Genomic DNA, 57,671 nt, shown 5'->3' on the forward strand with positions numbered 1-57,671 from the left:
GCCAGCTCCACAATCCCCCGGTGCACACCCGCACCCACCTCGAAGGACACCGTCCCGCCCCGATACGACATCACCGCGGGACGCGGCCGGTCGAACGGCAGCACCAACTCCTCCGGCGCCCCCTCCAGCACCCCACGCCAGTACTCCAGCTGCCCCGACACCACACTCCCCGGATCACCCTCCTCCCCCAGCAACTCCCGCTGCCACAACGAGTAATCCGCATACTGCACCGGCAACTCCCCCCACCCCGGCACACCACCCGAACACCGCGCCCCATACGCCGACGACACATCCCGCACCAAAGGCGCCGCGGACCAGCCGTCCCAGGCGATGTGGTGGACAACGATCTGCAGGAGGTGGTCCACGGGCGTGAGCCGGAAGAGCACCGCCCGGACGGGGACCTCCACCGCGAGGTCGAAGCCGCGGCCGGCCTCCGCGGCACACACCGCCGCCAGCTCACCCTCCTCCACCTCACGCACCACCAGACCCGGCCACGCCACCCCGGCATCCAGAACCCGCTGACACGGCTCCCCGTCCACCTCCGGGAACACCGTCCGCAACGCCTCATGACGCCCCACCACATCACCCAGCGCCAACCCCAGCGCCTCCACATCCAGCTCCCCCGACAACCGCACCCCCAGCGGCATGTTGTAGGCGGCCGACTCCGGCCCACCCAACCGGTTCAGAAACCACAACCGCCGCTGAGCGAAGGACAACGGCAACGGCTCAGGCCGGACAGCCCTCCCCAACACCGGCCGGGATGCGTGATCTCCGTCGGCCAGCCGGGCGGCCAGCCCGGCGACGGTAGGCGCCCGGAACACATCGCGGATCGACAGCGCGGCGCCCAGCACCGAGTGGGTCCGGCTCACCAGCCTGGTAGCCAGGAGGGAGTGTCCGCCGAGGTCGAAGAAGCTGTCGTCGATGCCGACGCGGGGCAGGCCGAGAATGCCGGCGAAGAGCCCGGCGAGGATCTCCTCGGTGGGGTCGCGCGGTTCCCGGGAGGTCACAGCGGTGCTGTAATCCGGGGCCGGCAGAGCCTTCCGGTCGGTCTTGCCACTGGGTGTCAGCGGGATGCCATCCAGCACCACCACCGAGGCAGGCACCATGTACTCCGGCAGCCGCGCCGCCACGAGATCGCGGAGACCGGTGGGCTCCGGTGCCGCTGTGCCGGAGGGCACCACATACGCGACCAGAGTGTCCCGGCCCTCATCGGAACGGGCCAGGGCGACGGCCCGCCCCACCCGCGGATCACTGAGCAGGACCGCTTCGATCTCGCCGAGTTCGATACGGAAACCACGGATNACAGCCCCCGCCGCGGAGATCTTCCGAGCCACAGCGGCAACGGTCCGTTCCTCGAAAAGAGTCCGGATCGGCAGTTCGGTGGCCAGGGCGGACCTGGCCCTGCTGACCACCCGGGTGGCGAGAAGAGAGTGGCCGCCCAGTTCGAAGAAGTCGTCGTCGATGCCTACCTGGGGCAGGCCGAGCACCTCGGCGAAGAGCCCGCAGAGAATCTCCTCGACCGGGTCGCGCGGAGCGCGGCCCGCACGTGCGGCGGGCTCTCCGGGTTCCGGAAGGGCGTCGCGGTCCAGCTTTCCCTGCGGAGTCAGAGGAAGTTCCTCAAGAACGGCGATCGCGGTGGGCACCATGTACTCCGGCAGCCGGGAACCGAGGAGGTCCCGCAGCTCCGCGGGATCCGGGGTCTCCCTCCCGGTCGGCACCACGTAGGCGACCAGACGGTCCTCACCATCGTCCGAGCGGACCGCGGCGACCGCCTGGCCCACCGTCGGGTGGGCCGTCAGCACTGTTTCGACTTCGCCCAGTTCGATGCGGAAGCCCCGCAACTGCACCTGGTCGTCCGCGCGGCCGAGGTAATCGAGTTGGCCGTCCGGGCGCCACACCGCGACGTCGCCCGTGCGGTACATGCGTTCGCCCGCGGGGCCGAACGGATCGGCGACGAACCGTGCCGCGGTGAGACCTGCCCGGTCCTGGTACCCGCGGGCCAGATTGCCTCCCACATACAGCTCACCGGCGGTTCCGGCCGGCACCGGCCGCAGCAGGGGGTCGAGGAGCCGGATACGGTGTGCCCCCGTGGGCCGTCCGATCGGCGGACCGCCGCCGGGCCGCAGCCGGTCACTCACCGTCGAGGCCAGTACGGCTTCGGTCGGCCCGTACCCGTTGAACATCCGCACCTGGCCGGCCCAGCGGTCCACCACATGCGGCGGGCACGCCTCACCGGCGACGATCATGGTGAGGTCGGCCGGCAGCCGGGAGCCCTCCGGGAGCGAGGCCGCCACCACGGGAGGCAGACCGGCAAGGTTCACCCGATGACGGTGCAGGAACTCGACCAGCGGCCGGCCGGGAACTCTGCTGTCCTCGTCAGCGACAACGAGCGTGCCGCCCCCCAGCAGGGAAAGGCTCAGTTCCCACACGGAGGCGTCAAAACTGAACGAGGCGAACTTCAGCACGCGGGTATCGCTGTCCACCCCGAACCGCTCGATCAGGCTGAAGACCATCGCGGCGAAGGCTGAGTGGTCCACGACCACCCCCTTGGGGCGCCCGGTGGACCCCGAGGTATAGATGACATACGCCGGGTGCTGTGGCCTGAGAGGGCTGAGCCGTTCGGTGTCGCCAGGGGCGTGCTCCGGCAGCGCGGCGAGCTCAGCGACGACGCCGGCATCGTCCAGCAGGAGTGTCTCGCAGCCGCTCGCCGGAAGCCGGGGCACGAGGCCACCAGTGGTGACGAGCAGGGTCGGCGTACTGTCGTCCAGCATGCCGGAGAGCCGGTCGGCGGGATAGGCATGATCGATCGGCAGGTAGGCGGCACCGGCTTGAAGAACGGCCAGGACGGCGGTGATCATGTCCACCGGGTCGGGCAGGGCAAGAGCGACGACCCGCTCCGGTCCGGCGCCCCGGCCGATGAGCAGTCTGGCCAGACGGTTGGCCCGGGCGGCCAGTTCCCGGTAGGACACCATGTTGTCCTGGTGGATCACGGCGGGTGCATCCGGGTTCCGGTCAAGTCTCCCCGCGAACACCTCCGGAATGAGCACCCGGGGGGCGGGGGCGGCCCGGCCGGCCCAGTCGTCCAGAACACGCCGGCGCTCGGCCTCGCTCAGGACATCGATCCGCCCCACGGGGTCGCCGGGCCGGGACAGCACGGCCTGCACCAGGAGCATGAACCGGCCGACAATCTCCTCGACCCTGCGGTGCGAGTACTGACCGGGCCGGTACTGGGCCTTCAGGGTCACGGGGCGCCCGGGGTGAACCAGCAGGGCCAGGCCGCGTTCGGCAGCCAGCCTGGTCTCGCCGTTGCTCAGGCGCAGTTCGGGAACGAGCGCGTTGAGAGCGGTGAGGTCGGCCCGGGGCTGGTTCTGGAAACTGAAAACTGTGTCGAAGAGTTCACGGAGACCGGTGAGCCGCTGCACTTCCGCCAGGTCGATGTGCTGGTGCTCCAGCAGGTCGGTCTGGCGCTCGTCCAGCAGCCGGAGGAAGCCGGCAGCCGGCAGCTTCGGATCGATGCGGGCGCGCACCGGGAGCATGTTGAGGAAGAGGCCGGCCATCGAGTCGATTCCGGGCACGTCGGTGGGCCGTGCGGAACTCACCGCCCCGAAGACGACGTCGGAGCGGCCCGTCAACTGGCCCAGCAGGAGGGCCCAGCAGCCCTGGAGAACGGTGTTCATCGTCAGGCCCTGCTCCCTGGACCAGCTGTCGAGCCGCGCGCTGAGTTCTTCGGTGAACGCACGCTCGACTGTGGCGGGCGGCAGCAGACTCCCGGTCCCCTCCCCGGAGGCCAGACTGGTCGGCTCGGTCACGCCATCGAGTTCGGCCAGCCATGCCGTGCGGGCCGTCACTGCGTCCTGCTGGGCGAGCCAGTCGGCATAGCCGCGGTAAGCAGGGGGAGCCGGCAGGACATCGGAGCCGGCGCCGTTGGCGTACAGAGTGAAGAGTTCGCGGGCCAGAATGCTCATCGACCAGCCGTCCACCACCAAGTGGTGGACCGTCCACAGGACACGTACATGGTTCTCCGTGAGCCGCGCCAGGGTGAAGCGGACCAGAGGCGGGTCGCCCAGGGCGAAACCCTGAGCCCAGTCCTCATCCGTGATCCGTTTCAGTACTTCCTCGCGCTCCCTCTCACCGGGCAGGCCGGTGAGGTCCCTCTCCACCCAGGGCACGGTGAGCCCGGTGCCGATCTCCTGGACCGGGTCGTCTCCCGAGGTGTCGGGAAAACCGGCCCGCAGTGCCGGGTGCCGGGCGAGAAGTACCTGCGCCGCCTCACGGAGGGTCCGCGTGTCGAAAGGGCCCTCGATGTCGAGGATGACCTGCATCAGGTAGGAATCGGTGCCGTGTCTGTCGAGGCCGGCCTGGAAGAGCAGCACTTTCTGCAGCGGCGACAGCGGCACTCGCCCGAGGGCACTCTCCTCTTCGGCGGCCCGGGCGGCCTCTGCGGGCCTGACCGTTTCCGCGTGGGCCACCAGGGCTTCCAGTTCCCGGAACCAGGCTCTGGCGATGGCCTCCGCATCGGTGTCGGCGAGAACGTCCGGGGCCCAGGTCCAGTCCGCCACCAGATGGGGCCCGTCGGCCCGGTCCTCAGTGACCGGGGTGGCTGCCAGGACATGCCGCAGGGGCATGTCCGGGTGCACGCCGGTGCCGATGACGGTGCGCTCGGCCTCCAGTGACCAGTCCTCCGGTGCAGTGCGTGCGGGAAAGCGGCCGAGGTAGTTGAACCCGACCTCCGGTACCGGGTGGCGTGCGAGTCCGGCGACGGTCTGGGGGTTCATATGGCGCAGCAGACCGAAGCCGAGGCCGCGGTCGGGAAGCGTGCGCAGCAGTTCCCCCACCCGTTCCAGGGCAGACGGCACAGCTCCGTCGGCGGGCAGCCGACCGGCGCGGTCCGGCTCCCCTGCGGGCAGGCGGACCGGGAAGACGCTGGTGAACCAGCCCACGGTGCGGGAGAGGTCCAGCCCGTCGGTGAGCTGCTCGCGCCCATGCCCCTCGAGCTCGACCAGGACCGTGCCGGCTTCCCGGCCCCGGCCACGCTGCCAGTCACCGAGAGCCGTTGCCAAGGCGGTCAGCAGCAGGTCGTTGATCTCGCTGCCATGGGCCTGGTAGGGACCCGCGAGGAGCTTGGCGGTGATGTCCGCGGGCAGCTCCAGCCGGAGGTGGTGGGCTCTGCTGTGCACATCGCGCCGGGGGTCCAGTGGCCGGTCGCCGATAACGGCGGTGTGCCCTTCCAGCTGGTCTGTCCACAGCGGGTACTCGGTGACGCGTTCGGCACTGCGTGCCTGTTCACTCAGGAGCCGGGTCCACTGACGGTACGAGGTGCCGACCGGCTCCAGGGCGGTGCCCGCGCAGGCCGCGGCGATGTCGGCGGCGAGCACGCGCCAGGAGACACCGTCGACGCACAGGTGATGCGTGAGCCATACCAGGCGTCCGCGGCTGTCGTCTCCGGTGTCCAGGAGCACCAGCTGGGTGACGATTCCGGACTCGGGCCGGAGCCTGCCCCGGGCTGCCTCGATCTGCTCGTCCACGGCCGCGGCCAGGCGTTCCGGATCACCGGCCAGCGAGGAGACGTCGACACGGCGGACGACATCGGCGGCGGCCACCGATCCCGCGGGGAGTGTCTCGAGGGACCACAGTCCCGGGGCGGGCACCGTGAGCCGGGAGCGCAGGACGGCGTGATGGTCCAGCACGGTCTGGACAGCCGCGTCGAGGCGGTCCGGACCGAGTCCCACCGGGGTGGTGAGGACAAGGTACTGGCTGTACTCGCGGGTGCGGGCGTCGAGTGTCTGCAGGTCCTCCCGTAGCTGATGGGCGATCGGGGCGAGTTCGATCTCCCCGGTGTCGTCCGGGGGGGCCGGCGGTAGGGTCGCCCGGGCCCCGGCAAGCCCCTGCTCGGTCACGGCCGCGGAGATCGCGGCGGGCGTACGGTGCTTCCGGATCTGCAGCGGAGTGACCGCCAGTCCTTGCTTGCGTGCACGGCTGGCGGCCTGAATGGCGCTGATGCTGTCCCCGCCCAGCCCGAAGAAGTTGTCGTCCCGGCCGACCTCGGGGACACCGAGGGTCTCGGCGAAGACGCCGGACAGGAGCTCCTCGGCTCGTGAACGGTAGGTGCTTGTTCCCCTGGGTGTCTGGGCGGCAGATGGCTCCGGGGCGGGCAGCGCCCTGCGGTCCACTTTGCCGTGCGGGGTGAGTGGGAAGGCATCGAGCACCCGGAGGGTTGCGGGCAGCATGTACTCGGGAAGCACGGCTGCGAGTTCCTCGCGAAGCCGTGAGGCCTCCAGCCGCGCTCCGTCGCGCGGGACGCAGTACCCCGCCAGCTGTGCGTGTCCCTCGTCACCGGTGATCAGCCGGACGACGGCGTCCCCGACGCCGGGCAGGGCTCGCAGGGCCGTCTCGATCTCGCTGAGTTCGATGCGATGGCCGCGGACCTTGACCTGGTGATCGCGACGGTCGAGAAAGACCAGCTGATTGCCGGCGCCCCACCGGACACGGTCCCCGGTGCGGTAGAGCCGGGTACCCGGCGGACCGAAGGGATCGGCGACGAAGGAGGCCGCGGTCCGCACCGGGTCGCCCAGATACCCTCGTCCCACGCCGGCGCCGCCCACATAGAGTTCACCGGCGACTCCGGTGGGCACAGGGGCCAGGTCGTCCCCCAGAACGTACAGGGAGGTGTTCCGGACAGGGCCCCCGATCGGCACGGGCGCGCCGGACCGGGTGGTTCCCGGCCGGATGTGGGCGTGGGTGACGTCGTCGGAGCACTCGGTGGGACCGTAGGCGTTGATCAGCGGAATCGACGGACAGCGGGTGTGCCAGCGGTGGCAGAGCTCCGCGGAAAGCGCTTCGCCGGTGACCATGAGGTACCGCAGGGACGGCAGGTCCACGCCGGCACCGGTGATGTCCCAGGCGTCCAGAGCGGCGCGCAGCAGGGACGGGACCACTTCGAGAACGGTGACCTCCTCCCGGGCGGCCAAGGCGAAGAGCAGGTCCGGATCCGCGGCTGTGTCGTGCCCGACGACCCGGACCTGGCCGCCCGCCGTGAGGGGGGCGAGCATCTGCCACACGGAGATGTCGAAGGTCACCGGGGCGTTCTGGACGACGATGTCACGCTCGCTCAGTTCCAGGTCGTCGGTCTTGGCCAGCAGATGGTTGATCATTCCGGCCCGGTGGACCATGGCCCCCTTCGGCTTGCCCGTGGACCCGGAGGTGAAGATGACATAGCCGAGGTCCTGAGGGGTCCCGGCCAGGGGGGCCAGGTCTTCCGGCGGGTCTTCCGAGGCGCCGGTCATCACGATTCTCGCTTGCGGACCTCCCGCTGCGGCAACGGTGGCGGCAGCGGTCTCCCGGTGCGCTGCGTCCGTGATCAGACAGCGGATGCCGTGGTCGGCGAGCAGTGCGGCGTTCCGGACGAGGGGGGCCCGCGGATCGAGGGGGATGTAGGCGGCACCCGCTGACAGGACACCGAGCACCGCGGCGATGAAGCCCGCTCCGGGGGTGGCGAGCACGCCGACCAGGGAGGCATCGCGCAGTTCGCGTCTGAGTGCGCTGGCTCGGCCCACCAGGGAGGCGTAGGTGGTGCGGGTCCCGTCCTCGGTGACGGCGGTGGCATGAGGCCGCTCGGTTGCGAGGTCCCGGATGCGGGAGACGACGCAGTCGAACGCGGAGGCTCGCGCCGGTCCCGCGGCGGCCCGCACCCAGGCGGCACGGTCTGCCGGTCCGGTACCAAGACCGCCGACACGCCGGGCGGCGCCGGCCGCGGCGAACCGTTCGGTGAAGGCGACAAGGCGGTCGAGGTGCGCGGTGAGCTCGTCCCCCGTGTAGCGGCCGGGGTTTCCGTTGAGGTGGATCTCGATGCCGTCGGCGGGCGTTTCGACGACCGTGATCATCAAGTCCTCGACGAGCCCGGTGGAGAGGTTGTTGATCCGGGCCGTGCACGGGCCCAGGGACAGCTCCTTCTGCTGGGGGAGCATGTTGAGGTAGGGGCCGAGCGGTCTGCGGTCGTCGCTGCGCAGCCCCATGTCACGGCGGATGGCACTGACCCGGCGGCGCTGGTGCCGGAGCACCTGGACGAGCTCGCGGGATGTGGTCCGCAGCAGTTCCCGTTTCGTCAGTGTGGGACGGACCGGAAGGCGCAGCGGCAGGTAGTTGGCGACCATGCCGGGGATCGATCGCTCGTGCGCGCTCACACGGGCGGTGGCCGGCAGCGTGAGCAGCGCGTCGTCGGCCCCCGTCATGCGCTGGGTGTACAGCGCCGCGGCCGCCATGCAGACCGTCGGCCAGGTGACGTCCGCTTCCCGGGCGCTGGCCCGGACGTTCTCCGACGCGGTGGCGGAGAGGGCGCGCGTTCTGCGGAGGAACCCGTCGGGCAGTACGGCGGAGGCTTCGCGGCGGGACAGGGTGACCGGCTGGAGCGGCTCCGGGAAGCGGCGCTGCCAGAACGCGGCGTCCTTGTGGGCACGGCCGGAACCGGCGTAGCCCTGCTCGGCGGTCACCAGGTCCGCCAGGGGAGGCAGGGTCGTCCCCCCGTCGGTGGAGGGGTCGGTGTACAGCTCGCCGAGGCGGCGCCAGATCACTGTCTGGCTGAACCCGTCGCACAGCAGGTGGTGGACACACAGGTAGAAGAACGTCCGATCGGTGCCGAGCCTGAGCAGCGCGGAGCGGAAGAGCGGGAAGCCCGTGAGGTCGTAGGGACGGGCCAGGTCGGAGTTCATCCAGGCGAGCGCACCGGCCTGCGGGTCCGTGGCGCCGCTCAGGTCGTGCTCGGCGAGAGGGAGCCGGGGCAGCGGCTCCAGACTCTGCCCGGGTTCGCCCTCCCGCTCGTGGAAGCGGACCCGCAGGCACTCGGCCTCCTCGGCCAGTCGGCCGAGGGCAGTCCTGAAGCGTCCGTGGTCGAGAGCGCCGCGGATGTCGAGGTAGCCGGCGGAGTTGTACGCGTTCGCGGCCGGGGACCTGCGTGCGTCGAGCCAGATCTCCAGCTGGCCCGCGAGGAGCGGCAGCACGTCACCCTGGGCTGAGGTCATCACAGGCTCCACGTGGAAGTCGTCCCGGCCGTGACCGGGTTGTCGGCGGTGGCCGGGAACGCGTTCCCGTTGAGTGCTTCGGGTCCGTAGACGTCCCTGACCCAGTCGTCGTGGTAGAGGGTGTTGAGGTAGCGTTCGCCCAGGTCAGGTGCGATGGCAACGGCCGTGAGGTCACCGGTGGGACAGTTCGCCCGGAGCCACCGGCTCGCCCCGCTGAGCACGGTCCCTGTCGAGCCGCCCAGCAGGAACCCCTCCCGCAACAGGGTGCGGCAGGCGCGGACGGTGTCGATCTCCGGCACCGTGACGGTGTCGTCGATGAAGGAACGGTCGAGAATCATCGGACGGATGCTGGTGCCCAGCCCGGGGATCATCCGGGTTCCGGCCTCACCGCCGAAGTTGACCGATCCGACCGCGTCGACGCCGACGATGGTGACCGAGGGATTGTTCTCCCGGAAATACCGTGCACAGCCCATGAGAGTTCCGGTCGTGCCGGCCCCGACGAACAGCACGTCGAGGTCGGGGAACGCCTTGGCGATCTGAGGCCCGGTCGTCTGGTAGTGGGCCGACCAGTTCCCGGAGTTGGCGTACTGGTTGAGCCAGTAGTAATCCTGGTGGTCGAGGCACAGCCGGGCTACCCGGTCCAGCCTGGCTCCCAGAAGCCCACGCTGGGGATGGGGGTCGGAGACGATCTGCACCTCGGCGCCCAGGCTCTGCATCATGGCGCGGGAACCGGCCGTGCACCGCGAGTCCGTGACGCACAGGAAGTGATAGCCACGGCTGGCGGCAACCAGGCTGAGTGCGACGCCGAGATTGCCCGACGAGCTCTCCACGATCGTCATCCCGGGCCGCAACTCGCCGGCGCGCTCCGCGGCCGCGACCATCTCGCTCGCGGCACGCAGCTTGATGGAACCGGCGAAGTTGAACCCCTCGCATTTCAGGTACAGCGGACGTCCGACGATCGACCGCAGGTCGATGAAGAGATCGTCCACATCGAATTCCTGCGGAGTCGTGATAACTGGCATGCGTCTACTCCGAGTCTGCGAGCGGATGCCTTCATGTTCCTGCGGTGCGCTGACGCCTGACTGACTCGTGACTGACGGGGTGTCACCGGGCTCAGGCGGAGAGATCGGCTCCGGCGCGGTCGATCTTGCCTCCCAGAAGCCCTTGGAACAGGTTGAGCCGCTGCATGTTGCCGGTCCCCTCGAGGAACTCCATGGCCCGGGCGTCGCGGGCCAGTTTGTCGAGGACGGGGTGCGCGAGCCGGGCACCGGGACCGAAGAACTCACAGGCCCCGAGGGTCACTTCCTCTGCCAGCCGGGCGGCGCGCAGCTTCGCCGCGGAGGCGGTGTGACCGTCGCTGCCACGGGCGTCCACCGCGGCGGCGGCCCGGCGCACCAGATGGCGTGCGGCGTCGATGCGCCTCCCCATCGAATCCAAGCGGTGCCGCTCGCCGGCCCGCAGTGTCCTGCGGTGGTCACCGACGTACTCCCAGGCCGCCCGGGCGATACCGACCGCGATCGCTGCCACACCTGGGCGCAGAGCGTTGAACGTCTGGACGAAGGCCCACACTCCGCGGCGGGTCGCAGGAAGGTGCCGGCCCAGGAAGTTCTCGTGGGGGATGTCCACATCGTCCATGACGATGGAGCTGATCCGGGCACCGCGCAGGCCGAGCATGCCCAAGGGCTCGGCATGGAAGCCCGGTGTGTCCGTGTCGAGGAGTACTGCGGTGATGCCCAGCGGGCCGGGTCTGCTGCGGGCGAAGACGACGGCGAGCCGGGCGCGGGCGGCGTTCCCCACGTAGCGCTTCTCACCGTTCAGCAGCGCGCCGCCGGGCCTGGGGGTCAGGGAACTGTCCAGTCCGCCTGCGTCCGAGCCACGGTCCGGTTCGGTCAGGGCGAAGCACGTCCACAGCGGCTCGGCGAGAAGACGGCCGTAGAACCACTCCTTCTGCCGGTCGTCGCCCAGCAGTCCGACCGCGACGCCGGCCAGGAGCGGCCCGGGTGAGGCCACCAGGGCGCCGACATCGGCACAGGCGAGTTCCTCCATGACGACGGTGCGTTCCAGTGCCGTGACGCCGCGAAAGCGATGCCCGTCGATCTGTTCCGGTACGTGGCCGAACTCCGCGGGGATGCCCATGGTCGCCAGAAAGCGGACGGCGGGCAGATCCAGGTGGTGCCGGATGGCTTCCGGGTCGCGGTCGATCTCCAGGGCCAGCGGGCGCAGGTCGGCGCCCCACTCGCGGACCCGCCCGCGCAGCGCGGCCAGCCGGGCGTCTTCCGGTGCGGGCACTCTCACTCCTCCCCCGGTACGGCGTGGACCTCGGCCAGCAGCTCCGAGAGGTAGGCGGTCTCGCCGGGACCGCCGGAGAGGAAGCCGCCGGCTCCCAGGAGCCGGACCTGCTGGCGTTCGGCCATGGTGAGCTGGGTGTGCAACTGGTACAGCAGCGCCGGGGACACGGACTCCGGCGAGGTGTCCTCCAGTACGGCGCCGATCTCCAGATGCTCGGCGAGGACGTCGGCGAGAGTGCCCTTGACCAGTTGCTGCTGGAGCAGCACGGTGTCGCCGCTGCGGCGGTTTCCGAGATACTCCAGGCACTGTGAGCGCAGCCGTTCGGCGAGGCCCAGGCGCACCCACAGCAGTGCCAAGGTGAACGTGGTCCGGTCGCACCCGGCCGCTCCGGTCTCCCCTTCCGCCGGGGAGACCGCCGCAGCGGTGTCCAGCAGGGTCACCGGGCCCCCGGGCAGGTCGCACACGCGTATGACGGTCTCGCGGGCCGGGTGGCGAGGAGCGATCCGCCCTCCCACCCAGAGCAGTGGTGCCGGGTCCACAGGATCTCCGGCGACCACGGCGTGCCCGCTGGGTCCGCACGGAAGCAGCCCCGGCAACAGGGTACGGGCGAGTTCTGCCAGCGCCGGCCGCAGCCCTCCGGCGCGGGCGGTCCGGCGGAGTCCGTGGAGGGCGGCCGGACCCGGCCCTGACGACTGCGAGGTGCCGGGCGCCGGTGCCTGGGGGGCGCCCCCACCCGCCAGTACGTTCACCGGTCGCTCCGCTCGATCAGGCAGAGTCCGAGGTCGCCGGTCACGGGCTCACGGTCGAGTACCGCCACCCGGCCGTCGCCGCCGCGCAGTTCCGCCGCAGCAGCGAGAGCGGCCAGCGTGCCGCCGGCGGGGTATCCGGGAACCGCGCGCATGATCCTGCCGGTGTACCCCGGCAGATGAGCTCCTGGGTCGATGCCGGGGCCGGTGATCAGCGGGAGCGGCCGGCCGCCGTCGGCTCCCTGTCCGCACCCTGCCTCGTCGAGCAGACAGCGGACGGCGGTGGGAACCCGGGGGCGGGCAACTGCCGGGAGGCGGTACAGACGGACTCGGTCGGCGGCGTTGTGGTCGGTGAACAGCAGTGCGGATCCTGCGTCTCCGGAGAGGGGTGAGCCGGTCTCGTAGGGCAGGGTGGCCTGGTCCAGGACGAACACCGCCACACTGCGGTAGTCGTACCGCCGGGTGTAATCAGCAGCGATACGGAGGGCCGTGAAGAGGGCGGCGGTGCCGCAGTCGGAGATCGCGAAGACCTGTGGTTGTCGGGGGATCAGCTCGGCCAGCGCCGTCACCGCGGCCAGCCTGCAGTCGAGGTCCGGCGTCGTGTGGGCGACAACAGCCAGTTGCGGCTGTGCGGTGGGGAGATCAGCGAGCAGATCACGCGCCATGCGGGCGAAGGTGTTTCCCGTCCGTGCCAGTTCGGGCCGGTGCGTGCTTCCGTGGAGGGCGGTCAGGTCGGCGAAGTGATTCAGGGAGAAGGCGTCGTCGATCCGGTGTGTGCCCTGCGGAAACCTGCGGTGGATGAGGACGGAGAGTCCGAGCGGGAAGACAGCACGGTCCGTCCCGTCTGCGCGGGCCCGTGCGGGGTCGGCGTACACGCTCAACCGCTCATCTCCTCGGTCACGAAGTCGGCCAGGGAGCCAAGGCTGGCGAAGTGGCTCATCTCAAGCGTGTCGGTGTCGAACTCGATGTCCAGGGCCTCCTCCAGCCTCATCAGCAGCTCGAAGACGCCGGTGGAGTCGAGACCGAGCTCGTCGAAGAGCCTGGCGTCCTCGGAGAGTTCACCGCGCGCGGAGTCGAGGACCTCGCCCAGGGCCGCGGAGATCACGCTGACGATCCGCGTGCGGTCGGTTCCAGTCATCGGAGCCATGGTGCAAGCAGTCCTTCCGTTTCGGGCCGGTCCCGTCAGGGCCGGGATCAGGGAGCAGGAGTCAGCGGGGACAGCGCCCCGGAGGGCACCAGGCGCTGGCGGCTCAGCAGGTCCTCCGGCCGGTCCGCCTCACGGACCAGGTGGGCACGGCCGTCGATGACCAGGACTTCGGCCGGATAACCGTGGCTGAGGAAGTGCACCGGGGATGCGGTGGGGCCGTATGCACCGGACCGGAGCACTCCGATCAGGTCACCCCGGCGCAGTGCCGGCAGCCGCACCTTCCTGGCGAGGGTGTCATTGGGGGTGCACAGGGGTCCGGTGACGTTCCACTCCTCGATGCCGGACGGGTCCGCGTCCCCGCTGAGCAGGCGGACCGGAAAGTTCCTCTTGACGAAGGACCCGATGCCGACCGCTGCCATGTGGTGATGCGTACCGCCGTCGGTGACGGCGAAGCGTTCCCCCAAGGACTCCTTGACATAACGCACCTGGACGACGTAAGTGCCGGCCGTCGCGACCAGGTAACGGCCGAGTTCCATGATCAGCCGGGCGTCCGGATGCCGTCCGGCGAACTCGTCCACAAGCGGGTTCAGGCGGATGGTCAGTGACCGGAGGTCCAGATCCTGCTCGCCGTCGAAGTAGGCCACTCCCAGTCCACCGCCGATGTCCACCATCTCCAGCCCGCATCCGGTCACGGCGGAGAGCCGTTCGGCGAGTTCGAAGATCCGTCGGGTGTTCTCCACGATGGTGTCCTCGCCGAGTATCCGGGTCCCCATGTACACCTGGAGGCCCATCAGCCGCACGTGGGCATACCTGCGGGCGAGGTCCGGCTCGGCCAGCAACTGCACCTCGTCGATGCCGAACTGGCGGGGCTTGCCTCCCATGGTGAGCCCGGAGCCCTTCACCGAGAACGCCGGATTGACCCTTATGGCGACCGGGGCCCGGGTGCCGCGTTCCGCGGCGAGTTCGTCGATGAGTGCGAGCTCGCCGAAGGATTCGCACACCAGGGCCGCGATGCCCTCGTCGAGACAGGCGGCCAGCTCCGCGCGGCTCTTGCCAGGGCCGAGGAAGATGATGTCGTCCGGTGCGATCCCGGCCCGCAGTGCGGTACGCAGTTCAGTCAAGGAGGAGACCTCCGCACGGGCACCGTGAGCGTGCAGCAGCGCGCACACGGAGATGTTGGGGTTGGCCTTCAGAGAGAAGAAGACCTCCAGACGGGAGTGCAGGAGTGTGCGGAGTTCACGCATGCGCGCCGCGAGGACGTCTCCGTCATAGATGTAGAGCGGGCTGCCGAACTCACGTGCGAGTGCGGTGGCGGGTATTCCCTGGATCCGTTCGTCGGTGATCACTGACTCTCATCCTTCCGCGCCCCCAGCCGGGCGGTGGTCTCGGTGTCGAGAGCGCTGAGTTCTCCGGCCGAACCGCCGATGAGGACCGCGTAGAGCCGCCCGTCGACGGGCCGGCCCTCGTTGGGGAACCCGGCGTTCACCGTGGCGAAATTGTTCACCAGCACCCCGGTGCCACCGGGGTGCTCCAGCAGCAGCCCCCGCAGCAGCTTCCTGGTCTCGGCAAAGGAGAGCGGAGTGCTCAGCCGCAGCGGGTAGTGACGTGCCATGGCATGCCGCCCGGGAGCGATGAGACGTTCCTGGAGCCGTAGCTGGTAGGTGGACATGTTGTTGCGCGCGTTGATCTCGGTAACCGGGTAGAGCCCTCCGTCGGGATCCACCATGGCGTCGACACCGACGACACCGAAGTACCCGTCCGCGGCCAGCCGCTCGCCGAGGAGTCCGGCGGCAGCGGTCAGCTCACCGGTCAGCCCCGGGGCGAGCGAGGGGCTCATTCTGTGGCCCCGGTGCACCCCGCGCTCGGTGAGCTGCTCCTTCACGCCGTCGAAGTGGACAGTGCCGTCCCTGGAGATGGTGAACTGGTAATTCAGCTCAGTCTTCTTGTCGACCCACTCCTCGACCACGAACGCGAGCCGGCCGCCCCCGCCGCGCCGGGCCTGCCGGCCGATCAGGTCGAGTATCCGTTTGCGGCGGCGTTCACTGCCCAGCTCGCTGATGCCCTTGCCCGAGACGCCGAAGGCCTCCTTGACGACGGCCCGGCCTCCGCGGTCCACCAGGTCGCCGGCCGCCTCGAACGCCGCGGCCAGCTCGTCCAGCGACTCGCACGACCAGCCCCGCGGCTGGCGCAGGCCGAGTTCACCGGCGACCTTGCGGCTGTACACCTTGCTGTTCACTGCCTTGCAGACCGTGTGGCCAGGCCCGGCAACCGGCAGGCCGGAAACCGCGGCGAGGTCCTCCTCGGGCCCGGAAACCCCGTGGACAGCCATCCTGTTCCCCTCCGACGCCAGGCCGCGGAGCACACTCAGCAGGGCAGGATCATCCAGCGCGTCCTGAGTGACGGTGTGCTGCGGATCCTGAACGGCCGGCACCAGGATCCGCGGAAGGTCCAGACCCAGCCCGGCGAGATACTCCAGGTACTCGCTGTCAGGTCGGCTCTTGAGAATCACATGGTCCTTGCCCACGGCGAGAAGCAGCGCGAACTCGTCCATGTGGTTGACCACCGCGCCGGCCGTCCTCGCCGTGAGCCGGGGCAGGGTGTGCTCGCCCCGCGCCCACTGCTCCTCTACCTCGAAGTTGCCCAGAAACACCAGTGGGGTGTCCGGCGCACCGGTCAGGGCCGTGGTCAGCCGCTCGTTGAAGCCCGGGGTGTTTCCGGGCCCACTGCTCGTCCGGGTGGGCATCGGCCGCCTCCTCAGTGCTCGAGAACCATGGCGGCGAAGGACTGGCCCAGCCCCGCCGACGTCATCAGATACCTGTCACCCGGCTTGAGCAGGCCGAGATCGCACGCCGAGCGGTAGTTGATGAACGGATCGGCGCAGAAGCAGTGGCCGGTCCGCTCGATGTTGTCCAGGAAGACACGCTCACGCGGGATTCCCAGGTTCTTGGCGGCCACCGTCCAGGACACCCGGTTCACATTGTGGGGAAGAACCAGCCGCAGGCCGTCAACCGTTGTTCCAGCGGCGTCCAGCGCCTTCGCGATCACCTCTGCGATGGCGTCCTGATAGATCCGCTTCGCCTCGCGCGCGCCGTCCGCGTCCAGGTCGATGACCCCGTCCTCACGCCCGATGATGAGGGCCTCGTAGCCGAGGACCCGGTCCCTCGCGCCGGAACCGACGAGGACTGCCACCACCCCCTCGCCCATGATCGAGACATCCTCCACCCACTGGGAGAAGCGAGTGAAGGTCTTGTCGCCGGCCACGACCAGAGCCAGCGCTTCCGGGTCGCCGTCGGCGGCGAGCAGGGTCCCGGCCACGTCGATGGCGAGCAGCCCGGTCGCGCAGCCGTGGTCGGCCACCGCCAAGGGCTGCGCATGACGCAGCCCGAGCTTCTCGCGCACCTGCAGGAGCGGACTGACCGGGTAGGGAGCGGTGGTGCGCAGCCCTTTGGCACGGATCAGGTATCGCACCCGGTGCTCCTGTCCCGCAAGGATCGCGAGCTTCCCGGCTGCGGCGAGCAGGAGGTCCGTCTCGGACTCCCCCGGCGCCTGGCAGATTCCGTTCAGGCCGTAAAGCCTGGTGAAGCGCCGTACTTGCTGGTCGCTGAGCCCGAGGGACTCCCGCAAGTCGGTAACGGGAACCGTCGGAGGAAGGTAGGTCGACACCGCTTCCAGCGAGGTCATGGCGGCGGGCCTCCTTGCGTGCGGTCGAAGTCGTTCCAGACTCGCCGAGCAGGCTGACAGAGGACTGACATCCGGCTGATCGCGGGGCGGGTGTCCCCGGCCCGGGGGCACAACGACACCCCGCGCGAATGCCCGGGCCGGCGCACGTCCCAGGTGGCTCGGTCGAGGAGGCGAGCAGCAGGGGCACGGGCTGCCGGGCGGGGCGGAGGCCGCGCCTCTTCGCCGTCAGGCCAGGTACACCGTGATGTCCCCGTTCGAGGTGGACAGGTCGAGCCGGTGCTCGCCGGCCGGGTCGTCGGTGACCGCGATGTCCTCGGAACCGTTGCGAGTGCCGGCCTCCACCCGGTAGCTGCCCTCAGGTACGGACAGCGTGATGGAACCGTTGGACGTCTTGGCCAGAACGTCCTGCGGCGCGGCGGCGACGAGCTCGATGTCGCCGTTGGAACTCTCCGCCTCGACACTGGTGCCGGACAGACCCCTGCCCTCGATCCGGCCACTGGAGGTCTTCACCTTGACGGTACCGGCCACGGAGTCGAGTTCGATACGTCCCGACCTCGTGGAGACGTCCACGTCACCGACGAGGGACAGTGTCACCGTGCCGCTGGAGACCTGACCGCTGACCGGAATGCCCGCGGGCAGGTCCACTGTGTAGTTCACCCAGCAGTTGCGGGGGCAGCCGCCGAGGACCAGGACTCCCTCCTGGACCTCGAAGGTGGAACCGGGCTCGTCACCCCGGTACTCGACCTTGCGGTGAACGGACACATCGGTGGCCCCTTCACTGCCACGCACCGTCACCGCGCCCGCACCGTTGTCCACCCGCACGGAAGTGATCTCCTCCGTCAGCACGGCGCTGTCCTCGACAGTCTCCGAGGGCACGATCCCGCAGGCGCTGAGCCCTCCGACCGTCCCGGCCACCGCGATCGCCCCAAGCTTGCGCAGCTGCTTGCGCATGTGTTCCTCCACCTGTGAGAGAGACTTCTGGCACGGCTGTTCATCACCGTGTCGTGCTGTGCCGACCTCCGGCCCACCTGTGGCAGACCCGTCACACGCGGTGACATCCCGAAGCTATCCCAGGTCCCCCGGAGCGAACATGGGGGAAGCCCCCCTATCCGGGATATCTCCGCGGGCCGTTTCCGGTGCGTGCGGTTCACTCGCAGTACATCTCGGCCAGCAGGAAGGCGAGTTCCAGGGACTGGGCGTGGTTGAAACGGGGGGCGCGGGCAGTCACGTACCGCCGTGGCAGGTCCTCGGGCAGAACGCCGTTACCGCCCCCGACGCACTCCGTCACGTCCTCACCGGTGAGCTCGGCGTGAATCCCGCCGGGATGGGTGCCCAGCGACCGGTGAACCTGCATGAAGCCCCGGACCTCATCGAGTGCGGTCTCGAACGTGAGCGTCCGGTGGCCGGTGGCCGCCGTGAAAGTGTTGCCGTGCATGGGATCGCTGACCCAGCACACCTGGGCCCCCTCCGACCGCACCGTCTCCACGAGACCGGGCAGCAGGTCCCTGATCCGGTCGGCACCCGCACGCACCACGAAGGTCAGCCGGCCCGGCTCGCGTTGCGGATCGAGCCTGTCCACGAGCCTGACGGCGGTGGCGGGAGTGGCCGACGGCCCCAGCGCGACAGCGAGAGGATTACTCACCCGGGACAGGAACTCCACATGTGCGCCTCCCGGATCGCGGGCGCCGTCACCGATCCACAGCAGATGTCCGCTGGTGGCATAGGTACGACCGCTCTCCGGGTCGGTGCGGGTCAAGGCCGCCTCGTAGTCGAGGAGCAGACCCTCGTGCCCGACGAAGAACTCCGCGGCGGCCAGTTCGTGACCCGTCACGCCGCAGGCTCGCATGAAGGCCAGGCCACGGCCGATCTCGTCAACCAACTCCTCGTACCGGCGTCCGGCAGCGGAGGACGCGACGAATCCCCTGTTCCAGTCGTGAAGCTGACGAAGATCCGCGAAGCCACCGGTCGTGAAGGCTCGCAGGAGATTCAAGGTCATCGCCGAGCACTCGTACATTCGGCGCATCCGCCAGGGTTCGCGGCGCCGCGCCCGCGCCGTGAACGCCGGGACGTCGACGGCGCCGCCGCGGCAGGAGGAAAGGGGCCGGCCGCCGCGCTGTCCGCTCGGTGTCCGCGGCCCCGCGTACTGCCCGGCCGTCCTTCCCACCTTGATGACGGGGACGGAAGCGGCGTAGGTGAGGACCACAGCCATCTGCAGGAGCGTCTTCAGGTTGCCCCGGACCGCATCGGCATCCGCCCGCGCGAACGTCTCCGCGCCGTCACCTCCGTGGAGTATCACCGCTTCCCCACGGGCCACGGCGGCGAGGCGGTCCTTGAGCCGATCGCACTCGGCGGTGTAGACGAGCTGGGGGGCTTCCTCCAGCCATGCCAGCACGGTCTCCAGTTCGTCCGGACCCTCCCGGTCCGGCTGCTGCCGGGCGCGAAGCGCGCGCCAGTCCTCTTCGGGTAATCCGCTCATGGCCCGTCAGTTCCCCCTCTTCTGCCATCGGTGGCGCCCACTCCGGTTCGCCCGGGAGGGCCTGCCGGTTGACCGCGGTCAACCGCACCCACCCGCGTGGCCGTCGTCCACGGCTCGTGATCCCAGACCGACGGCAGAGGCCGGCAGGCCGGGAACCGACCGCAGCGGAACCCCCGATCCGCTCATGTGCGCGACAAAGTCGGGAAGCCGGTCCAGGCCCCAGAAGCGCCGTCGGCCCTGGACGAAGAACGGCACTCCGAAGACTCCGTCCTCGCACACCTCCATCAGGCACCCGGCGCCTTCCCTGCGCATCACCGGGTCGTCACAGGCCGCCGCGAGCTCCCGAGCCTCCAAGCCGATCCGGGTGGCGATCTCACCGACGACGGCGCGGTCACAGATGTCGTGTCCCTCCTCCCACCGGGCCCGGTACGCCTCGGCCACGAACTCCCCCCCGCGGCCCTTGCGCCGGGCCACCAGGTATGCGAGGTGCGGGACCTCCCATACCGGGTCGCGGTCCACCGGCCAGGTCACCCGCAGGCCCCGCTGGGCGGAGATCCGGCCGATGTCCTGAAGGATGTAGAGGTGTTTCGCACGGGACATCGGTGTGTACGGGAAGGTCCCGCCGAGTTCTGCCAGTAGTCGGGAACTGATTCTGTCGGGCTCGAAGAACGGCCGCCATTCGAGCGCCGCCGCCAGCTTGGGCTCACGCTGCGTCAGGTCACGGTGGGCAAGCCACGAGTACGGGCTGCGGAGCGAGAAGTAGAACCGCGCGGGCTTCGCGGAGGCCGTCACAGCACCAGCCCGCCGTCGATGCCCAGGACCTGCCCGGTGATGTACGAGGCCCGGTCGGAGACCAGGAAGGACACCAGGTCGGCCACCTCCTCCGGCCGGCCGAGCCGGCCCAGCGGAATTCGCGCGGCCGGGTCGTCACCCGCCCGGTCTGCCAGGCCCGCGGTCATGTCGGTCTCGATGAAACCGGGTGCCACCGCGTTGACCCGGATCCCGCGCGGAGCGGTCTCCTTGGCGAGAGCTCTGGAGAAACCGATGATCCCGGCCTTGGAGGCCGCGTAGTTGGTCTGTGCCGCGTTGCCGTAGACGCCGGTCACCGAGGACATCGTCACAAGTGTGCCCGCTCGCCGCTTCATCATGGCGAACACAGCGGCGCGGCAGATGTTGTACGTACCGTCCAGGTTGACCCTCAGCACGTCCTGCCAGGACTTCTCGTCCAGCAGAATCAGCGGGTTGTCCCGGACGATGCCCGCCGAGGAGACCACGGCGTGCACCGGCCCCAGCTCTCTCTCGGCCTCCTGAACGAAGGACTGGGCCTCCGCCTGGCGCGCTACGTCGACCCGGCGGACCAGCACACGGGCCCCCGCGCCCTCGGCCTCCTCGGCCGCCGAGCGCGCGGCCCCGCCGTTCGACTGGTAGCAGAAGGCCACGTCGTAACCGTCGGCGGCCAGCCGCGCCACCACGCTGCGGCCGATGCCGCGTGAGCCACCGGTCACCAGCGCGACCGGTCGGGTACCGCTCTCGGAGTACTCGGACATGCGCAGTCAGGGCCCTTCTCGTTCGGCAGACGGTTCGTCCGCGGGGATTGTGGCCGGGCCGGCCCCGGGCACCTGTTCCGCCGGGCGCAGGGCAAGGGTGACCTGTCCGGCCTCCAGGACGGTGGAGCCGTCCACTGTGCTCTCCCCGGCCACGAGGAAGGTGTTGCCCAGGTCCCTCACGACCAGGACGTCATGGGTCACCACCGCCCCCTCGGGAACCGGTGCGACCAACCGGGTGTCGCGGACCGCTGCCAGCAGCACGAGCAGGCCCGAACGCACGTCAGGACTTGGCCGGTCCCAGCAGGCCAGCACGGCCGCCGCCTGGGTCCACGACTCGAGCAGCAGTCCCATCGGGCAGCCGGTCGCCTCCGCGCTCCGGCCCGGTGTCCGCTGCCGTGAGGAGAAAGGTCCGGAGCTGCCGGGATCGTGCTTCCACTGAGCAGTCAGAGCACGGCCCGGCTCCACCCGGGCGACGCGATCCAGCAACAGTGCCGGGGGGCGGTGGGGTATGCGGGCGAGGACAGGAGCTGTTCCGGTCACCGGTGTCCCCCCGGGTACCGCAAGGTCACACGGGCAGCGCGGCCGGCTCCGGTGGTCAGTTCCGCCATGGCCCGCACCTCCCCCTGACCGCCGACCAGTCGCACCTCCATGCCGATCTGCTCTCCTGGGCCGACCGGGCCGAAGAACCGCGCCCGCTCCAGCACCACTGGTCCTTCCGGCAGGCCGGCGGAACGGGTCACCAGGTCGTGCACGTACTGCACCAGCAAGAAGCCCGGGACCAGGGGAAAGCCCGGGTAGTGGCCGGCCAGGAAGGGCTCCTCCCCTCCCACGGTCACCGTCGCGCGAAAGGCATCCCCGGCTTCGGCCTGCCGTACGGACGCGGCCTCGTCCATAGCAGCTCCTCCTTCTCCTGAATAGCGGTCGGCTGTTATCCGGTCGCACCGCTGCCGGGCCCGGCGCCCAGCAGGGCGCAGCCGACGGTGCCGTCCCGGTCCACTCCGGTGACCAGGGCCAGCGCGCCGTCACTCCACAGCCGGTCCTCGGCCCGGGCGAGCACCGCCACGATCTGGAACGCCGTCGCAGCCGCGGACGCGTCCCCGAGCAGCCGGCGGCACCCGATCCGGACGGGGTCGGCCCCCGGCAACGCGTCCAGTACTGTCCGCTCCTCTCCCCCGGCGCCCAGCGGGACCACCAGGCGGACATCTCGGGCGGAGGCCCCCACGGACTCGAGGGCTTCGCGCACACAGGCGGACAGCGCTGCGGGGGCTTCCTCCGCCTCCTGACAGCCGCGGAACCGGGTGCCGAGCAGACGAGCCAGCGGGGTCCGTCCCGCCTCGCGCGCCGCGGCATCCGTCTCCATCAGCCACACCGCACACCCTTCGGCCAGCGGTGGCCGCAGGCCAGGACCGGCCGCGTGCCACTCCAGCCACGCCCGCTGGACCGAGTACTCCTCGGCCGATCCGCACAGCACCCGGTCGCAGTGTCCGCCCCGGTGCAGACGTGCCGCGTAGCCGAGTACGTGCAGCCCGGTCAGCCAGCCGGCCGACACCGTGGTATTCGGGCCCTTGATGCCGTGCCAGATCGCACTTTGTCCCGCCGCACGGTTCATCACCGTGTTGGGGAAACGCGCGGGGTCCACCAGATAGGGGCGCTCCCCGGTCAGCGAGTCCCGGGTGAAGTCCATGATGCTCTGCACGCTTCCGGAACCGGTACCCAGGACCAGTCCAACACGCTCGGGCCGGTCCAGCAGGCCGGGCGCACAGCTCTCCAGCAGGTTCCCGAAGGCCGAGACGGCCAGCGCCGTGACGCGGTCCATGGTCCTGGTCCCCTTCCTGCCCAGGGCACCGGCGGCGCTGAAGTCCGGCACCACGCCCGCGCGGGTATAGGGGCCGGGAAAGACCTCCTGATCGAGGTCCGTGACGGCACCACGGTCGGCCCGCAGTCCGTCGCGGTAGCAGGCCGCGCCCGTCCCGAAGGGCGAGACCGCCGACCAGGCGGAGAGGACCAGGCTTTCCGCGGGGCGGACCGCGGCCCCGTCCCGCCCGGGCCTTGTCACGGGCACGGCCGGTGTCACGCCGGTCCCCTCCCCACGGCCTTGCCCGGCTTGCCGCTGAGGGCGTTGACAAGCCGGTCGTCGAAGTCCACAAGGCTCCAGTCCCGGCGGTTCTCGATCACGGCCCAGCCGTGGGTGATCGTGCCGGTGGCGGCCGGCACCAGCATCCCGTCGCGGAGGACGTAGGCGTCCATGCGGGCGGTGCAGGTGAAGCGCTTGAAGACCTGCTCGACCGTGAAGACCGTGTAGAGCGTCTCCTCCATCCTCGCCTCGTCCAGGATGCTGATCCGGGACCGCGGTACGACCGGAATCCAGTCCTGCTCATCCAGCAGTGTCTTGATCGAGACCCCGCGGTCCTCAAGGAAGAGGTCGACGACCTCCTCCATCTGCCGCAGATAGCCCGACATCTGGACGCGCTCCGTGAAGTGACAGTAGAAGTACGGCATCCGCCAGGCCCAGCCGAAGGCGTTCCGTCCGGCCGTCAGCTGCTCGAGCGGTTCGCAGCCGTCCTGCAACGGCACCGCACGGCCGCCGGGCCCCAGCCGGTTCACCACGAATTCGCCGAGTTCTGCGGGCGGTGTCTGCGCGGCGTGCCCACGCGGGTCAAGACGCAGCTGGACGGCGACCTTGGAGACGACCGCCCTGACTGGCCGGCCGTCACGTTCGACCGTCATCTCGACCACGAGACGCAACGCGCCGTCCCTGCTGCCGGCCCGCCGAACTCGGGCAGACGCCACGTCATCGATGTGCAGTGCCGTGCGGATCCTGGTGTCGAGGTCCGTGATGTCCACTCCCAGGCCGTGACGCTCGTACAGCAGACCCGGTGCGTGGCCACCCTTGCGAAGGTGGTCGTAGACCGCCTCCTCGACCATGTAGTTCACATGCTTGAAACCGATCCAGGTGCAGATGTTCGACCCCTCGTAGCGGGGGCGGATCTCCAGCCGGGTCTCGTCCGGCGTTCCGGTTACGGTGTTGTCGACGGCGGTGTCGGTCGTCATCTGATCTCCCGTTCGAAGGGTTGAGGTACGGCAGCGCTGCCGGGAGTGACCGGTGCGGTTGTGCGCAGGAAGTCGCAGACCAGACGGGTCAGGCCCACCGGGTCCTCCACCATCGGGAAGTGCCGGCTGCCCGGCAGGCACACGAAGCGGGCGCCGGGCACACCGGCTGCCAGCGCCCGGCCGTCCGCCGGCCTGGCCGCAACGTCCTTCTCACCACTGAGGACCAGCAGTGGGGCTCGGACTGCGGCCAGATCGAGGAACGGGGAGCGCAGATACGTCTCGAAGAACCTCATCCAGCCGTAGGGACCAACGCTGTCGCGCAGCCTCCGGGCCATCCAGTCACGGTGGGGCTTGGCGTACCGCCCGGTCTCGCCCACCTCCAGGGCCTCTTCGAAGACACGGTGGAAGTCATTGAGGTAGTACGAGATCACCGACCAGTCGAAGTCCCCGGGGCTGGCCCGGTAGAAGGGACTGATCAGCACGGAGGGGCGCGGTGCCGTCCGGCCGGCAGCGGTGACTTCGGTGAGCAGATTCGCCGCGTAGGAATGAGCCACCACCGCGTCGTACCGGTCCTCCAGAAGATCGACGATGTACTGCGCCGGGTCGAAGGAAAGATCCCAGCCGGCGGTGCCGAGCGCTCCGGCCCACGGCAGCTCCGCGTCCCACAGTTCCAGGGCAGGCTCGGCCCTCCGCACCAACGGGTCCCACACACCCGGGCTCCCGCCGAGGCCGTGCAACAGCAGGACCCTCACCGGATCGGCGGACTCGCTCCTGCGCCGCAGCCGGCCTGCCGGTTCACCGGCCCCCATCGGACGCGCACCTTCCGAGAATCAGGACAGCGTTGTTGCCCGCGAACGCCAGGGCGTTGTTCTGCACGATGCGCACCTCGGAAGGCCTGGCCCGATTGGGGACCGGGTCCAGTCCGCACTCCGGATCAGTGCTGCGGTGATTGATGGTCGGCGGTATGAACCCCTCGGTGATGGCGAGGGCACAGGCGGCCGAGGCGAGAGCACTCGCGGCCCCCATGGTGTGGCCGAGCATGGACTTGATGGAGACAGTGGGCGGGGGGACGGGGAACACCTGCCGGATGGCCCCTGCTTCCGTCACGTCGTTGGACTTGGTGCCGGTGCCGTGAGCCGAGATGAAGTCGATGTCCTCCGGCTTGACCCCGGCGTTGTCGTGCGCCAGCCGGATGCAGGCGGCCAGGCTGTCGCGGTCGGGAGCCACGGGGTGGAGCGCGTCACAGTTGAGTCCGTAACCGAGCACCTCCGCATAGATCCGTGCACCGCGCTCCCGCGCCGATTCCAGGCTCTCCATCAGCAGGATGCCGGCGCCCTCGCCTGTCAGAATGCCTTTCCGGTCGGCGTCGAATGGCTGGCTGACCTCGGGGGCGATGGTGCCGAGCCGGTAGAATCCGGTGAATGTCTTCCGGCAGACCGCATCCGCGCCCCCGCACAGGGCGATATCCACCTCATCCGTCCGGATGGCGTCGAAGCCGGAGCCGATGGCGTAGTTCCCGGCGGCGCAGGCCGTCGGAATCGTGACGGCCTGCACCCGCGTCAGCGCCAACTCGCGCACGACGCTCGTGGAGAGCAGCTGAGCGGCGGAGCGTCGCGCGATCCGCGGATCGAGCGACTCCGGGCCGTGCTCCAGTTGCCCGGCCATGAGGTCGTCGAGGTCCCGGGACTCTCCGTCGGTGGTCCCCACGGAAACCAGCGACCTGCGTCTGCGCAGCACGGTCTGTTCCATGCCCGAGTCCTCCACGGCCATCCGGGCCGCGGCCACGGAGAACTGACTGGCCCGCCCGAGCTCCGCGGGATCGATACGCTCGATCCACTCTCCTGGGTCGAAGGCATCGATCTCGCAACCGTTGGAGTGCGCGTAGCCGCGGGTGTCGAAGGAGCTGATGGGCTTGACACCGCTGCGGCCGGCCCTTAATCCGGCGAGAAACTCCCTTGGACCGATGCCGATACTGGTGACAGCCCCCAGACCGGTGATGACAACCCGTCGCGGCGATCGCCGATCGCTACCCACGCTGATGCCCTTCTGTCATGAGCCGGACCTGCCCGGAGGGATCGGCTACCGGCCCATGCTGTCCTGGACAACAGAGATGACGCCGTTCATGTTGACCATGCGCACAAGTTCGCCCTGGTCGATCTCGATGCCGAAGGTTCGCTCCAGGGAGGAAAGGATCTCGATGGCCCCCAGGGAGTCCGCGTTGTGGTCCTCTTTGAAGAGGCTGGTGTCCGACACCTCCTCCTCCTCGAGCTCGAGGATCTCGCAGACGATCTCCTTGATCTGCGTGCGCTGTTCGGCGGTGACGACGGCCGTACCGGGCATTGCGCCTCCAGTTGGTGAGTGCGGCGAACGTCCGGAATACTTCTCGTCTCCACTGACGCGGTACTGACGCCGGCCTGACGAGGCACCGGCGCTCGTGAGCTGTGGGGCCGACAGTTGTGACCTGCGTCCTTCGACGGTCGCTGAATCACCTGGCGCCGAATACCCTCCGTACGTATCATGAGCACGGTTTGTGACACCATCAGCCTCTCCGTGCCCTCGCGGCCACGGAAGGGGCGACGACGAGGACTGGCTGGACAGCCGATGACTGCCCCTGCGATCACCTCATCCCACCGACATCCGCTCTCCTTACCGTGCTCCCCCGGGCGGGTCACGGTAGTGGTCACCCCGAACCGGGGCCTGCCGGATTCCGCTTCTCGCTCCAGAGTGCTGGAGGCCACGGGACGGCTCATGAAACTGGAGCACGGCAGGCTGCGGCTGGGGCACGAGTCCGGCGGCAGGCCCCGGCTCACCGGCCTGGGCGACGGCGTCCACGTCAGTCTCAGTCACGGCCGGGGGTATGCCGCGCTCGGGTTCACGACATTGGCCCCGCTGGGGGTCGACGTGGAGGTCGTCCGGCCGGTACCCGCGGAACGCCTCGCCGATCGCTGGTTCACCTCGGAAGAAGCGGCCTGGGTTCGCAGCCGACGGAAGCGGGACCGTGCCCACGCCTTCTTCTGGCTGTGGACGCAGAAGGAGGCGATGGGCAAAGCCATCGGATCCGGGTTGGCGGACGGCGGACTACTGAGGCCCGCTACTCTTCCCCGGTCCCGCTTCCGGCCGTCTCCGGCGCATCCGTTGCCCGCTCGGCCCGGAGCGGACCGGCCCACGGTGGCCGTCCGGCATGTCCGCCCTGGTGTCCTCCTGGCAGTCGCCGTGTTGGGCCGGCACTCCCGGCTGCCACCTGTCGATGTCCGCTGCCAGGACGACGAGCCGTCCTCCGGGGGGAGCGCCGCATGAACACCACATTCTCGGACGGCAGTTTGCCGGCCGTTCGCCTCAGCGGTGTCCGTCGCACGTTCGTCACCGGCCGGCGTCCGGTGGTCGCTCTCGACTCCGTGACCGTCACCTTTCGCACCGGAACCTTCACCGCCGTGATGGGGCCGTCCGGCTCCGGCAAGTCCACGCTGCTCCAGTGCGCCGCGGGCCTGGACCGGCCGGACTCCGGTTCCGTCGTCCTCGGGAACCAGGAGATCACCGGCCTCCGGGAGAAGCAACTGACCCGTTTCCGACGGGAGAACATCGGCTTCGTCTTCCAGGCGTTCAACCTGCTGCCCGCACTCACGGTCGCTGACAATGTGGGTCTCCCGCTGCGTCTGGCAGGAGCCAAGCCCGGCCGCGACCGGATCGACCAGGTACTGGCAAGGGTCGGTCTGGCCGACCGGCGGGGGCAACGGCCGGCCGAGCTCTCCGGCGGGCAGCAACAGAGAGTCGCCATCGCGAGAGCGCTGATCACCGAACCGACGGTGATCTTCGGAGACGAGCCGACCGGTTCTCTGGACACCCGGTCCGCGCGTGAGATCCTCCTCCTGCTGCGGGAAGCGGTGCACGAGGCGGGGCGCACAACCGTCATCGTCACCCACGACCCTGTGGCCGCGTCCATGGCGGACCGGACCGTGTTCCTCGCCGACGGCAGGATCGTCGACGACATGAAGGGCGCGTCAGCCGACACCATCGCCGAGCGGATGACCCATCTGGGCGCCTGGAGCGCCTCCCCGCGAGCCGGCGAAGGAGTCGGCCGATGTTGAAGCTCGCCCTGCAGACCCTCCGCTTCCGCAAGGGGAGTTTCCTCGCCCCTTTCCTTGTGCTCTTCGCCGGGGTCACGATCCTCGTGGCCTGCGGAGGCCTCTTCGAAACGGGAATCCGGGCCGCCACGCCGCCCGAACGGTTCTCGGCGCCCCCCGTGGTGGTGACCGGTGAGGGTTTCGCACGCCCCTCCTTGGAGCTCTCGCTGGCCCGTGAGATCCGGTCCCTGCCCGGTGTGGAACAGGCACTGCCCGATGTCTCCTTCACGGCCATCGCGCAAGGAGACGTGCTGGAGCCCGGTACCGCTCTGGCCGGGCGCGGCTGGTCCTCCGCACTGTTCTCGGCGGACGCACTCGCCACGGGCGCCGCGCCCCGGGGACCGGGCGAAGCCGTCCTGGATGCCCGGCTCGCCGAGCAGCTCGGCACGTCCGCCGGCGACACCCTGCGACTGACCGCGACCGGTTCCGGCAGGCACACGCAAGCGGTCCGGGTGACCGGGCTGCTGGACGGCACGGCCCCCGGGGCCGACGGCACCCTCTACCTCACCGACCGGGAAGCCGCGCGGCTCGCGGACTCTCCGGAATCAGCGGACGCCATCGCCGTCTTCGCTGCCGCGGGCACGAGCACGGAAGAGCTGGCCCGGACGCTGGAAGCCGCGCTGCGTGACCGGCCCGCCAAGGTGCTCACCGGGGATGCCCGAGGATCGGCGGAGTTTCCCGGAGCCTCTGACTCCACCACAGAACTGGTCTCGATGTCCGCCGTGTTCGGCGGCATCGCCGTCATGGTGACGATGTTCATCGTCGGCTCCACGCTCGGCCTCGTCGTCCAGCAGCGGTTGCGCGAGATGGCGCTGCTGAGGGCGGTCGGCGCGCTGCCCGGACAGCTGCGCCGCATGGTGATGGGGGAGACTTTGCTGCTGTCGTTGGGCGCGATCGGTCTGGGCCTCCTGCCAGGCATGTATGCGGGACTGCTGATGTTCGACCAGCTCACCCGCGGTGGCATCGTCCCGCCCGAGATCGCCTACCGTGCCGGGTGGCTTCCGATGTCCGTCGCGGCGGGCGTGTCTTTGGCCACGTCGCTGGTCGCAGCCTACGTCGCCTCACGCCGCGCTGCCGTGACCAGCCCGCGGGAGGCTCTCGGGGAGGCGTCACTCCAGGACCGCTGGCGCAGCAGGCCGCGAGTGGTTCTCGGTCTGCTCTGCTTCGTCGGCGCCACGGCACTGGCCCTGGTCACCGTGGCCGCCATGACCGGCCCGGTCGCGTCCAGCACCGCGGGGCCTTCCGCGATGCTGTGGGCCTGTGGCGTCGCCCTGCTGGCCCCCGGCCTGACGCGCCCGGTCACCGCTCTGCTCGCCCGGCCGTTGAGAACCGTCGGCGGTGTGGCCGGCTGCCTGGCCTCGGACAACGCCCGTCTTCGGCACGTCCGTACAGCCGCAGCGGCCACTCCCGTGATGCTCGCCACCGGACTGGCCACCGCACTGGTGTATCTCGAGACCTCGCTGGCGCGAGTGGGCGGGGGCGAGGGAGTCGGTGCCTGGGTCAACTACCTGCTGTCCGGCACCGTCATCAGCTATGCGATGATCTCCCTGGTCAACACCCTGCTGGTAACTGCGACCGAGCGGCGCCGCGAATTCGCGCTTCAGCGGCTCGTCGGCGCCACCACCGGTCAGATCATGCGGATGATGGCGATGGAGGCGGTTCTGATCGCGGCGGTCGGCATCGTCCTGGGCAGCTTCGTGGCAGCGGCGACGCTGGTGCCCTTCGGGATCGCCCTGGACGGCAACTGGCTACCGCACGGCCCGATGTCGGTCTACCTCGTGATCACCGGCTTCATCGGCGCGGTGACGCTTGCAGCCAGCCTGCTGGCGACCCGGTACGCCCTGCGGACCCGGCCGGCAGAGGCCGTGGCCGTCCATTGAGAACGAGGCCGGAGCCAGAGGACTGAGCTCGGGGAACTCCTCGGGATGCTCGACGATCCAGGACCAGTAGCGCGGAATGCTCCGGGCGTATTCGCCGTAGTAGCGCCGTATCGTTTCGACCAGTCGGCTCTGTGTGTCTCGCGGTACCGAGTCGCGGCGCCACACGAGCAGCAGCTCGATCCTTGCCGAACCGGAAAGAGGTACCAGCCGAACGTCGCGTGTCGCCCCGACGGGCGTGGTCAGGGCAGCTGCACCCGCATCTCGCACCCAGCTCATCGCCTCGTGGTGGCTGTCGACATAGTGCAGCACCTCGAGAGCCGACCGGCTGAACTGCGCGAAGATGTGACGCTCGATGGGGCGGAACCAGTGCTCCTGGCTGTACCGGACCCAGGGCAGCGAGCCGAGGTGGGCGGTCTCCATGCCGGGATTCTGAACCAGGGGGTGGCCCTTGGGCAGTGCGACCCAGACGGGTTCACTCACGATCGTGGCCTTGGAGAGTGCGAATTCCGGCACATCGACCAGTGCCACCTGTTCCATGCTGGGGACCATTGCCGCGTCCAGCACACCACCGAGGACGGCCTCGACGGCCGCGACCGGGTGGAGAGTCTCGGTCTGCACCTCTCGGTACGGCAACGCCTTCTGAACAGCGCTGTGCAAGGACGGCGGAGTCCACTCGGCATTGCCGAACCGGAAGGTGTCGGAAGCGTAGGATGCCGCCTCTGCGATGACTTGATCAGCCTGCTCGACGAGCTCGGCGAACATCGGTATCAGATGCTCGCCGAGAGATGTCGGCACGACCCCCTTGGGGGTGCGGCTGAAGAGTCTTCCCCCTACAGCTCTCTCGATCCTGCGTAACTGAGCGGTCAGGCTGGACTGCGGCAAATTCAGTTCCACTGCCGCCTTGGATATACTTCCTGCCCGACCGATGACGGCGACAATATTGGCATGACGAAGTTCGACGTTCACACATACCCCCTGAGCTTGAATACGTGTAAGCCTGTTCGAACGCTAGCAGGGGTGATGTAGATCAGTCCACAGGGCGCGGGCCCTCTTCGAAAGGGACCCCTCGGCCGACGGGAATAACTCGGCCAGGACGTTCCCCCACCAGCGTTTTCCCCGTCGTTCGCCGGCGTCCGTGCTCCGGTACCGGCTCCCGCCGCAGCCGCCCATCCTTGCCGGCCTGTGCAGGGGTGCACCGGCCGGGCAGAAGACCAGGAGGCCGCCCCCGGGCGAGTCCGCTGTCACATCGCCTGCACGGACATCCGGTGCGTGAACCCGCGAAGCGGATCGGGCGCCGGCACCGCCGAGTGCACCAGAGCGCGCCGCGGCTCCCCGAGATCCCGGTCCTGACGCAGAATCGCCTGATAGGCACAGTGCAGGGCGCGTCCCGGCTCAAGGCCCAGGTCGCTGGCGAGCCAATGCCTGGCCTGGTGAAAGGCATCCAGAGCTTCCGTCTGACGCCCTTCCCGGTACAGGGCCAGCATCAGGAGTTCCACAAGTCTTTCCCTGCCCGGGTTCTCCGCGGCCAGCTGCCTCAGAACGGAGACGGGGATACTGGCCGCGTTGGCCGCCAGCCGGGCTGCGGTGAGATCCTCGTAGGCGGTGATCCGCCTCTCCTCCAGATGAGCTGCCTGGATTCGGCAGCGCATGCCTTCACAGACATCGACGAGCGCGGGCCCGCGCCACAGCGCCAGCGCGGACTCCAGAGCCTGGATCGCTGCCTCGGGCTCCGATCCGACGGACCTGGCCCCGGAATCGGCGAGAGCAAGGAAACGATGAGCATCGATCCGATCAGGTGGAACATCGAGTAGATATCCACTGTTCACCGTGCGGAGAATCTGGTTCCCCGGTCTCCCGGATGCCGCCTCCAGCTGTTTCCGCAGTCTGCGGACGTTGACCTGGAGGGCGTTCCTTGCGTTCGCCATCACCCGGCCCCCCCACAGTTCGTCCACCAGCTGATCGGACGGTACAGGCACTCCAGGAGTGTGGGTGAGCATCGCGAGGACAGCACTGGAGCGTTGTGAGACGACTGCGGACTCTCTTCCTTCTCCGGCCAGCACGACGGAGCCGAGGAGTTTGATCTCCAAAGCGATCCCCCTGTCGAAGTTGGTCTCACTCGATAATGACCCGGGAACACCCACTCAAGGGCCATACCATCTTGCGGTCCCGGCTTCGGACTACTGGTATGAGTCATTGCGGAGGATCAGGCGGCTGCACGTGCTCCGAGAAGACCTGGCGGCAGCTCAGCTACTCGGGCCGCCCGTGTGTCCAGGCACTCCGTAGCGGTCCAGTTCGTGGAAGAAGTCCTCCACCACCCGCAGGTCGCCGTCGGCTCGCACCCGGTCGTAGACGGACTTGCCCACCGCGAGGTCGAGCACACCCAGACCGAATGGGGAGAAGACGACCGGACGGTCCGCCGGCACTCGTACGCTCCCTGCCATGACGTCCGCCAGGGTCCCGTCGACGAAGTCCCTGCTGCCTGTCAACTGTTCCGTCAGGTGCGGCGATGTTCCGGCCTTCAGACAGTGCTCCACGTCGTCCAGCACGTTGGCCGACTCGAGCAGTACCTCCGGGGCGAGATCACGCAACGAGACATTGAGTACCAACGGGTTGTGCGCGAACCAGCGAGGATCGCGCACATGTGGCTGTGCGGCGACCGTGGCGAAGACCACGAGGTCCGACGACCTGACCAGGTCCTCCGCATCCTGCCGGACGCTCACCCGCACAGACGCTTCACCGGCCGCCAGATACGAGCGGAATGCGGCGGCGTTCTCCGCTGACAGGTCATACACCCCCACCTCCTCGAAGTCCCAGCCGGCAGCGACGAGATACGTATGGATGTGCCGGGCTATGAGACCTGCGCCGACGAACCCCAGACGCCGTGGCTTGACACGCTCCCTGGTGAGCCAGTCGGTGGCAAGCGCCGCAGAGGCCGCCGTCCGTGCCGCACTGATGATGGAGCTCTCCAGGCAAGCAAACGGATATCCGGTGTCGTAGTCGTTGAGAACGAGCACCGCCGAGGCTCTGGGAATACCGGATTTGATGTTCTCCGGAAAGCTGGAGATCCACTTGATCCCGTCGACGCGCACACTGCCGCCAACCGAAGCCGGAAGCGCAATGATGCGCGAAGAAGTGCGGTCAGGGAAGGACAGGAAGTACGACGGTGGATTCACCGTGCCGCCGTCACCATGAGCTCGATAAGCTTCCTCCACCAACTTTATCGTGCGTGTCTCGTTTCCCGTGAGGACACGAGATACTTGCGCGCCGGATATGACAGAAAAATGCGGCACGACGACCTTGGGAGACATGGGGGCCACCTCACTTCTCAGGAACTGAATACCGACCCGCGAGGAAGCATGGAACTGCCAGGAAAGCAGCCCCTCGGACTCCCCGCAAAGAGATTGTGGCACTTGCACCTGACAGCCCGCTGACACTGCTCACCAGCTGCCCGATCCCCCCCGGAGAATCTGTCGGAACAAGCTCGCAACACCTTCTTCAACTGCATCTTTAAATCCGGCCTTAATGACCTGGCACCCCCTGGTCTTTGCGCGTAGCGTTCTTCTTCGGTGGCGCCACCCCGGCCGGTCCGGAGTTGTACGCCACATCGACAGCCCGGCATGAGGTGCCGGAAACCAGCCATAAACCCACAGATGGGGAGTCATCAGTGCTCAACAAGGTTGTGATTGTGGGCGGCGGAACGGCAGGATGGATGACCGCCTCGTACTTCAAAGCAGCGTTCGGAGATCGCATCGACATCACTCTCGTGGAGTCGGGAACGGTCGGAGCCGTCGGCGTGGGAGAGGCCACCTTCAGCGACATCCGCCACTTCTTCGAGTTCCTGGGACTCAAGGAGAGCGACTGGATGCCGGCATGCAACGCCACGTACAAACTTGCCGTCCGCTTCGAGAACTGGCGGGAGCCGGGTCACTACTTCTACCACCCCTTCGAGCAGATGCGGTCGGTCAACGGGTTCCCGCTCACCGACTGGTGGCTCCAGCAGAGACCGAGCGACAGGTTCGACAAGGACTGCTTCGCGATGGCCTCGATCATCGACGCGGGCCGCAGTCCGCGGCATCTCAACGGGGCCCTGCTGGACACTCCTTACGACGAGAGCGCCGAGGAGATGCAGGGCCTGACGATGTCGGAGCACCAGGGCAGGACACAGTTCCCCTACGCCTATCACTTCGAGGCCGCTCTGCTGGCCAAGTATCTGAGCGCCTACGCGGTGGAGCGTGGAGTCAGACACATCGTCGACGACGTCCGGGACGTGGAACTCGACGAGCGCGGATGGATCAGCAGCGTACGCACTGCCGAGCACGGCGACATCACCGGTGACCTGTACATCGACTGCACAGGGTTCCGCGGCCTGCTCCTGAACAAGGCGCTCGAAGAGCCGTTCCTCTCCTTCCAGGAGAACCTGCCCAACGACAGCGCGATCGCCCTTCAAGTCCCGATGGACATGGAACGGCGCGGCATCCTGCCATGCACCACGGCCACTGCCCAGGACGCCGGCTGGATCTGGACGATCCCGCTGACCGGCCGGGTGGGCACCGGCTACGTCTACGCCCGCGACTACATATCCCCGGATGAGGCTGAACGCACTCTGAGGGAGTTCGTAGGGCCCGCCGCCGCCGATGCGGAGGCCAACCACATCCGTATGCGGATCGGCCGCAGCCGCAACTCCTGGGTGAAGAACTGTGTCGGTATCGGCCTCTCCAGCGGTTTCGTGGAACCGCTGGAGTCCACCGGGATCTTCTTCATTCACCACGCCATCGAGCAGCTGGTGAACAACTTCCCGGGGGAGGACTGGAACCCGGCTCACCGCGACCTCTACAACCAGTCCGTCGCGCATGTCATGGAGGGAGTTCGGGAGTTCCTCACCGTGCACTACGCCACCGCGAAGAGAGCAGACAACCAGTACTGGCGTGACACGAAGACCCGGCCTCTGCCCGAAGGACTTGCCGAACGTCTGGAGAAGTGGAAGACCCAGCTTCCCAACACCGAGACGGTCTACCCCTACTATCACGGACTGCCGCCGTACTCGTACATGTGCGTTCTCCTCGGCATGGGCGGAATCGAGCTGAACCCCTCGCCGGCGCTCGCCCTGTCCGACCCCAGGGCCGCGGCACGCGAGTTCGAAGCCATCCGGCAGAAGACGGAAAAACTCGTCGATGTCCTCCCGGCGGCCTACGACTACTTCACCCGCCTGGGCTGAAGCCGAGTTCCCCGCCGGAAAGGACCCCGGGAATGGGCGGACTCGACCTCGGTGTACACCTCCTGCACACAGGCGCTGCGCTGAGCGTCGTCCTGTTCATCGCCGCGGCAGGAGGGAGAACAGCCCGGCTCATGCACCAGCCCCGAGTGATCGGGGAGATCATTGCCGGTCTGCTGGCAGGGCCTGCCGTGATCTTCCTGTTCGGCGAGGAGACCTTTCATGTGCTGCTTCCCGGGACCGTACTCGACGTGCTCACTCTGATCGGCCAGACAGGGCTGATCCTTTTCCTGGTCGGTCTGGCTCACAAGCTGCGGACGGGCAGCGGCTCACCCTCTCGCGGAACCGTCTGGACAGCGGCCGGCGCCTTGGTCGCGCCGCTGCTCAGCGGAGTGCTGCTCGTCTGCTGGATCGTCGCCACGGACGATGCCGCCGTACGAGGGAACGCCCCGTTCCTCGCGTTCCTGCTGATCGTCGCGGTGGCCATGTCCATCACCGCTGTTCCCGTGCTGGCCCGGATCCTGACCGACAGAGGCATCAGCGAGACTGCCGCGGGGCAGGCCGCACTGGGATCAGCCGTGGTCATCGATGTCGTCGGGTGGGTGTTGCTGACCGTCGCGATCGGTCTCGGCACCGGGGACCACACGTCCTCGATGCACTCGGCGCGAGCCCTGCTGACAGGAGTTGTCTGCGCGCTGGCCATCCGGTACATCCTGCGTCTCGACGCGGCACGGGTGATGTGCCGACGCCTGCCGAGGGGCACAGCGGTGTTGCTCGCCGCTGCCGCGCTGGGCGTGGCGTTCACAGTGGAGCACATGGGCATGACCTCCATACTGGGTGCGGCACTGGTCGGACTGGCCGTTCCCGGCGGCCCGGACGCCCCCTGGGGGCGGGCCGTCACGGCGGTCTCCCGCTTCGGACGTGCTCTGATCCCCGCGTTCTTCGTGGTGACCGGCATCACGGTACTGCAGCAGGCGTTCGCATCCGTCTCCTGGATGCTCGTGGGCCTGACCGTCCTGCTGGGCTGTGCGGGCAAGGGACTGGGCGGGTACGCCGGTGCCCGGCTGGGCGGCCATGCCCCGGGTGCCGCGGCGCGCGTCGGGGTTCTGATGAACACACGCGGCCTCACTGAACTCATCGTGCTGCAGGCCGGGTACGAGGCAGGGCTGCTGGCCGCGCCACTGGTTCTCGCGCTGATCGTGATGGCACTGGCCACCACTGTGATGACAGGACCCCTGCTGGACCTTCTCGACAGCAAGGCTGGACACCCGGATGCCGGTAGCGCTCCCGCCGAGACAGAAAGCGGTATCAGATGAACGAGTCCACGATCAGGCCGGCGGCCGGTGTCACCTCCGTGCCGGCCCCGGTGACCGCCGACGGGTTCCGGAGAATGATGAGCAGCTTCCCCTCGGGGGTCGGGGTGGTCACCACCACCGACCACATCGGCGATCCACGCGGGATGACCTGCTCCTCGGTGTGCAGCGTCTCGCTGGAACCGCCGACCCTGCTGGTGTGCCTGCGCGATGGCAGCCCTACGCTGGAAGCGATCATGAAGAGTGGCACTTTCGCACTCAATCTGCTGCACGAGGACGCACAGCAGACGGCGGAGCTTTTCGCATCCGGAAACCCCCGGCGCTTCGCGATGGTTGCCTGGGAAGAGGGGGCCGGGGCTTGCGGACCGCACCTCGTCCGGGACGCGCACACCGTGGCGGACTGCGAGGTGGTGCTCACCCAGCAGGTGGGCGACCACCGCATCGTTTTCGGCGGTACCCGTCGCATCACCCATCGGCTGTCCCGAGCTCCGCTGCTGTACGGGATGCGGCAGTTCCGATCCTGGTCCCGGGACTGACCTCCGCAACGTCCGGCTCACTGTGACCGGCCCACGAGGACGCACGGCCGGCCGAAGCCCGCTGTGGTCCCCAGGGCCGGAGGTCCGCCCGCGCCCCCGCGGTCATTCGTGCCGACTGCCCCTCCAGAAGGGCCACTCCCAAAGGAGTCACCGTGTGCAGCACGCTGTTGCGGATCCGCCGGGTGGTGATCAGTCCGGACTGCCGCAGCACCGCCGTGTGCTGGCTGGCACCGGCAGGAGAAATGCCGAGACGCTCGGCCAGCTGACTGGTGGTGCACGTGGCGCGCAGCGCCCGCAGCGCAGCCGCGCGCGTGTGTCCGATGAGAGCTCCCAGGTCCTGCTCGGTGGCGACGGACTCCGGCCAGGGGCTGGGCGCACCTCCCCGCCGGGGCAGTGTGGCGAACAGCAGGACCGGCCGGCCGTCTCCCGGTGAAGGCCACAGGCCGGCCGGCCGGTGATGAAGAAACACCGAGGGGACCAGTTCCACGCCACGGCCGGCCAGTGTGACTTCTTCGTCCGGCCCGCCGGGCACCTCCAGCACGGGGGACCGCCACGTGATGCCGGGATGCAAGGTCTTCAGCAGTTGTTCGGTGCCCCCAGCCATCATGCAGCGGCCCCGGCTCTCGCAGTCCGCCTCCAGATAGGCCAGCATGCCTTCCCAGTACGGCGCCACCGCCACCCGCCAGACCTGTGCCAGGAACCCGTTGAGCCACGGCGCCTGCCCCGGCTGCTCCTCGGGGGGGACAGGTCGGCAGGCACCCCGCAGCACCTGGCGCAGCAGTGCGTCCTGGTCACCCGCGCCGACCCCGTGCAGCAGCGACGCCGGCAATCCGGAGACGCGCTTGCTCACCAGCCGGTTCCACCGGGCGTAGGGCGCGGCCGGATATCCGGCCAGCAGGCCGGCGGCACAGGCCGTCTCGACGAGTGGTCCCAGGGTGGGCCTGAGCCGGGTTCGCGCGATGTCGGTGGTGGTGAAACGGATCCGCAGCACTGTAACCCCCGTCGCCTTGTGCTGCCGGTGATAGCCGGCGATCCGTGAGCCGTGGACGAACACCGGCCTTCGGACCGTGACCGGTCCCCGGTCGCGTTGCGTGTGAGCGAGCAGATGACCTCCGGGTGTATGTTCCGGTCCTCTGCTGACACGGGACTGACTTCCACGGCCGTGGCCCCGGGTGTCAGTGCGGCAGGCCGCGCGGGTCACCGCGAGGGGCCCGGTCCCGCGGGCGTACGATCCGCGACAGGGCACCGGCCAGCCGCCGGTGGTGCCCGGAAGCGGTTCGCCCGGCGGTGAGAGAGCAGGAACACATGTCCTCCTTCGATCCGCAGCAACGCCTCTACGGGGATCTCGCCCGCTGGTGGCCGCTGATTTCCCCCGTCGAGGAGTACGACGAGGAGGCCAGAGCCGCGGGTGAGCTGTTCCGCCTGGCCGAGCGACCGGTGCGGGACGTTCTGGAACTCGGCAGCGGGGGCGGCAACACCGCCTTCCATCTGCGGTCGCGGTACTCGATGACGCTCGTCGACCTGTCGCAGGAGATGCTCGCCGTCTCCCGGGAGCTGAATCCGGGTGTGGAGCACCGGGTGGGCGACATGCGCGACGTGCGGCTGGGGCGGGACTTCGACGCGGTGCTGGTGCACGACGCGATCGATTACATGACGACGCCGGAGGACCTGTCCGCCACGTTCCGCACCGCCTACGAGCACTGCCGGCCCGGCGGTGTGGCCGTCTTCTTCCCCGATCACCTCGCCGGCACCTTCGAGCCCGGCACCGACTGCGGCGGCGGCGACGCGCCCGACGGCCGCGGCGCCCGCTATCTGGAGTGGCACCTGCCCCCCGAACCGGGCTCGACCACCGTGCGGACGGAGTACACCTTCACCCTGCGGGAGGCCGACGGAAGCATCCACACGGTTCACGAGACACATGTGACCGGCCTGTTCACGGCCGCCACCTGGCGAGGGCTGCTGAGCGAGGCCGGCTTCCGGGTCACCTCGGCCCAGGAGTCCGGCCCGGCGGGCCGCACTCTCTTCGTCGGGCACCGGCCGGCGGGATGAGCGTTCCTCGGCCGGCGGAACCGTTCAGTGGCCGGATGCCGCGGCCGCCAGGGGCGGGGGCAGCGTGTTCAGCGCCAGCGAGAGTGCCAGGACAGCCAGGACGACGAGGGTGAAGACCAGCAGCGGACGCGGCACCCGGCGGAGCGGTCCCCGGACACCGCCGCGCGGCCGGAGGCGCGGAAGGCCCCGCAGGAGCCGGCGCTTCCAGTACAGCAGCCGGTAGTAGTGTTCCCGCACGGCTGTCCCCTCCCTCCGGCTGTCCCTTCCCCTTCGCCGGGCGACGCGCACGGCGCTTTCCATGCTGGCACACCCGGTGACAGTTTCGCGTGGGTGCGGTGCCCGCCCACTTGCCGGCCGGGCACCGCACCGGGGAGCCGGGTCACACCAGGCCGCTGCGGACCGCGTGCGCCACGGCCTGGGCGCGGCTGCGGGCGTGGAGGCGGCCCATCAGCTCGTAGATGACGTTCTTGACCGTGTGCTCGGAGCAGGAGAGCGCCCGGGCGATCGCGGCGTTGCGGTGGCCCTCCGCCATCAGCGCGAGGACCGAGGTCTGGCGCGCGGTGAGCGGGGAGGTCCCGGGCGCGGGGCCGTGTCCGGTGCCGGGGTTCCCGGGGTGGGTTCCGGCGCCGCCGAGCAGCCGTACCAGAGCGGTGTACGGCACGCGGCCGTCGCCGTGGTGCGCGCCGTGGACGGCGGCGGACAACTGGGCGGGGGTGACGTCGTCGGCCAGCAGGACGGCGGGGACTCCTGCCCTGATCGCCCTGCCCAGCCCGGCGGGTGAGACGGAGTCGCAGACGGCCAGCATCCGGCGGGCGTCCGCGGGCGCGGGCACGGCCGCGAGGGCGTCCTCGACGGTGGCAGCGGCGGCGACCAGCACGGCGTCTCCGTCGTGCGTGTCCGCTCTCACCAGGCCGATGCCGGCCTCGCGCAGCAGGCCCGTCAGGCGGCCCAGCCGTGCTTCGCCCTCGCCGCCGCGCGTGGCGGCGAGGCGGACACAGATCTGGGTTGTCTCGCGTACGGGTTCGGCGACGGTGGTCACAGCAGTCCCGCCCGCAGTGCGTAGGCGACGGCGTGGGCCCGGTTACGCAGCCGGAACCGCTGGGTGATGTCGTGGACGACGGTCGTGACGGTGCGCGGTGAGTAGCACAGCTCCTGGGCGATCTCGTTCGTCTCGTGGCCGTCGGCGACCATGCGCAGCACGGAGCGTTCCCGGTCGCTCAGGCCCGCGGCGGCCCAGCCGTCGCGCGCGTCGCCGAAGGACGTCCCCCGGGTACCCGAGTGTTCCAGGAGTCTGTCGAGCAGGTCGGGCGGGAGCGTGCAGTCGCCCCGGGCGGCGGCCAGGACGGCGCGCGCGAGTCTGGCGGCCTCTGCCTCCCGGCGGCGCAGAAGTCCGCGGGCACCGACCGCGATGGCGTGCAGTGCCTCGCTGGGGGCCAGTTCGCTGGCCACGAGGACCACGTCGGGCCGGGAGGAGGCGTCGCGGGTGGTACGCAGCACGTCCAGCTCCGGGGGGCCCACCCGGTCGACAATCATGACCACGACACGCGGCTCTTCGCCGGGCACTGTCAGCGACAGGTCCGGGCAGGTGAGCAAAGTGCTCTTGGTGCCGGCTTCCAGCACCGGGTCGAGTGCGACAACGCTGACGGGTACGGGGTCTCCCACCGTTTCCTCCCAAGGTGATCTGCCGGCTCGGTCGGGCCGGCGGGTCGTAGGGCACTGCTCAGCAGAATCCGCCCGCGGGCCCCCCGCCGCATCGGGCCCCGTCCCCCATATTGGCGAGGCCGGTGCCGGGGGGCGGTACGGGCAGCACGCACGGGCCCCGGGGAGGCGGGGGCGCTGCCGCCCGGGGCGGGGATCCCGGAGCCGGCTTCGGGGCGGGGACAGGGCACTCCCCCACCACGCGGACCGGCAGGTGGGGGCCGGGTGGGGGCGGGCAGCCGGAATATGGGGGCTGTCCCCCCATGTGGCGCGGCCCGGGCTCTGCGAGGTTGTTCCACGTGACTGATCCCGCCGCTGTCCGAGAAGCCGAGGTCCGCGCCCTGCCCCGCTGGTGGTGGGCCGCGGGTCTCACCCTCCAGGAGCGGCTCGCCGCGCCGGCTCCCCCGGCACTCGCGCGGGCCACCGCCCTCTCCGGCCGCCCTGCCCCGTGGAGCATCGGGGACGAGGCGGGGTTCGCCGCCCGCCGGGCGTTCCTGGAGCTCGACGACGACCGTCTCGAAGCCCTCGCCGCGGAGAGCGCCGAGCAGCTGGGCGCACGGACCGGCGAACCCGACTGGGCCCGGTACGTCGAGCGGGCTGTGGCCGAGGCTCCCGAGGAGCCCCGTGCCACGGGCGGCTCCGTTACGGAAGCGGAGGGCGCCGCGGTGTTCCTGCCGGCGCTGCGGCCGCTCATCGGCCCCGCCTGGGCCGAGGTGGCCGCCGGGACCACCCTGCGGGCAGCGGAACTCCACGCGGTGCGGACGGCGTTCGAGGAGCAGCTCGGCGAGCGGCTGACCCGGCAGGCCGCCCGGACCCTGGTGAAGGAACTGAGCATCGCCCGCGAGGCGGGCCGGCTGGCGGGCGGCACCCCGCACGAGCGGTTCGCCTCGTTCACCGGGCTCCTTGGCACCCGGCAGGGCCTGGCCGCTCTGTTCACCCGCTATCCGGTGCTGGCGCGGATGCTCGGCCAGTCCTGCGTCTTCGCCGCCCGGGCCACGGCGGAACTGGTGAACCGGTTCGCCGCCGACCGCGAGGCCATCGTGGCGGGACTGCTGCGGGGCACCGACCCGGGCGCGCTGGTACGGCTCGACCTGGGCCGCGGCGACGTGCACCAGGAGAACCGGTCCGTCGCGCTGCTGCACTTCGACGGCGGCGCCGCCGTCGTCTACAAGCCCCGTCCCCTGGACCAGCACGCACTGCTGGACCGTGCGGTGGGGTGGCTCAACGGCAAGGTGCCGGGACTGGGTCTGCGCACCCCGCGGGTGGTGCGCGGGGCGGGCTACGGGTGGCTGGAGTTCATCGAGTACCGCGGCTGCGAGTCGGTCACCGATGTGGACCGCTTCTACCGGCGTCAAGGGGCTCTGCTGGCCCTGCTGTACGCGGTCGACGGCGCGGACATGCACTACGAGAACGTCATCGCCTGCGCGGACCAGCCGGTGCTGGTGGACGCCGAGACGCTGCTGCACTCCGGTCTTCCGCCGGCGGTGACGGCCGGGCCGGACCCGGCGGCGGAGGTCCTGCAGAACTCCGTGCACCGGACGTGCCTGCTGCCGCAGCTGCTGATCGGGGAGAACGGCGCGCTGGACATCTCCGCCCTGGGCGGGGCGACCGGTGAGGCGTTCCCGAGCGACGGAATCCGCTGGGAGGGGGCCGGCACCGACACGATGCGGGTGGTCCGCGGACCCGTCGCGAGCCCGGCGGCACAGAACCGTCCGCTGCTGCGCGGCCGGACGACCGGCCACGCCGACCACCGGGCGGCCCTGCTGGAGGGGTTCCGGGCCGGCTACGAGGCGATCGGCCGGAACCGCGGCGAACTCCTGACCGGCGACGGCTGTCTGACCCGCTGGGCGACCACCCCCGGGCGCCTCATCGCACGGTCGACCCGGCTCTACACGACGCTGCTGGAGGAGTCCACCCATCCCGACGCGCTGGGGGACGCCCTGGCCCGGGACTCCGTGTTCGCCGTGCTGTGGACCGAGTCCGTCCACGACCCGGCCCGGCAGCGTCTGATCGAGCACGAGATCGCCGATCTGTGGTCCGGGGACGTGCCGCTGTTCTTCCATTACCCCTTCGAGACGGCCGTGCGGACATCCCGCGACGTCCGCATCGAGGAACTGCTGCCCGCCCCGAGCCTGCGGATCGTGGAGGACAAGATCCTCGCCATGAGCGAGGTGGACCGCTTCGACCAGGAATGGGTCATCTCCGCGACACTCGCCGTCACCGGAGCGAACTCCGGCTCCATCCAGCCCCGTTCACAGCTGACCGCACAGCCGGCGCCCGCCGCGGTGCCCGAGCCGTCCCGTCTGCTGAGCGCGGCCTGCGGCATCGCCGACGAGATCGCTGCCCGCGCGGTGCACGGCAGCGGCCGGGTCAACTGGCTCGGCCTGGAGGAAGTGGACGGAACGCACTGGTCCGTTCTGCCGATGGGCGGCGGGCTCGCGCAGGGCTACTGCGGAGTCGCCCTGTTCCTCGCTCAGATCGGCGCCGTTGCGGGCGCGGACCGGTACACCGCGCTGGCCCGCAGGGCGGTGGAGCCGCTTCCCGCGCTGCTGTCCGCGCTGGTCGAGGAGCCCGAGCTGAGCGCCGCCGTCGGCCCCGGTGCCCTGCACGGCCTGGGCGGCATCGTCTACGCGCTGGCCCGGCTCGCTCCCCTGCTCCAGGACGGGACGGGCGAGTGGCTCCCGGACGCGCTGACCGCCCTGGAACTGGCGGCCGGGACCGGCCAGGACGGCACCGGCGGGCCCGCGGACGAGCCGGCCGACAACCTGGCCGACGGCCTGGCCGGCGCACTGGCCGCCACGCTCGCTGTGCAGCGGATGCCCGGCACGGGACACGCGTCCGTACAGGCCGGACGCCTGGCCGGGCAACTGGCCGGCCGGCTGCTGGCCCGGGCCGGGAACCGCGTCACCCGCCAGGGGTTCGCCCACGGTGACGCCGGCATCGCCTGGGCACTGCTGCGGTACGCCGCCGCGCAGCCGGCATCGCACCCGGACGCCGTGGCGGCGGCCGCCCGGCCGTACGCCGCCGCACTGCTGCGCTCCTCCCTGACCGACGCGGTCCGCCGGCCCGGCGACCTCACCTGGCACTCGGGGCTCTCCGGGGCGGCACTGGCGGCGGCGGACGCACCGGGTCCCGCGGGCGAGCCGGCCCCGGAAGCCCAGCTCGCCCGCTCCGCCCGGCTGCTGAGCGCGGCCCCCCAGCCGGAGGACATGAGTCTGCGGCACGGCGGCCTCGGCATCCTGGAGGCGCTGGGCGTGCTCGCCGCCCGCGGACACGACGACGCCGCGTCCGCCCTGTCCCGGCGCACCGGGCAACTGCTCGGCAGGCTCCAGCAGCACGGCCACCGCTGCGGCACCCCCGACCACGTCCCGTCCCCCGGGCTGCTCACGGGTCTGTCGGGCATCGGCTACGGCCTGCTCAGGCTCGGCTTCCCGGACGCCGTTCCGTCCGTCCTGCTGCTCGGGCAGCAGGACGGTCCGCCGGACGGCCCTCGCACCACCGTCTGACCCCTGCCCCCGACTCGTCCCCACGACCGACCACGACCGACCACCCCATCCCCTCCGGGTCTCGCAGAAAGGTACTCACCACCATGAACCAGCTCCCCGCCGCCGCCGTGTCCGCCCGCAACGACGACGCCGACCCGGTTGAGCGCACCGAGGACCCGGCCGGCAGGATCACGCTGTCCGGGCGGAACAAGGCGTGCGCCCGCACCCGCGCCCTGGCGGGCATGGTGCTGACCAGCGGCATCGTGGTGACCCTCAGCTCCCTGGACACCAGCGTCTCCGGACCGCACGGCGTCTGACGGACAGTCACGGACGGCGGCGGTCCTCCCGGGTCACGGAAGAGCCCGGGCGGGCCGCCGCCGTGTCGCGACGCGGCGGCGCGCGGCCGGACACCTGCGCGAAAATGGCGTGGTGACAGCCCCTTTCGCTGCGTGGCCGATCAACTACCATGTACCCTCATGCGTTCCCGTGCGCCGTACCTCGTCGGACGAGACTCCCAGTTGTCCGAGCTCAGGCGGGCTCTGCCCGAGGCGCGGGAACACCGCGGCGGCGTCGTCTTCCTCGTCGGTGAGGCGGGCATCGGCAAGTCCCGGCTCGCCGCCGAAGCGGTCGGCATCGCCTTCGACTCCGGGATGCGCGTCCTGCGCGGCCGCAGCAGCACCACCGGCCCCGCGGTCCCTTTCAGGCCGCTGACGGAAGCGCTGATGTCGCTGTTCCGCAGCGGCGAACCACTGGACGACCTCCCGCTGGGGCCCTACCGGTCGGTGCTGGGGCGGCTCATACCCGACTGGAACACCGGTACCCAGGAGAGCAGTTCGATGCTCGTCCTGGGCGAGGCGGTGCTCCGGCTGCTCATCGCCACCGGGCGGGAACGCGGCCAGCTGCTGCTCCTGGAGGACCTGCACGAGGCCGACCCGGAGACCCTCGCCGTCGTCGAGTACCTGGTGGACAACCTGGAGCACACCCCCGTGCTTCTCCTGGCCACGATCCACACCGAGCCCTGCGACGCTCTCGATCTCGCGGCCTCCGCCCAGCGGCGTGGCGTCGGCACGCTGCTGGAGCTCCCCCCGCTCACCCGCCCCGAGGTCGGGCGCATGATCGCCGCCCAGCTCGGCACCGAGCCCGAGCGGGTGCCTGCCCCCGCCCTCGACCGGCTGTGGGACGACAGCGCCGGGAGTCCCTTCCTGGTGGAGGAACTGCTGCAGGGGATGATCAGCAGCGGTGCGCTGGTCCGGGGGGACGAGGGCTGGACGGTGGTCGGCGACCTGCGCAGCGACGTCTCGACGGCCCTGGCCCGGGGCATCCTGAGGCGCATCGACCGGCTCGGTTCGCAAGGCCTCACCCTGCTGTCCGCCGCGGCGGTCTTCGGCAGGCGTTTCCCGCTGACCGTCCTGCAGCGGATGACGGGCATCGACGACCGCGGCCTGCTCACCCACCTGCACGCCGGGGTCGCCGCCCAGCTCGTGGTGCCCGACGAGCCGGCCCCCGACTGGTACGCGTTCCGGCACCGGCTCACCGTCGAGGCGCTGTTCACCCAGCTGACGCCGGCCAACCGGGCCGAACTGTCCGGGCGGGCGGCGGACGCCGTCCAGGAGCTCCACCCGGAACTGACGGGAGAGTGGTGTTCCCTGGCGGCCGGCCTGCGCCTCGAAGCGGGCGACCTCGCCGAAGCCGGCCGGCTCTTCGCCGAGGCGGGCCGCCGCGCCCTGGCCGACGGCAATATCGGCTCGGCCGTCGCCCTGCTCGACCGGGCCGAACGGCTGCTGTCCGGCACCCAGGACACCGCCCACCGCGCCGGCGTCCTGGAGGCATTGCTGCCGGCGCTCGCCGAGGCCGGGGAGTTCACCCGGGCGTTCGGCCTGGCGGAGCAGCTCAACGCACTTGGCGGGTCCGGGCTGAGCGCCCCGCGGCTCGCCGCCCTGCACACCCGCCTCGCCAAGGTCGCCCACGTGGCGGGCCGCTGGGCCGACGGCAACCGGCAGATAGCGCGGGCCCGGGCCGTGCTGGGGACGGCTCCCGATGAGCGGCACACCGCGCCCGTGGATGTCGCGGCCGCCTATCTGGCACTCGACACGCCGGGACCGGACCGCAGTCAGCAGGCCGAGAAGCTCGCCCGCACCGCGCTGCACACCGCGGAACGACACGACCTGCCCACGGTGGTCTGCCAGGCCTGGGAGCTGCTGGCCACCCTCACCAGGGAAGGCGACTTCGACGAGGCCACCGCCATGCTGGAGCGGGCCCTGTACACCGCGGAGAAGCACCAGCTGCCCCTTCAGCGGATGTACGCGCTGACCCGCCTCGGGGGGAACGCCTGGCTCACGGAGGGGGAGACCGCCCCGCTGCTCGCGGCCCGGGGCGAGGCGCTGCGGCTGGGCTCGGCCACCATCGTCCACACCATCGACGGCATCCTCGTCCTGGACGCCGTGCTGCGCGCGGACTTCCCCGCCGCGCGGACGGCCGCCGAGGAGTGCCTGACGGTGGTACGGCGGCTGCGGCTGGCACCCACCATCCGCTACGTGCTGCTGGCCCAGGCGACACTGGCCGCCCATCAGGGCGACCGGGCGGCGATGGATCTCGCGCTGTCGGCATTCGCCGAATGGGACGGCCGCGGCTCCCAGGAGGAACCCCTGACGCTCGGCCTGGCCCGCGCGTTCTGCGCGCTGATGGAGGAGGACCGGTCCGGTGCCGTGCGCGAGCTCCGCGCCGTCTCCGCCCTCGAACGGGCCAATCCCAGTACCTATCACCTCAGCGGCCACTACGGGATCGGGCTGTTCCTGGACGTGCTGGCGAAGGACGCCGGCCGTGAGGGCCACGCGGAGATCGCGGCCACCGCCCCGGGCCGCATGCGCTGGAACCGCCAGTTCGTCCTGCTCGCCGAGGCCGTGCTGCTGGGCCGGGAGGGGCGGCCCGGACAGGCGGCCGCGGTGGTGGAGCAGGCCCTGCGCCTGGCCGGCCCCTACCCCACCGCGCTGCACCTGGGCCTGCGGCTCGTCGCCGAGGCGGCGCACGAGGACGGCTGGGGAGAACCCGTCGCCTGGCTGCGCCGGGCCGAGCACCACTTCCACCAGTCCTCGGTGCCCGACGTGGCCAACGCCTGCCGCGCGGCGCTGCGGCGGATGGGCGCTCCGGTGCACCAGCACCGCTCGGGCACCAGCCGTATCCCCGAGTCCCTGCGGGCCCAGGGGATCACGGTGCGCGAGTACGAGGTGTTCCAGCTGCTTGCCGAGCGGCTGAGCAACCGGGACATCGCCGAACGCCTGTTCATCTCCCCGCGCACGGTGGAGAAGCACATCGCGAGCCTCATCACCAAGACGGGTCATCACAACCGGTCCGCGCTGTGCGATCTGTCGGCGTCGTTCTGACCTCCGCCGTGGGGACGGGTGCGCGGGGCGCCCCCGCCCCGGAACCGGAACGGGGGCGCCCCTGGCGGACGGCCCGTCAGCCGCCGGCGGTCACCTCATCTCCCGGACCGGCCGCGACGTCAGCACGCCCAGCGCCGTCACCGCCAGGATCAGGGCGACGCCGCCGAACATCGCGGCGACGCTGATGTCGGCGAGGATCCCGCACAGCAGCAGCGAGACCGGGGCGATGGCGTAGCCGAGCACCATGTCGAAGGAGATCACCCGGCTCAGCATCTGCTCGGGGACATTGCGCTGCAGCCAGCTGAGACCGAAGACGCCCTGGAAGCCGATGGCGAAGCCCATGGTCAGGACGGTTCCGATGGCCGCCGTGGTGCTGCCCAGCAGCCCCAGCGATCCCATGCCCAGGGCCAGCCATCCCGCCAGGCCGGCCACCAGCAGCCCCACCCTCGGGCGCACCGACAGGGTGCCGCCGACCAGGGCCCCGAGCATCGCCCCGCCCACCAGCGCGCCGTTGAGCAGGCCCAGGGTCATGGAGCCGCCCTGGAGTTCGGACTTGGCCAGGGTGGCGAACCCGACGGTGAACGGCCCGGCGTAGCAGAAGGTCACCGCCGTGTCGACGACCAGCATGGTGCGGATGCGAGGGTCCTGCCAGGCGTACCGCAGCCCGTACCGGATGCGGGTGAGCAGCGTGTCGCCGGTCTCCTCCTTCCCGCCCCCCTCCGGCCCGGAATCGGTGTCCGCCTGCCGCGGAAGCGTCCGGACCCGGGCGACACACAGGGCGCAGACGGCGAAGCACAGGCCGTCGACGAGGAACGCGACATTGGCGTCGGAGAAGGCGACCACGATGCCGCCCACGGCCGGGCCGAGCACGGCGAACACCCGGGTTCCGGCCCCGAGCAGGGCGTTGGCCTGGGGCAGCATGTCCTTGTCGACGACCGACGGCAGGATGGACACCCTGGCGGGCTGGAAGAAGGCGTCGACCGCGCCGAAGGCCGCGGCGGCGACGCACAGCATGGCGATGTTCAAGGTTCCCGCCATGCCCGCCACGCCCACCATCACCATCAGGGCGGCCCGCGCCCAGCTGGAGAGCATCATCACCGTGCGGTGGGACCACTTGTCGCTGAGCGAGCCTCCGACCAGGGTCAGCAGGGCCCGGGGAACCGCCTGGAAGGCCAGCACCCAGCCGAGAGTGAGGGCGGAGTCGGTGAGGGTCAGCGTGATCCACGCGAACGCGATGTAGCTGAACCCGTGCCCGAGCAGGGACAGGGACTGTGCCACCCACAGCAGGCGGAACGACGGCAGCCGGGCGGGCCCCCACAGCCGTGAGCCGGCCTCGCTCAGAGTGCTCGACATGTCGGACCTTTCGTAGTGCGGCCTGTGCCAGGCTGCGGTCAGTAGTGGACGGGAAGTGCGGTGAGGCTGCGGTTGAGCAGTGACGGCTGCCAGGTGTGCCGCTGCTCCGCCAGGCGCAGCCCGGGGTAGTCGCGCACCAGCACGCCCACCACGGCGCCGGCCACCAGCCGGGCCAGCGCCGCGCCGATGCAGAAGTGGGCGCCGTAGCCGAGACCGAGGTGCGAGGGGCTGCCGCGGCGGACGGCGAACACACCGGGATCCTCGAAGCGGGCCGGGTCGCGGTTGGCGGCCGCGGTGACCAGGAACATGCGGTCGCCCGCGCGCAGCGTGGCCCCGTCCAGCCCGAAGTCGCGGGCGGCGGTCCGGATCGACATCTTCGAGGGGCCGTCCCAGCGCAGCGTCTCCTCCACCGCGGCGGACACGAGCTGCGGGTCCTCGCGGACCGCGGCCAGTTCCCGCGGATGCAGCAGCAGGGCGCGCACGGCGTTGACGATGAGGTTGCTCGTGGTCTCCCCGCCGGCGAACGCCATCTGGGTGAGCATGCCGACGAACTCCTCCTCGGTGACCGTGTCCCCGATCCTGCCGTCGGCCAGGACGGCGCTGATCAGGTCGTCCCGCGGCTCCTCGCGCCGCTGCCGGACCAGGCCGGCGAGGTAGTCCTCCAGGCTGACCAGGGACTGCAGCGAGGTGCGGTACTCGCGTTCCTCCTGGGCCGCTCCCAGGACCAGGTCGCCCACCCGGGCGTTCCAGTACCAGAAGGAGCGGCTGTGGGCCTGGGGGACGCCCAGCCAGCGGGCGAAGACCAGGGCGGGCAGGGGCCGGGCGATGTCGGCGGCCAGGTCCCCGTCGGAGCCGGGGACGGCCCGGCGGGTGAGCATGGCGCGGGTGGCCCGTTCCACGAAGGGGCGGTACCGCTCGATGGCGCGGGCGGCGAACTGCTCCTGGAACACCTGCCGCAGCCGGCGGTGCTCGGGCGGGTCGTTGAACACCATCCAGCGCGACAGGATGGAGAATGCCCGGTCGGCGTCCTCGCGGGCGCCCTCCGGGACGGCGTCCATCAGCGGGCGCACCCGGTCGGCCGAGACCGCCGGGTCGCGCAGACAGCGCAGGAGCTGTTCGTAGCCGGTGATGAGCCAGGCCCGGTGCATGGCGCTCCAGTACACCGGCCGGTGGTCGCGCAGGGAGTCGAGGTAGCCGTAGGGTTCGGCGTTCACGGCCGGGTCGAGCAGGTAGCGCTCGGTGAAGGCGGCCGGTGCGCCGGGCGGCACCCGGTCCGGGGCCGTCGTGGTCGCTGTCGTCATCAGCGGGCCTCCGCCCTGATCGTGTCCAGCAGTTCGGCGGTCTTGTGGACCAGCGGGTCGGCGAGCATCGACATGTGGTCGCCCTCGGTGATGTGGACGGTCAGCCCGCCCAGGGCCAGTTCGCGCCAGCGCTCGACGTAGCCGGAGAAGTCGACGTCCAGGCCCGGCATCGGCTCGCCGGCCGGGAGATCGGCGGCCTCGGTGCCCACGACGAGGTGGATGTGTCCGGGGTAGGGGCGGACCTCGGCATCGGCCAGGGCGGCGAGCAGCGAGTGCCACACCTCGACGGGTGCTTTGTCGACGAGTGCCGCCTCGCTTGGGCTCATGCCGGCGCCCAGCAGGAGTTCGGTGAGGGCTGCCGCCTCCCGGTCGCGCTCGGGCGAGGGGGGCAGTGCGCGCACCCGGTCGCGCATCGCCAGCGCGGTGCGCATGTCCCGCGCCACGTCCAGCAGTTTGATGCGGGCGCCGGGGCTGGGCAGATAGGGCTCGATGAGCACCAGGGGGGAGACGGTATGGCCGGCCTCGTGGAGCTGGGTGGCCATCTCGACGGCGAGGTTGCCGCCCATGGACCAGCCCAGCAGGTCGTGCGGGCCCTGCCCGCCGTGGGCCGCGATCTCCGCGGCGTAATTGGCCGCGATACCCGGCACGGTGCTGGGATCCACCCCGCCGAGGAGTCCGCGGGCCTGGAAGGCCCTGACCGGCGTGCCCGGCTGCAGCTCCCTGGCGAGGGGGATGTACCAGGCGGCGCTGCCGCCGGTGGGGTGCACGCACCACAGCGGGGCGCCGTCGCCCTCGCGCAGCCGCACCTCGGACCTGATCTCCGCCGCCGGGGAGCCGCCGGAGGCGTCCAGATGGGCGGCGAGCCGGGCGATGGTGGGCAGTTCGATGAGGTCGCGCACCGAGACGGACAGGCCGCGGTCGGCGGTCATGGCGGACACCCGGACGGTGGACAGGGAGCTGCCGCCGATCAGGAAGAAGTCGTCGTGGACTCCGATCCGGGAGATCCCCAGCACCTCGCGCCACACCTGGGCCAGGACGAGTTCGGTGCGGGTGCGGGGGGCGACGTAGGCGGTGTCGCTGTGGGTCCGTTCGGCCGAGGGCAGCGGCAGGGCCCGCTTGTCGGTCTTGCCGCTGCTGTTGACGGGCATGGCGTCGAGGAACACGAACCGGCCGGGCACCATGTAGCCGGGCAGCGTGGAGCGCAGGGCGTCCGCGAGCTGCTCGACGGTGGGGCCGGTACCGTCCCGGGGGACGACGTAGGCGACGAGCCCGGGCCCGCCGGGCAGGTCGCGCCGCATGAGCACGACCGCCTGGCCCACCTCGGGCAGGGCGCGCAGCGCGTGCTCGATCTCGCCCAGTTCGATCCGGAAACCGCGCAGCTTGACCTGGGCGTCACGGCGGCCGAGCCACCGCACCGACCCGTCGGGGAGGTGGGTGCCCATGTCACCGGTGCGGCACAGGCGTGCGCCCGGGGCGCCGTAGGGATCGGGCACGAAGGTGGCGGCGGTCAGCTCCGGCCGGTTCAGGTAGCACCGGCCCACCGCGTCGCCGCCCAGGTAGATCTCCCCGGCCACGCCGACCGGGACGGGCTGCATGTCCTCGTCGAGCACGTACATCGTGGTGTTGCGGATGGGGGTGCCGACCGGCGGACGTCCGCCGTCCGGCCGAAGCGTGGCGGAGACGGACCACACGGACGCCTCGGTCAGCCCGTAGACGTTGTGGAAGCGGCGTCCGCGCGACCAGGTGGCGGCCAGTTCGGCCGGGCACTCCTCGCCGGCCACCTGCAGGACCTCCAGGCCGGGGAAGCGGTCCTCCCCCAGCACCGCCAGGGCGCTGGGCGGCAGCATGGTGCCGGTGATCCGCTGCTCGGCCAGGGTCCGCGCCAGGTCCGGGCCGGGACGCAGGGCCGCCTTCGGGACGGTGCACAGGCGCCCGCCGTTGGCCAGCGCCCAGGTCATCTCCAGGATGGAGGCGTCGAAGCTGAAGGAGGCGAACTGCAGCACCCGGTCGGCGGGCGTGGGGCGGATCAGGTCGCGCTGTCCTTCGAGCATGTTGGTCAGACCGCGGTGCGGGATGACGGCGCCCTTGGGCGTGCCGGTCGAGCCGGAGGTGTAGATGATGTAGGCCGCGCTGTCCTCTGTCGTCGCGGGGTCCGGCGGCTGCGGCGCCTCACCGTCGGGGACGGTCCAGGTGGCGGGGTCGTCCAGGAGCAGTCCGGGCCCGTCGAAGGGGACCTTCCCGGCCAGCGGCGACTGGGTGAGCAGCACCCGCATGCCGCTGTCCTGCGCGATGAACGCGAGCCGCTCGGCGGGATGCTGCGGGTCCAGCGGCACGAAGGCGCCGCCGGCCCGGTGCACGCCGAGCACGGCCCGCACCATGTCGGGCCCCCGGTCGGCGCAGATGCCGACGACGGTCTCGGGCCCGACGCCCAGGGAGCGCAGCCTCGCCGCCAGCCGTCCCGCGGCGCCGTGGAGGGCGGCGTAGGTCACCTCTTCCCCGGTGGCGTACGAGACGGCCACCGCGTCGGGGGTGCGGGCGGCGTGCCCGGCGAAGCACTCGTGGAACATCAGCGGGGTGTTGCGACGGCGCGGGCCCCTCCCCCAGTCCTCCAGGGCACGGTCACGGGCGGCGCCGGTCAGCGCGGGACGGGTGACCGGGCCCCGCGGGTCGGCGACCATCTGTTCGAGCAGGGCGCACAGCAGGTCGGCGAGCTGCTCGGCGGTGGCCGGTGAGACGCAGTCCGGGTCGACGTCGAGGGTGAAGCCGTCCACGCTCGCGTTGACCAGCAGCGGAAAGGCGGTCCGGGCGATCTCCAGCGACTCGTCCCAGGTGTCGTGTGCCAGCCGGTGGAAGTTGACGTAGTTGAAGATGGCCTCGACCGGGTTGGGCTCGCCGGGGCGCAGCTGGGCGAGCCGGGCCAGCGGCACCCTGCGGTGCGGAAGCATGTCCTGTTCGGCGCTGAACACCGCACGCAGGTACTCCAGCCAGGTGCCCCGCGGGGCGGCCACGCCGAACGGAACGGTGTTGAGGAACAGGCCACGCATCCGGTCGGCGCCGGGTATCTCCGGCCTGCCGTTGGTGACCAGGCCGATGGCGTGACCTGCCACGTCCTCGTCACGTTCGGCGAACAGGCTCATGGCGTGGTGGAAGGCGGTGAGGAGCACGGTGCGGCGCGGCACCCCGGCCTGCCGGGCCAGCCGGCCGACGGGCTCGACAAGCCGGGACCAGGAACGGCGCACCTCGTGGACGATCCGCTCCTCGCCCGCGGTCTCCTCGCCTCGGCGGGTGAACCGGACGGGACGCAGGTCGCCGAGCACGCCACGCCAGTAGCGCAGCCCGTCCTCGTCCTTCAGCGCCGCCTGTTCGAGTGCGACGTACTCGGCGAAGCGGGGGGCGGGCGGAAGCTGCGGCTCTCCCCCGTCCACGACGGCCCGGCGGTGCAGGTCGAGCAGGTCGGCGACGAGCGACGTCAGGCTCCAGCCGTCCAGCACGACGTGGCAGTCGGTGATGGTGAACCGCAGTTCGTGGTCGGTGAGGTGGTGCAGGTGGATGCGCACCAGCGGTGGGCGGGTGAGGTCGAAGCGGTGGTCGAACTCGGCCTCCACGTGGGCGCGCAGGGCGGCCCGCTGCTCGTCGTGGGACAGCCCTCGCAGGTCGGTGTAGCCGACGGGCAGCGCGGCGGTGCGGTGCACCAGCTGGAGCGGGCGGCTGTAGGTGACCAGGTCGATGGAGGACCGCAGGATGCTGTGGCCGCGCACCACCGTGTCGACGGCGGCCTGGAAGGCGGCCCGGTCGAAGCCCTCCGGCACGGTGATCTTGAGGTCGGTGACGTTGTGGTAGGCGCCGCGCCGTGGGTCGGCGAGCATCTCGTGCAGCATGCCGGCCTGCAGCATGGTGAGGGGGTAGGCGTCGTCGAGTCCTTCGGGCAGCCGGGCCGCGTCGGCGGGGTCGAGCTGGGAGAAGGGCTCGACGGGTCCGCCGGTCTCCTGCTCCGAGGTGGCGAGCCGGGCGAGGTCGCCCAGCGTACGGGCGCGGAAGAGGTCGGCGACGCTCAGGCCGAGGCCGGCCGAGCGGGCCATGCCGATCACCCGCAGGGCCAGGATGGAGTCGCCGCCCAGGTCGAAGAAGTTGTCGGTCAGGCTGACGCGTTCGGCCCCCAGGACCTCTCCCCAAATGCGGGCCAGCTCCTTCTCGGTCCCGGTGCCGGGCGGCACGTGCGCGTCGCCGGCGGAGGCGCTGTCACCCGCCACGGCGGTCAGGGCGGCGCGGTCGATCTTTCCGTTGGCGGTGACCGGCAGCCGGGGGTGCCGCACGAACAGGGCGGGGACCATGTACTCGGGCAGGGTCAGACGCAGCCGTCCGCGCAGCGCGGGGGCATCCAGGGGCCGTTCCTCGGCGGTGACCACGTGGCCGACGAGGCGGGCTCCGCCGTGGCCGTCGGTGCGGGCCACCACCGCTGCGTCCCGTACCCCGGGGCAGTCGCGCAGGGCCGCCTCGATCTCGCCGGGCTCGATACGGAAGCCGCGGATCTTCACCTGGTGGTCGGCGCGGCCGACGTAGGCGAGCTGCCCGTCGGGCAGTACCCGCACCAGGTCCCCGGTGCGGTACATCCGGGAGCCCTCGGGGCCGAAGGGGTCGGCGGGGAAGCGCTCGGCGGACAGCTCGGGCCGGTTGCGGTAGCCGCGGGCGACACCGCCTCCGGCGACGTACAGCTCGCCCACGGTGCCCTGCGGGACCAGACGCCGGGCCTGGTCCAGGACGTAGCCGCGCTGGCCCGCCAGCGGGCGTCCGATGGGCGAGTGGACGGGTGCGCCGGGGTCCTCGGCGGTGATCGTCCGGTGGGTCACGTGCACGGTGGTCTCGGTGATCCCGTACATGTTGACCAGTTCCGGCCGCTGGGAGGCGGGGGCGGTGAACCAGTCGCGGTAGTCCCGGGTGTCGAAGGCGTCGCCGCCGAAGACGACGGTGCGCAGGGCCAGTCCGGCGAAGCTCTCGCCCTGCTGGGCCAGGTGGGCCCGCAGTCCCTTGAACGCGGCAGGCGTCTGGTTGAGCACCGTGACGCGCTCGTCGCGCAGCACGGCGTGCACGGCGGCGGGATCTCGGACCTCGTCCTCGGTGAGGACGACGACGCGGCCGCCGCTGGTGAGCGGGGTCCACAGTTCCCAGACGGAGAAGTCGAACGCCGGGGAGTGCAGCAGGGTCCACACGTCCCCGGGGCCGAAGTCGAAGTGCCGGTCGGCCGCGTCCAGCAGCCAGGCGAGGTTGCCGTGGGTGACCTCGACCCCCTTGGGCCTGCCGGTGGAACCGGAGGTGTAGATGACGTAGGCCAGGTTCCCCGGCTGCGGGAGGGGCCCGGAGGGCTCCTGCTCACCGGTGGCGCCGCCGCTCCCGGCCGTGCCGGGGGCGTCGGTGGTGTCGAGAGGGATCACCTCCACCGGCAGGCCGTCCACCGCCGCACGCCCCGTCGCGTCGGCGACGACACAGGAGACGCCCGCGTCGGCGACGGTGAAGGCGCGGCGGGCGCGCGGGTGGGCGGGATCGAGCGGCAGGTAGGCGGCGCCGGCCCGCCACACCCCGAGCAACGCCACTGCCAGGTCCACGCCGCGGTCCAGGCAGACCCCGACCAGGCTCTCCGGCCCGGCTCCGGCCGCGCGAAGCCGCCGGGCCAGGGCCCGGGAGGCGGCGTCGAGTCCGGCGTAGGTGAGGCAGCGGCCGCCGCCGCTGACGGCCACCGCGCCGGGGGCGCGGCGGATCTGCTCCTCCAGCCGCTCCAGCGCCGTGCGCGGTGCGGGCCCGGTGAGGGGGGCGGAGTTCGCCGGGCCGTCGGGCCCGAGCAGCGCGGCGCGCTCGTCGCCGGTGAGCAGGTCCACCGAGCCGAGCGGGAGGTCCGGGGTCATGGTGAAGGCCCGCAGCACCGCCACGGTGTGGTCGGCGAGCCGGGCCACCGACGCGGCGGTGAACAGGTCGGGGCGGTAGACGAAGGAGAGCAGGACGCGGCCGGCGTCCTCGGTGGCTTCCAGCGACAGGTCGAACTTGGCGGTGGTGAGGTCGACGGGGAAGGCGGTGCCGGTCGCCCGGCCCAGGGCGAGCGTCTCGCCGCGCCGCACCGTGGAGTGCGTGAACAGCACCTGGACCAGCGGGTTGCGGGACAGGTCCCGCTCCGGGCTCAGTTCGTCCACCACCCGCTCGAAGGGCAGGTCCTGGTGGGACAGGGCGCCCAGGACGCTCTCCCGGGTTCGGGCCAGGAGCTGCTTCGGGGTCGGGTCGCCCGACAGGTCGGTGCGGATCACCAGGGTGTTGACGAAGAAGCCGACGAGCTGTTCGGTCTCCGGCCGGTCCCGGTTGGCCACCACGGTGCCCACCGCGATGTCGCTCTGGCCGCTGTGGAAGGCCAGGGCCGCCTGGAAGGCCGCCATCAGGGTCATGTACGAGGTGGTGTCGGCGCGCCTGCCGAGCTCGGCGAGGTCCGCCGCGAGCTCACCGGGGAGTTCCACGGTGTGGACGGCGCCCTCGTAGGAGCGGGTGGCCGGCCGCTGGTGGTCGGTGGGCAGTTCCAGGGGGGTAAGGCCGGCCAGGGCGCTGCGCCAGTAGGCGAGGGAGGCGGTCTCGTCGGCCGCGCGCTGCCAGACGGCGTAGTCGGTGTAGTCGATGGGCATGTCCGGGAGCCGCGGCGAGCGGTTCTCGCTCCTGGCGCGGTAGCACTCGCGCAGGTCGCGCACCAGTATGTCCAGCGACCAGCCGTCGGAGACGATGTGGTGCATGGCCAGGACCAGCACGTGGTCCTCGTCGGCGATCCGCAGCAAGGTGGCCCGGAAGGCGGGCTCGGTGGCGAGGTCGAAGGGACGCACCGCCGCCTCCCGCACGGCCGCGGCGATCGTGTCCTCGTCGTCCCGGTCCGCGGCGGCGGTCAGGTCCACCAGGTCCAGGCCGGCTCCGTCGGCGGGCAGCACCCGCTGGACGGGGACGCCCTCCTCGTCGGGGAAGATCACCCGCAGCTGTTCGTGGCGGGCGACCAGGTCATCGACCGCGGCGTCGAGTGCGGCCACGTCGAGGGGTCCGGCGAACCGCCAGGCGGCGGGCATCAGGTACTCGGCCCCGCCGGGGTCGAGCCGGTCGAGGAAGTAGAGGCGTTGCTGGGCCGCCGACAGCGGCGCGCGGTCGGGGCGCGGGTCGCGCCGCGGGATGCCGGCCGGCTTGGTGCCCGCCCGGCCTCGGAGCCGCTGTTCCAGCAGGCGCCGGGCCGCCGGGGAGAGGCCGGGGCGGGTGGCGGGGGGCTGGACGTCCGGAGTGGTCATGACGTGTTCCGTCCAATCGGTCTCAGTAGTCCACCGTCAGGGAGAGGTCGATCTCGTCCTCGCTCATCGCGGAGATCTGCTCGACGAGCTGCCGTTC

The 57,671-nt window shown here is 70.7% G+C and carries 41 protein-coding genes and 1 pseudogene (1 of these 42 running past the window's edge); 10 read left to right on the forward strand and 32 right to left on the reverse strand.

Annotated elements, in window-relative coordinates:
* The 20 genes from ABD299_RS21215 to ABD299_RS21310 form a co-directional block, all read right to left on the reverse strand.
* Positions 1 to 9,014: amino acid adenylation domain-containing protein (locus ABD299_RS21215; RefSeq protein WP_344265083.1), on the reverse strand; the 9,014-nt coding region annotated here is incomplete at its 3' end.
* On the reverse strand, positions 9,014 to 10,036 hold the full coding sequence (sbnA, locus tag ABD299_RS21220; protein ID WP_344265086.1) for a 2,3-diaminopropionate biosynthesis protein SbnA: 1,023 nt from the start codon (positions 10,034 to 10,036) through the stop codon (positions 9,014 to 9,016). The genes sbnA and ABD299_RS21215, both read right to left, overlap by 1 nt.
* Before the next feature lie 91 nt (positions 10,037 to 10,127).
* The gene (locus ABD299_RS21225) at positions 10,128 to 11,303 is read right to left on the reverse strand and encodes an acyl-CoA dehydrogenase family protein (protein ID WP_344265088.1); all 1,176 of its coding nucleotides are present in this window, start codon (positions 11,301 to 11,303) and stop codon (positions 10,128 to 10,130) included.
* Between the two features lie 2 nt (positions 11,304 to 11,305).
* Positions 11,306 to 12,052 (reverse strand): hypothetical protein, encoded by a 747-nt coding sequence (locus tag ABD299_RS21230; RefSeq protein ID WP_344265090.1) that lies wholly within the window; start codon positions 12,050 to 12,052, stop codon positions 11,306 to 11,308.
* Positions 12,049 to 12,930, reverse strand: coding sequence for a hypothetical protein (locus ABD299_RS21235; RefSeq protein ID WP_344265092.1), 882 nt, complete (start codon positions 12,928 to 12,930; stop codon positions 12,049 to 12,051). Before ABD299_RS21235 ends, ABD299_RS21230 begins: the two co-directional genes overlap by 4 nt.
* Positions 12,927 to 13,187, reverse strand: a complete 261-nt coding sequence (locus tag ABD299_RS21240) for an acyl carrier protein (protein ID WP_344265094.1) — start codon at positions 13,185 to 13,187, stop codon at positions 12,927 to 12,929. The genes ABD299_RS21235 and ABD299_RS21240 overlap by 4 nt, the downstream gene beginning before the upstream one ends.
* Positions 13,188 to 13,243: 56 nt before the next feature.
* Positions 13,244 to 14,539: a type III PLP-dependent enzyme gene (locus tag ABD299_RS21245; protein WP_344265191.1), complete on the reverse strand. Its 1,296-nt coding sequence runs from the start codon at positions 14,537 to 14,539 to the stop codon at positions 13,244 to 13,246.
* Positions 14,539 to 15,939, reverse strand: a complete 1,401-nt coding sequence (locus ABD299_RS21250) for a preATP grasp domain-containing protein (protein ID WP_344265096.1) — start codon at positions 15,937 to 15,939, stop codon at positions 14,539 to 14,541. The genes ABD299_RS21245 and ABD299_RS21250 overlap by 1 nt, the downstream gene beginning before the upstream one ends.
* A gap of 11 nt (positions 15,940 to 15,950) precedes the next feature.
* Positions 15,951 to 16,877 (reverse strand): 3-oxoacyl-[acyl-carrier-protein] synthase III C-terminal domain-containing protein, encoded by a 927-nt coding sequence (locus ABD299_RS21255; RefSeq protein WP_344265099.1) that lies wholly within the window; start codon positions 16,875 to 16,877, stop codon positions 15,951 to 15,953.
* 225 nt (positions 16,878 to 17,102) lie between these two features.
* Positions 17,103 to 17,828: a DUF4097 family beta strand repeat-containing protein gene (locus tag ABD299_RS21260; RefSeq protein WP_344265101.1), complete on the reverse strand. Its 726-nt coding sequence runs from the start codon at positions 17,826 to 17,828 to the stop codon at positions 17,103 to 17,105.
* Between the two features lie 196 nt (positions 17,829 to 18,024).
* Positions 18,025 to 19,353, reverse strand: coding sequence for a 3-deoxy-7-phosphoheptulonate synthase (locus tag ABD299_RS21265; protein ID WP_344265103.1), 1,329 nt, complete (start codon positions 19,351 to 19,353; stop codon positions 18,025 to 18,027).
* Positions 19,354 to 19,431: 78 nt separating this feature from the next.
* The gene (locus ABD299_RS21270; RefSeq protein WP_344265106.1) at positions 19,432 to 20,145 is read right to left on the reverse strand and encodes a 2-hydroxychromene-2-carboxylate isomerase; all 714 of its coding nucleotides are present in this window, start codon (positions 20,143 to 20,145) and stop codon (positions 19,432 to 19,434) included.
* The gene (gene fabG / locus ABD299_RS21275) at positions 20,142 to 20,900 is read right to left on the reverse strand and encodes a 3-oxoacyl-[acyl-carrier-protein] reductase (protein WP_344265109.1); all 759 of its coding nucleotides are present in this window, start codon (positions 20,898 to 20,900) and stop codon (positions 20,142 to 20,144) included. The genes ABD299_RS21270 and fabG overlap by 4 nt, the downstream gene beginning before the upstream one ends.
* A gap of 6 nt (positions 20,901 to 20,906) precedes the next feature.
* A complete protein-coding gene (locus ABD299_RS21280; protein ID WP_344265112.1) occupies positions 20,907 to 21,251 on the reverse strand; it encodes a hypothetical protein in 345 nt (114 codons plus the stop codon).
* 185 nt (positions 21,252 to 21,436) lie between these two features.
* Positions 21,437 to 21,793 carry an ApeI family dehydratase gene (locus tag ABD299_RS21285; protein WP_344265115.1) on the reverse strand — a complete coding sequence of 119 codons (357 nt, stop codon included), beginning with the start codon at positions 21,791 to 21,793 and terminating at the stop codon, positions 21,437 to 21,439.
* A gap of 35 nt (positions 21,794 to 21,828) precedes the next feature.
* Positions 21,829 to 22,974 carry a beta-ketoacyl synthase N-terminal-like domain-containing protein gene (locus ABD299_RS21290; RefSeq protein WP_344265118.1) on the reverse strand — a complete coding sequence of 382 codons (1,146 nt, stop codon included), beginning with the start codon at positions 22,972 to 22,974 and terminating at the stop codon, positions 21,829 to 21,831.
* Positions 22,971 to 23,951 (reverse strand): acyl-CoA thioesterase family protein, encoded by a 981-nt coding sequence (locus ABD299_RS21295; protein WP_344265121.1) that lies wholly within the window; start codon positions 23,949 to 23,951, stop codon positions 22,971 to 22,973. Before ABD299_RS21295 ends, ABD299_RS21290 begins: the two co-directional genes overlap by 4 nt.
* Positions 23,948 to 24,760, reverse strand: a complete 813-nt coding sequence (locus ABD299_RS21300; protein ID WP_344265124.1) for an alpha/beta fold hydrolase — start codon at positions 24,758 to 24,760, stop codon at positions 23,948 to 23,950. Before ABD299_RS21300 ends, ABD299_RS21295 begins: the two co-directional genes overlap by 4 nt.
* On the reverse strand, positions 24,747 to 25,985 hold the full coding sequence (locus ABD299_RS21305; RefSeq protein ID WP_344265128.1) for a beta-ketoacyl-[acyl-carrier-protein] synthase family protein: 1,239 nt from the start codon (positions 25,983 to 25,985) through the stop codon (positions 24,747 to 24,749). The genes ABD299_RS21300 and ABD299_RS21305 overlap by 14 nt, the downstream gene beginning before the upstream one ends.
* A gap of 45 nt (positions 25,986 to 26,030) precedes the next feature.
* Complete coding sequence (locus ABD299_RS21310; protein ID WP_344265131.1) at positions 26,031 to 26,291, reverse strand: acyl carrier protein; 261 nt, start codon at positions 26,289 to 26,291, stop codon at positions 26,031 to 26,033.
* 408 nt (positions 26,292 to 26,699) lie between these two features.
* Here ABD299_RS21310 and ABD299_RS21315 point away from each other — a divergent pair, with 408 nt between their 5' ends.
* The 3 genes and pseudogenes from ABD299_RS21315 to ABD299_RS21325 all read left to right on the forward strand — a co-directional run.
* A complete protein-coding gene (locus ABD299_RS21315) occupies positions 26,700 to 27,248 on the forward strand; it encodes a 4'-phosphopantetheinyl transferase family protein (protein WP_344265134.1) in 549 nt (182 codons plus the stop codon).
* On the forward strand, positions 27,245 to 28,036 hold the full coding sequence (locus tag ABD299_RS21320; protein WP_344265137.1) for an ABC transporter ATP-binding protein: 792 nt from the start codon (positions 27,245 to 27,247) through the stop codon (positions 28,034 to 28,036). Before ABD299_RS21315 ends, ABD299_RS21320 begins: the two co-directional genes overlap by 4 nt.
* A pseudogene (locus ABD299_RS21325) lies at positions 28,030 to 29,862 on the forward strand (ABC transporter permease); the annotation flags it as partial. The gene ABD299_RS21320 and the pseudogene ABD299_RS21325, both read left to right, overlap by 7 nt.
* On the opposite strand, the gene ABD299_RS21330 reads toward ABD299_RS21325, so the two are convergent.
* The 3 genes from ABD299_RS21330 to sbnB all read right to left on the reverse strand — a co-directional run bounded on the left by ABD299_RS21330 (position 29,821) and on the right by sbnB (position 33,260).
* The gene (locus ABD299_RS21330; protein WP_344265140.1) at positions 29,821 to 30,918 is read right to left on the reverse strand and encodes a LysR family transcriptional regulator; all 1,098 of its coding nucleotides are present in this window, start codon (positions 30,916 to 30,918) and stop codon (positions 29,821 to 29,823) included. The pseudogene ABD299_RS21325 and the gene ABD299_RS21330 sit on opposite strands and share 42 nt — an antisense overlap.
* A gap of 275 nt (positions 30,919 to 31,193) precedes the next feature.
* Entirely contained in the window at positions 31,194 to 32,093 is a 900-nt protein-coding gene (locus ABD299_RS21335; protein ID WP_344265143.1) for an AfsR/SARP family transcriptional regulator, read from the reverse strand.
* 102 nt (positions 32,094 to 32,195) lie between these two features.
* Positions 32,196 to 33,260, reverse strand: a complete 1,065-nt coding sequence (gene sbnB / locus ABD299_RS21340; RefSeq protein ID WP_344265146.1) for a 2,3-diaminopropionate biosynthesis protein SbnB — start codon at positions 33,258 to 33,260, stop codon at positions 32,196 to 32,198.
* Between the two features lie 356 nt (positions 33,261 to 33,616).
* Here sbnB and ABD299_RS21345 point away from each other — a divergent pair, with 356 nt between their 5' ends.
* Positions 33,617 to 35,167, forward strand: coding sequence for a tryptophan halogenase family protein (locus tag ABD299_RS21345; protein ID WP_344265149.1), 1,551 nt, complete (start codon positions 33,617 to 33,619; stop codon positions 35,165 to 35,167).
* A 32-nt stretch (positions 35,168 to 35,199) separates the two neighbouring features.
* Positions 35,200 to 36,480, forward strand: coding sequence for a cation:proton antiporter (locus ABD299_RS21350; RefSeq protein ID WP_344265152.1), 1,281 nt, complete (start codon positions 35,200 to 35,202; stop codon positions 36,478 to 36,480).
* On the opposite strand, the gene ABD299_RS21355 is transcribed toward ABD299_RS21350, so the two are convergent.
* Positions 36,473 to 36,715, reverse strand: a complete 243-nt coding sequence (locus ABD299_RS21355; RefSeq protein WP_344265196.1) for a hypothetical protein — start codon at positions 36,713 to 36,715, stop codon at positions 36,473 to 36,475. The two genes, ABD299_RS21350 and ABD299_RS21355, sit on opposite strands and share 8 nt — an antisense overlap.
* On the opposite strand from ABD299_RS21355, the gene ABD299_RS21360 reads away from it, so the two are divergent.
* A complete protein-coding gene (locus ABD299_RS21360; RefSeq protein WP_344265194.1) occupies positions 36,606 to 37,013 on the forward strand; it encodes a flavin reductase family protein in 408 nt (135 codons plus the stop codon). The two genes, ABD299_RS21355 and ABD299_RS21360, sit on opposite strands and share 110 nt — an antisense overlap.
* On the opposite strand, the gene ABD299_RS21365 is transcribed toward ABD299_RS21360, so the two are convergent.
* Entirely contained in the window at positions 36,943 to 38,004 is a 1,062-nt protein-coding gene (locus ABD299_RS21365) for an ArsR/SmtB family transcription factor (RefSeq protein ID WP_344265155.1), read from the reverse strand. The two genes, ABD299_RS21360 and ABD299_RS21365, sit on opposite strands and share 71 nt — an antisense overlap.
* A gap of 314 nt (positions 38,005 to 38,318) precedes the next feature.
* Here ABD299_RS21365 and ABD299_RS21370 point away from each other — a divergent pair, with 314 nt between their 5' ends.
* Entirely contained in the window at positions 38,319 to 39,062 is a 744-nt protein-coding gene (locus tag ABD299_RS21370) for a class I SAM-dependent DNA methyltransferase (protein WP_344265158.1), read from the forward strand.
* Between the two features lie 24 nt (positions 39,063 to 39,086).
* Here ABD299_RS21370 and ABD299_RS21375 read toward each other — a convergent pair whose 3' ends face one another.
* From ABD299_RS21375 to ABD299_RS21385, 3 genes are all read right to left on the reverse strand, one after another.
* Complete coding sequence (locus ABD299_RS21375) at positions 39,087 to 39,299, reverse strand: hypothetical protein (RefSeq protein ID WP_344265161.1); 213 nt, start codon at positions 39,297 to 39,299, stop codon at positions 39,087 to 39,089.
* A 142-nt stretch (positions 39,300 to 39,441) separates the two neighbouring features.
* The gene (locus tag ABD299_RS21380; RefSeq protein ID WP_344265164.1) at positions 39,442 to 40,101 is read right to left on the reverse strand and encodes a helix-turn-helix transcriptional regulator; all 660 of its coding nucleotides are present in this window, start codon (positions 40,099 to 40,101) and stop codon (positions 39,442 to 39,444) included.
* Positions 40,098 to 40,724, reverse strand: coding sequence for a helix-turn-helix transcriptional regulator (locus ABD299_RS21385; protein WP_344265167.1), 627 nt, complete (start codon positions 40,722 to 40,724; stop codon positions 40,098 to 40,100). The genes ABD299_RS21380 and ABD299_RS21385 overlap by 4 nt, the downstream gene beginning before the upstream one ends.
* Positions 40,725 to 41,059: 335 nt before the next feature.
* Here ABD299_RS21385 and ABD299_RS21390 point away from each other — a divergent pair, with 335 nt between their 5' ends.
* From ABD299_RS21390 to ABD299_RS21400, 3 genes are all read left to right on the forward strand, one after another.
* Positions 41,060 to 44,266: a type 2 lanthipeptide synthetase LanM family protein gene (locus tag ABD299_RS21390; protein ID WP_344265170.1), complete on the forward strand. Its 3,207-nt coding sequence runs from the start codon at positions 41,060 to 41,062 to the stop codon at positions 44,264 to 44,266.
* An 83-nt stretch (positions 44,267 to 44,349) separates the two neighbouring features.
* A complete protein-coding gene (locus tag ABD299_RS21395) occupies positions 44,350 to 44,562 on the forward strand; it encodes a hypothetical protein (RefSeq protein WP_344265173.1) in 213 nt (70 codons plus the stop codon).
* A gap of 159 nt (positions 44,563 to 44,721) precedes the next feature.
* The gene (locus ABD299_RS21400; protein WP_344265176.1) at positions 44,722 to 47,625 is read left to right on the forward strand and encodes a helix-turn-helix transcriptional regulator; all 2,904 of its coding nucleotides are present in this window, start codon (positions 44,722 to 44,724) and stop codon (positions 47,623 to 47,625) included.
* Between the two features lie 90 nt (positions 47,626 to 47,715).
* Here the strand turns inward: ABD299_RS21400 and ABD299_RS21405 are convergent, their stop codons facing one another.
* The 4 genes in view from ABD299_RS21405 to ABD299_RS21420 are tightly spaced (at most 38 nt apart) and all read right to left on the reverse strand, a layout consistent with a single transcriptional unit that may run on beyond the window.
* Positions 47,716 to 48,978, reverse strand: a complete 1,263-nt coding sequence (locus tag ABD299_RS21405; protein WP_344265179.1) for an MFS transporter — start codon at positions 48,976 to 48,978, stop codon at positions 47,716 to 47,718.
* Between the two features lie 38 nt (positions 48,979 to 49,016).
* Complete coding sequence (locus tag ABD299_RS21410; protein ID WP_344265182.1) at positions 49,017 to 50,279, reverse strand: cytochrome P450; 1,263 nt, start codon at positions 50,277 to 50,279, stop codon at positions 49,017 to 49,019.
* Entirely contained in the window at positions 50,279 to 57,574 is a 7,296-nt protein-coding gene (locus ABD299_RS21415; protein WP_344265184.1) for an amino acid adenylation domain-containing protein, read from the reverse strand. Before ABD299_RS21415 ends, ABD299_RS21410 begins: the two co-directional genes overlap by 1 nt.
* A gap of 22 nt (positions 57,575 to 57,596) precedes the next feature.
* Positions 57,597 to 57,671: the 3' portion of an amino acid adenylation domain-containing protein gene (locus ABD299_RS21420; RefSeq protein ID WP_344265186.1), read on the reverse strand. The gene runs 6,213 nt beyond the window's last position; the window shows 75 of its 6,288 coding nt (coding positions 6,214–6,288); the start codon falls outside the window, past its right edge; the stop codon is at positions 57,597 to 57,599.

Source organism: Streptomyces sodiiphilus (assembly GCF_039529215.1).
In the GTDB taxonomy this organism is placed as follows: domain Bacteria; phylum Actinomycetota; class Actinomycetes; order Streptomycetales; family Streptomycetaceae; genus Streptomyces; species Streptomyces sodiiphilus.

Excerpts from the sequence above, each read along its gene's own strand:
- sbnA (WP_344265086.1), bottom strand. The coding sequence starts at position 10,036 with ATGCCAGTTATCACGACTCCGCAGGAATTCGATGTGGACGATCTCTTC.
- ABD299_RS21240 (WP_344265094.1), bottom strand. The coding sequence starts at position 13,187 with ATGACTGGAACCGACCGCACGCGGATCGTCAGCGTGATCTCCGCGGCC.
- ABD299_RS21250 (WP_344265096.1), bottom strand. The coding sequence starts at position 15,939 with ATGCCCACCCGGACGAGCAGTGGGCCCGGAAACACCCCGGGCTTCAAC.
- ABD299_RS21255 (WP_344265099.1), bottom strand. The coding sequence starts at position 16,877 with ATGACCTCGCTGGAAGCGGTGTCGACCTACCTTCCTCCGACGGTTCCC.
- ABD299_RS21260 (WP_344265101.1), bottom strand. The coding sequence starts at position 17,828 with ATGCGCAAGCAGCTGCGCAAGCTTGGGGCGATCGCGGTGGCCGGGACG.
- ABD299_RS21265 (WP_344265103.1), bottom strand. The coding sequence starts at position 19,353 with ATGAGCGGATTACCCGAAGAGGACTGGCGCGCGCTTCGCGCCCGGCAG.
- fabG (WP_344265109.1), bottom strand. The coding sequence starts at position 20,900 with ATGTCCGAGTACTCCGAGAGCGGTACCCGACCGGTCGCGCTGGTGACC.
- ABD299_RS21280 (WP_344265112.1), bottom strand. The coding sequence starts at position 21,251 with ATGGGACTGCTGCTCGAGTCGTGGACCCAGGCGGCGGCCGTGCTGGCC.
- ABD299_RS21285 (WP_344265115.1), bottom strand. The coding sequence starts at position 21,793 with ATGGACGAGGCCGCGTCCGTACGGCAGGCCGAAGCCGGGGATGCCTTT.
- ABD299_RS21295 (WP_344265121.1), bottom strand. The coding sequence starts at position 23,951 with ATGACGACCGACACCGCCGTCGACAACACCGTAACCGGAACGCCGGAC.
- ABD299_RS21300 (WP_344265124.1), bottom strand. The coding sequence starts at position 24,760 with ATGGGGGCCGGTGAACCGGCAGGCCGGCTGCGGCGCAGGAGCGAGTCC.
- ABD299_RS21310 (WP_344265131.1), bottom strand. The coding sequence starts at position 26,291 with ATGCCCGGTACGGCCGTCGTCACCGCCGAACAGCGCACGCAGATCAAG.
- ABD299_RS21315 (WP_344265134.1), top strand. The coding sequence starts at position 26,700 with ATGAAACTGGAGCACGGCAGGCTGCGGCTGGGGCACGAGTCCGGCGGC.
- ABD299_RS21320 (WP_344265137.1), top strand. The coding sequence starts at position 27,245 with ATGAACACCACATTCTCGGACGGCAGTTTGCCGGCCGTTCGCCTCAGC.
- sbnB (WP_344265146.1), bottom strand. The coding sequence starts at position 33,260 with ATGTCTCCCAAGGTCGTCGTGCCGCATTTTTCTGTCATATCCGGCGCG.
- ABD299_RS21350 (WP_344265152.1), top strand. The coding sequence starts at position 35,200 with ATGGGCGGACTCGACCTCGGTGTACACCTCCTGCACACAGGCGCTGCG.
- ABD299_RS21355 (WP_344265196.1), bottom strand. The coding sequence starts at position 36,715 with ATGATCGCTTCCAGCGTAGGGCTGCCATCGCGCAGGCACACCAGCAGG.
- ABD299_RS21370 (WP_344265158.1), top strand. The coding sequence starts at position 38,319 with ATGTCCTCCTTCGATCCGCAGCAACGCCTCTACGGGGATCTCGCCCGC.
- ABD299_RS21395 (WP_344265173.1), top strand. The coding sequence starts at position 44,350 with ATGAACCAGCTCCCCGCCGCCGCCGTGTCCGCCCGCAACGACGACGCC.
- ABD299_RS21400 (WP_344265176.1), top strand. The coding sequence starts at position 44,722 with ATGCGTTCCCGTGCGCCGTACCTCGTCGGACGAGACTCCCAGTTGTCC.
- ABD299_RS21405 (WP_344265179.1), bottom strand. The coding sequence starts at position 48,978 with ATGTCGAGCACTCTGAGCGAGGCCGGCTCACGGCTGTGGGGGCCCGCC.
- ABD299_RS21410 (WP_344265182.1), bottom strand. The coding sequence starts at position 50,279 with ATGACGACAGCGACCACGACGGCCCCGGACCGGGTGCCGCCCGGCGCA.
- ABD299_RS21415 (WP_344265184.1), bottom strand. The coding sequence starts at position 57,574 with ATGACCACTCCGGACGTCCAGCCCCCCGCCACCCGCCCCGGCCTCTCC.